This window comes from Bradyrhizobium sp. B120 (genome assembly GCF_049075665.1).
Taxonomy (GTDB): Bacteria; Pseudomonadota; Alphaproteobacteria; order Rhizobiales; family Xanthobacteraceae; genus Bradyrhizobium.
On the sequence record NZ_CP185242.1, the window covers coordinates 6,164,337 to 6,222,007 of the forward strand.

Genomic DNA, 57,671 nt, shown 5'->3' on the forward strand with positions numbered 1-57,671 from the left:
CGCCTCGAGGAAGCGGAGGCACTACTGGACGGGGTCGTCGCCACGGGCGATCCCGATACCCTCAATGCAAGGGCTGCTTTGGCGCTTGCGCGGCGACGGACCGAGTTCGCGTTCGAGATGCTAGCGGAAGCGGCGACCATCTACCCCGAACACGCGGGCCTCACCACCAATCTCGGCATCGCCCACGAATTGCTCGGACGCACTGAGGAGGCGATGGTCTGCCTCGAACGCGCAGCCGCTCTCGCCCCGCACAACGATGAGATCAAGCTCGCGCTTGCTCATGCCCTGCTCGGCTGTGGCAAGGTTAGGGAAGCCCGCGCGATGACGGAGATCGTTGTCCAACACGAGCCTGGGAATGCGCGGGCCCTCCTCCAGCTCGGCGCCATCGAGTTCGCCCTGGGCCACAGTTCGTCGGCTGAGGCCGTCCTGCTTCGTGCGCTTGAGATTGCTCCGGACGACCCCGATGCGCTCGGCAACTTGTCGGTACTCATGTTCGAACGCGGCCGCCTCGACGAGGCGCTCAGCCTAGCCGAACGCGCACATTTGCGTGCCCCTCTCGATACAGGCAGGCTCCTGCATCTGACTTATTGCCGCGCCGCAACTGGGCTATGGCCGCAAGCAGAGGCCACTTGCAAGAAGTTGCTCGCCTATGCGCCGGCTCATGTTGGCGCCCGCGAAATCTTGGCCCGCGTTACGATTGCCATGGGTGAGGTGGACCGAGGCATTGCGCAACTGACGCAATTCGTTCGCACTCGCAAATCGGATCCTTCCGCCGCGCTTGCCCTAGCACGTGTCCTGCAGTTCGTTGGCCGCTTCGATGAAGCTCTCAACCTTGTTAGCCACGTCGTGCACACACGCCCTGAGAATGAAGCAGCGACGGCTCTACTGACGACGCTTGAACTGACGATCGGTCGCTTCCCAACGCCCGAGCCGATCGCCTCGGCGCTTGTAACGCGGATAGCCGTACCGCCGACGACGAGCGCCCTCGAATTCGTGGCGCTCGTTCGTCTCTTGCGTCGGCTGGCGAGCCAGCAGGACGTGCATGTGGTCGCGGAGCCACGTTATCAAGCTCTTCTTACCAGTTTTGCTGAGCAGGTCATTTCCAACGAGCTGACGTCCGAGCCCTCAGCTATGCCGCTGCAATCATTGTTGCGCGTTCTGCCGGTCGATGCCAGCAACATTGCCGATGGGATTCCCTACCTGCGCCCTGAGGCCGAGCTATCCGCCAAATGGCGTGATGCCCTGGCTGTGTTCGCAAGGCCTTTGGTAGGCATCGTGTGGGAGAGTGGGGCTCTCGGCCTATCGATGGAACAGGTCGCCGCCGTGATCCCTCACGGCGTCACGCCGGTCAGTTTGGTGACCGAGGCGCAACGGCACGACATGAAGCGATGGAGTCTTCCGATCGATGCTGGGGTGCATATCGAGTGTCCAGCCGAATTGATCGCAGCGATCGTCAATCTCGACGCCGTGGTCGGGCCCGACAGCTTCGCCGTCCATATCGCCGGAGCGCTCGGCGTTCCCGGCGTGGTCTTCGTGCCGCGCGGCTATCCCTGGTATTGGGCTCAGGCAGATGGCAAACCACTGTGGTACCCATCGTTCGAAGTCGTCGTGCAGGAGCGACTAGGTGACTGGGCTGGGGCAATCAATGAAGGCCGGCGTCGGCTTGAGGCACGGCTGCGCGCGTCAACGAGTGATTGAGTAGCGTGCTCTCACGACCACATTTGGAAGGTTGCGGTATCTTCGAGGCTGAGGATCGTGAAGTCCGCTCGACCGGATTGACGATTGGACTTTCCGGTCGAGGTCGACAACACAGATCTGCCTGATGCGCGCCACCGGACCGATCACTTGACTCGCACATAACACGCGCGTCGCGGACGCATCCTTCCGTCAGGTTGCCGACGGCGACTACAAAAGACAGAATTTGCGAATGTAGCGTCGCCTGATCGCGCTCGACAGTATCAACTCAAACATGATCTGCCAGTCGACGCATTGCCATTGCGGAAGCGCGGATACGCGCGCTCTCACTGAACCTTCCGTCTCTGGCGCGGGCAGACTTACCGCCCATGAGAACGTCTCTATCTGGGAGTCACCGGTCCGGCTTGATCTCGCCAGACTCGGAGGAGAATTTGATGACCCCTTAGCAATATCAACCGGGTCGACGGGCCGCAGATGTCGCGCAGACGTTCCACATCTTACTGCAACTGCTCGGCCGCGGTTCTTGATCGCCATCGTCGGTGATCAACACACACGGTGACGGCTATCGGCTTGGAGAAGAGCCGCGCCCGCCCATTTGCTCGTCGGAGAAGAAGACGGTACTGATGAACCACAGAACAAGACCATCGAGGCTCGGGAATGACTTGTGAAACTCCCGAACGAGGCTACCGGCAGGGTTCAACCGCGCGGCCCAAAAGGGCAAAGCCTTGACACACAGCCGCAGACATCCGCCGCCGACGATCCGACGAATCTCGAGGCTGCTGACCAATCGTCGCAGACCAGATCCTTGAGGCCTGGGCGGCTGAAGAGGGGCAAGGCGAACATGAGAATCGGCAAGAGGCGGTAAGGCGAACGCGAGCTTGGGGAGAAACAGCGCCCCATGAGCCGCAGTGGCCGGATCTTTCATTGCTGTCCCTGACCACCTTGTCCGCCGCCTTCCCGGCCGGGCTCCGGCACCTGAATGTTGACGGCAATCAGCTGACGAGCGTGCCCGATATGCTTCCGAGCGGTCTCCAAAGCCTCCACGCCAGAAACAATTGGCTAGCCAACCTGCCGACCAGTCTCCCGGCCCGCCTCGAATGCCTCCGCGCCGGCGGCAACCGGCTGACGAGCCTGCCTGAAACCCTGCCGGTCGGGCTCCAGCGCCTGTACGTCCCAAACAATCAGCTGACCAGCCTGCCCGCAACGCTTCCAGCCGGGCTCACGCTGCTCAGCGCCAGCAGGAACCGGCTGGCCAGCCCGAGACCCTCCCGGCCGGGCTCCGTCAACTGCAGTCGACGACAATCGGTTGACGAGCTTGCCCGAGGCCCCTGCTAACGCAGCTCGGCCCTGGGTGCCTCGTTGATTTGGATGATAATCCGCTGCCTAAGCGGGTGAGGACCAACCTGACGGCGGTCGTGAAGGCCGAGGGATATGCTGGTATAGCGCGACAATCTGGGTGGGAAGCACTTCCATCCTGATTGCCGCGCGGCATGCTGGCCCGAACGTGTTCTTCTCGGATCCCGACAAAGCAGCACAAGATCAGGCGCGGCCTCTGGCCGACGCTGTTGCGGACTGGATCGGAGAGCTGGACGGGGCGGACATCTGGCAGGGCTTCGCTGGCGAGCCGGGAGCCGAGGAATATTCACGCTTCCTCGACAAGCTGCGGGGCACTGTGAACTACGGCAACGACGCATTCCGGCAAATGGTGGTCGAGGACCTGCGGCAGGCGGCGGTGAAGCCGACATTGCGCGAGCAGTACTTCCATGCAGCCGTCGCAGCGAACGAGAGCTGCGAGGATCGCATCAGGTTGAACTGGAATGGCATGCAAACCGCACGCGCGAACGCTGATGTTCTAGATGGAGCCTATGATGAGCATCTCGACAAACTCCTTCAGCTGGGCCGCATTATGTTCCGCTTGGCCGCGCTGGAGGGGATCGCACGCGAGAAGATCAGCTCGCTCCCTCTCGTCGACGAGATCGAGGTCTATCTCGCTTATCAGACTAAGCTGCACGAGCCGCTGGAGCTGGATCACATCGCGCCGGACAATAGGTTCGTCGGGGTCTCCTACGTCACCGACGACGACCTTGCCGCGGCTAAGACGTCCGTGCGCAATCACGAGGCAGCGGAGTTCGCCGACTATCTGGCGACCCGCTGGCAGCCCTGGGAGACGCTTGTGAGCCGCATCGCCCCCGAAGCCTATGCCGCGATGGAGGGCCGGACGGGCGAGGAGTTTGAGAGCCGACTGACGAAACGGCTCGCGGATCATCACCTGACCGGCGACGACGAGCAGGCCCTCCGAGCCCAGATCCGCAATGAAATTGCCCGCGAGATCAAGGGCGCGCTTATGCAGAGGGTGCTCACAGAGCACGGCCTCGAAGAGTTGCTCCCACCTAGCAGCTCCGCCACAACGTGAGTGGCGGTAGGTTTGACCCGCCATCCCGCGTAAAGTTCAATCAGGCGTCTCGCAAGACTCCATAATCGGGCCGTTGCTGAATGCGCGCAGCCTCTCTACTGCAGATCACCAACCCGTCGCGACGTTGGAGAACCGACGAACCCCGCCGTCGCTCAGACGTTTCATCTAGATGACCGAGAGCAGCGGACTGTGACACAGCCCTTAAAGCGGATGGCAGGACAGCCCGTGTACATGGAGGTCGAGCGACCACGTTCAGCGCAGTCGATCACTGCGCCCTTCTGGGTGACTACAACACCGTCATGGCCAACTGCTGGCTTTTAGAGCACGACCGACATCGTCTTTGAAATGGCGACATGCGGTCGCATCCCGGCCTACCTTATCATCCCCTCGAACCTAGCCGCCTTTCTTCATCCTATTGGATTCGACGTCCAGCCTCGGGAGACATGCGTGCAGTGAGATCGGACTCAATCCACAACTCTTGTTCCGGCTCAGACCGCCTCGAGAGCGTAGCTCGCCAATCCACGAGACCTCTTGCGGCGTCAGCTCTGGTTGGAGAGATACCTGCCGCCGTAGTACTCTTCTCGCGCGGCCTTCCGACACCCCCTCGTAGAACGCATCCGCGTCTTCGATGGTGTAACCAGCGCCGGCGAAGCAGCCTCGTGCCACCTCGTGGAGCGTATGCCGTATTGAACTCGTATCGTCGTTTACGGCGTTAAGACCCGCGACGATAACTATAACCATCTCCTTTGAGAGGCGTGGCTGGCCACTCATCAACGCCAGTTCAGTCCCGAACGCCGTCAAGGCTGGTTGTTTCCAACTCACATCTCTTAGCATCAATCATGCGCATGATGCTGGATCAACAGTATGATTCCGACGCCCTATTCCCGCGCGATATTTCGGTCCGAACACGACCGACTTGATGCACAGCGAGATCCTAAAGCCATTACATGAATCGGCGTATCTTTGCTGTGTGTCTACGTAGTGCATCGAACAATTTCGTCGGAACAGCACCGTGAGGCCGGCTTGCTCACACCACCTGGTCTCACCGCTCTCATCAGCAATGGCAGCCAATGCTCGAATCGATATAACATTCTGTCGAGTAAAGCCGGGCCGACCTACCTACTCTTCGCAGTGTCTACAAGTTGCCACAAAGCAGACCCGGCATCGCCACCTCCGAGTCCAGCGACCCTATCGGAGTACGCGCGATATATCCGCCATTGTCCGATCTGATACTGGGATCAAGTCGCTGTCTTTGGCTTGGCGGGGAGCATAGCGTTTCGTTGGTGCGGCAAAACGGCGACAGCGCGAACGTGTCGGCGTTGTCACCATTTATCCTCGCCGCTGGTGCTGCAGGGACCATGCTCCCATTTCACTTCTTTGTAGGTGAACGACCAGTCTTCCATGTTCTGAAAGAAGCTGTTCTGCGGATTGATCGTCAGCGGCACATGCGCCTTGCCTTCGACTAACGTCGCGTTCTTCCAGCTTATCTTGAAGAAGTTCTGCGGCTGCGGCATGCCCCCAGGGTCGGGGCGGTAGAACTCGCAAACCAGATCTTCGAGCACCTCGTTAGTAGCCAACGCCTGCCATAACAGCGGCGAGGCTCGATCGAAGTACTTCGTGAAGCTCACCGGCTTGTGGTTGCGAGGGCCCGTGGCGACACCGCTCGCGGGATCGCAAGGAACGCTGATGGCGCTGGTGAAGGCGACAACGGTGATCTTCCCTTGCTTATCCGAGTCACCTTTGGCGACCTGCCCGATGCTGTCCGGCGTGGATGCATCCTTGGAGATGTCGCCCTGCTTCTTTCCCTTGATTTTCAAGTAGATTTCAAGTGACACTTTCGGCTCCTATTTCCTGACATACGCCGGCACACACCGGCACGATGGATATCGCAACATCCATGCCAAGAGTCGTGGGCATCCGATACCCAATATTGCGAGCCTTCCCGATCTGACGGCACAGCACTACGCGGTTTTCCTGACACCGACACCATCAAGCGACGGCGTTGTCGCCATCGTGACAGTGATCTGTCACGGCGTAGCTGGGCCGACCCATTCCAATTGACACTTGATATCGAGAAATGCACGCGTGGCAAGGTCGAGGACAGCCTGCCCCGTCACACGGTAACCCATGCCGTTATCGACAACGGCGTTGCCCTGCAGCGCGTAAACGAGCACCGCGCAAGGACCGCGCTGTTCCTGCCCGAGACAGTGCGTCGACAATTTGAGGCACACTTCTCGTCCGTCGCGAAGCCGTTGCGACCAAATGCCATCCGCCGACGGCGGCGGTATGTTTATCGATGCGCTCGGCAAGATGGTCGCGCGTGCCGTACTGGCCACCGCTTCCAATAGCGGGTCGATCTCGTGTGCCGCTGGACACCAGAGGGTCATAATGCGCCACGAGGAGAAGAAATCACGAAGATCCGTCGAAAATCTCGATCGAGGCGCCGGATTGCGACTTGAGGCGATTGGACAAGTGCGTCTCCGATGTCACTCCTCCCTTCATATCAGGGTTGTGGACCCCCCCGACCACGACCGGTTGGTCAATGTCGGCGTTCATGTAACTAACTATGACTTCCGTGCCTGGCACCAACGGACAATGCAAGCCGGTTTGATTCGGACCTACATAAGGTTCGAGCTTGCGCACGTAGTCGCTACAACGGCCCTCGGCCGGTTCGTCGGCGAATGTCAACCGCAGCATGTAGCGGCCCTGGTCGTCAATCTCGGCCCGCCCGTTCCAGGCTTCTCCATCGACTGTGGCGGTGTGGAGGCCGACGCCCAGGGGCACAGGTGTCATCGCAACTGGTCGATAAGGCACGTCCGAGCGGATGCAATGGACCATGTTCTCGTAGGCTCGTCCATCCTGCCCGGATCCACCGAATGCGCGCGGCGCCGGGCGATAGGCCGAGTGATCCGCGGCGACGACGAGATATTCACCATCAAAACGCGGATGGCCCTCCAGTTTGAAAATGACGCCAGCGCGCAGTTCCGGTGCGTCGCTTTGGGCGATGTACATTGTCTGGCCGGCGCAGATCTGCTCGGCGCGGATCCGGGCCAGCGCGGTCGCTTCTGCTTCGTTCGCAAAATGCCCGCCGAAGCGCGAGGCTTTGCCCAAGAAACCGCTGCCTTGCCCGACCTGCTCATCGGCGGACACGACCCGAAGCACCGTTTCGTTATAATCGCGGAACGCGATCGTCTTTGTCGAGAGCACCTGGCGCTGCCGGAGCGACCGAACGGCGGCTTCGTCGACGCCTCGCGGTCGCTTGCGCTCGTGCTGGCGCGCATAAAGAAGCGTCGACTTGGCGCCGAACTTGACGTTGGGGAACGCCACATTTTTGTCGCCGAAGACGAGCGTTTCACCGTCGTCTTCTTGCTTGAAGAAATAGAAAATTCCATTCCGTTCGCAAAGGCGGGAAATGAAAGCCAAATCGCTTTCATTGTATTGCACAACATAATTTCGCTTGGGATAGCGATCAATATTGTATTCGCTGGGAATGCTGATGCTCACCTTGCTCAACTGCTGTTTGATGATGTCATCGACGCCCACAGGTTGGCCGGGACCATAAATGCGGCTCGCAACTGAGAGCTCGGCGACAGCAAAACGCGGTCGCAGGACAAACTGAAGCCGTCGCAGGCCAGTCCCCGTAGGGTCGAGTTCCTCGATTTGGGCGCAGAGGCCCGAGGCAAGCCATCGCCCGCTTGCCGTTTTGACAGACAGCTTGGCGCGCTCACCTAACAAAGAGCCTGTATCGACATCGCTCGGTGTCGTGGCGTAAATCGCGTAGCTGAACGGCAGAGAAATGCACTCTGTGCCCTCGAAGCTTTGGACGTCGAGCTCAATGCTGGGCTTGCTGCGAATCTCTAAGTCCATGCTGAGATTGGATTCGTTGGTCATCGGCGCACCAAATCAAATTGCGGCAGTGCTAACAACGCTTGTCACTGCGCCGGGGAGCGTGGGGACGCTTGGGAGCTGAAGCACTTCATGAAAACGATATCTCTCCTTCCCTACTCGTTTTACGACAGCGGCAGAGACAGACACGGTCGCGGCGGTTTAGGACCTGAAGCGAAACCGGCTATTCCGCTGGCGAGATGGTAGGCGGCCGGCCCGATGTCAGTTTTTCGCTACCGCGCATAAGGTATGGTGATCGGCTAGCGGTGGCGTGATGCACGTCCCAGCCGCGCATCTAGCGCCTTGATTTTGAAGAGTTCATCGCTCTCTGCTCTCCCAATGCTCCAAAGGCAAGATGCATCTCAGGCAAGCCTTGCCCATCAGCACGGGCCGACACTCGGTGTTGCATTCGAATTCCCTGCGGCGTTAGCATTGGCCGCCTCTTTCGCGCCATTGTTGTGAAGCCGGTCGACTGGCCCATGCGCCTGCTGTGTGTACTCTCAGGTACGGTGGACATACGTTGGATTTCCTTCTCAAAAACGATGCAGACGGCTTCAAGGGAAGAACGTCGTTCGTCTTGCGTTTCGTGTTACTCAGCCAATCAGTGTCGCATCTCATCAATAGCAACAGCTGTGCCAATCGCATCTGCTTATGGAGCTGCTGATTTTGTTCTGAGAAGCTGGGGTATGGCAAATATGAGTTGTCAACCTGACCGCAGCGGCTGCGACTGTCGGACACTGGACAAGAAAAGCTGGTCGGCGTCCGACACGAGACCTTTTCGCTGCATCCCCATCATTTGTCGCTCGAGAAGGTTAGCTATTTGCTCCAGATTCGCCTGTTTCACCCTCTGGCAATCTATCGATACAATTTGAATTGCGGCGCTTTGGGCGAATTCCGGCGGAGAGGAGAGATGTTTTTTGGGTTGCCGATGAGCGCTCAAAATGAAAGCCGGTCAATTTTGCGACAGAGGCATGCGTTGACCGCACCATCGGTAGAACCAGTGGGGGCGGGCAAGGCGCTGGACGAAGTCACCGATGGTTTCGATACGGTCGCGGCGGTTGAGGGCAAGGCCCGAAGCGAGCACGCGCCATTGCGCCGGCGAAATAGTCGGAGGCACCGCCGGTGTGAGATTTGCCTTGAGTGCCTCGTCGGCTGGCAGCCGCGCATACGGGTGCGTGCCGGTCAGGGCCAGGTAGGCGACCACCGCGAGAGAAAAGACATCATCGCTTTCCGCCCGTGGCTCACCTCTCAGCATCTGTGGCGACGCATAAGCCGGCGTCAACAATCCAATCTGATCGAGCAGAGCCGTAGCCCTGTCGTGTCGCGGCGAAGCGTTGGGCATGAGGGCTGTCCCAAAGTCCAATATTTTGACTTCGCCCGTCGAGGTCATGAAGATATTTTCCGGCTTGAGGTCACCATGGACGATACCTAGGCTGTGCATGTGGGCGAGGCCTTGCCCGACGGCGCGGACAATATGAAAAGACACGGAAGGGGACAGCGGCTGTCCCGGTCGATCGGCCAGGATGTGCGCTAGCGAGCGGCCGTTTAAGAGCTCCATGACCAGGTAATGATACTTGCCGTCATAGTCGGAATCGTAGATCCGCACCAAATTCTGGTGCACGAAATCACGCAGAAGACGCGCCTCGCGGTGCAGTAATTGCACTAATTTCTGGCGCATCTTCCCATTTGGTTGGACGACCTTTACTGCCACTTCGGGACTTTGTTCACGCGCCCACAGGCCGATTCGATCAATCGCACGATAGACGGTGCTGGTGCCGCCCTCGCTAATGACCTCCACCAGGTCGAAACGACCGCCGAGCACATATCTTACGGGCGCTGTGCTCACAATGCAGCCTCATCCATCGCCGTCACTACTCGCCCACCAACTATCCACTGAGCTCCTGATGCAGCATCACCGCTTCGACGCGGCTGCGCCGCACAAGGAATGTATCGCGCAACTCACTCGCGCCACCAAGCGACGGCGTACGGCGTTTCGACCACGCCGAGCGTTCGCGCCAAGGTACCACCAGCGGCATTGCATGCCTCTTCGCGAAAAGAAAAAAGAGAACTCTCACAGCGTTCCTGTCACAGGTGATCCGGACATCGGAACGAACGAAGGACACTCAAGTTGAATGGATTGCGTACACTTTCCGCCCGTAGTTCATAGGTCACGTCGGGCCGGTCTGGTCCACCGATCGTGATTGTGAAGCGGTCGGGAGCCCCACGCGAGGAGGCCCGCGACGCATCGACGAGACGGAACAGAGCCCAGGGGCCCGAGCGCTCAATCTTCGCCTCAGTTCCATCAACTGAGGCAAGCGTGACGGAGGCCGTGCTTGCATCGGTTCGGCTCGGCCATTCAAGGTCGTAGGCACGGGGCGCCTCGTGACGATAGACGATCTCCTTGCCATCCAAGACAAAAATCGCGCGCAACAGTTTGGAGGCGAGATAGACCGGCTTGATGCTGAACTTCACGGCCGGTGCAGAGCCCGAACCGCTAAAGAATGACTTTCGAATCTCTCGCGCGCGCTGAAATTGAGCCATGGCATCCGCATGGATCGGCGCCGCCACACCGTCGATGGTCGCCGGCCCAAGGCCGGTTCTGCTCTCGATGACGAATGGCGACAGGTACTTCTGAAAAAAATCATCGAGGATGCCGCCCGGGCGAAAGAGATCGCTGAAGTCCTTCAGTGTTACATCCTCGGTCGCGGCCGCAAACAATGGATAACGCTGATAGACGGCTGCCAGACAAACCGGCGCCACTTCCCGCGTCCACACAGCACTGACATGGCCGTGGGCCTGTTGAAGCAAGACGTTCCATGTCGAGAGCGCGATGTCGTTCATGATGGAACGGACCAACTCGGGTCGTAGCGCCGAGTCGGCGCGCAAGCTGCCGAAGGCATCGTTGCTCGGATCCTTGACGCGCCGCTGAAAGAGCTGAAATGCGGCCTGGCCAGGATCCGGTGCGGTCACGATATTGGCCGTCGTTGCGTACAGGCCGCCGAAAAGATCGCGGATACGATCCATGCTGGCCGCTTGTCCCGAGGCTCCGCCCGTGCCCAGTTGAACCAGAGGCCGGAAGGCGTCGGTGATCCGCGTTCCCGGCCAGGGAGCGTCGCCGAATACCGCCGAGAACACGGCGACCGTCGTCTCACCCGCCTTGGCCGCGGCCTGCTCTCCGGGCGGCGGCAGGTTCGTATTGTCTCGTACGAGGGAAATGAGCTGCTGCAGTGCGCTTTCTGGTCCGGCCAGCCCGCGCAGGATCGCCGAGGCGCGCTGCAGATCGTCGAACTTGACGACGCGGACGCGGCTCAGCGCGCTTGTCCAAATGCGAATATAATCGGCAACATAGCGATCGATGACCTTGCGCGCGACCTGTTGTGTATCCACCGTGTCGAATGAGCTGCGGGCGAGGATCCAGTCGCCGCTTTGCACGTCTTGGACGATGAGGGGAAGGTGTGGCAGCAGGAAATCGATCAAACCGTCCCGTGTGAAGATGCCCGGGATAATCGCCGTACCGCCGGAAGAAGGTGGCTCCTGATGGCCAATGGTGGGGAGAACAGCCTGAGGCTTTATCTCCAGCTGGCCGGCCCCCAGCAGACTAACCAGGTCGATTGGGCGGAGCCGCGTGCTTTGAGCGCCTTCGCGCAAAAGCCGGGCGTAGACCTGCTCGACGAGGGGACGTTCCATCAACCGCGAGCCCACCGCTATCACGAATTTCCGGTCGCTGGTGATGGGCTTCGGCAGCAGCTCGAGGAGGCGTGAAAAATGTTCCAGCAGTTCGCCCGCTGATGCCGTCTCGAGCGCAAGCGCAAGCGCCACTTCACTGCGCACAGCCTGTTCGACCTTGCCGCGATCGAAATGCGTCGGATCACTGAGCATCAAATACGTGCGGAACGCATCCTTGGCTAGGTCCAGCAGAGTATCATTGCCAGTACGCAAGAGCGCGTCGATGCGAGCGGCAAGCCTTCCAGCAAAAACCGGCAGCAGGCGGTCGACCAGAATTTGATCATAAGCTTGTTGCGCGGCTGGCGCGAGCACCGGGGTCGCCGAAATCCCGAGCCCACTGAGCCACGCGTGCCAAGTGTTTTCGCCGGCTGCCAGACGCAGCCGGCGCGCGGCATTGAGGGTCGGCAGGAGCTTTATCAGGTCGAGCGGCTCGCCTGCTTCTTTGATGCGAACTTGCATTGTCTGTAACGCCATTTTGGTCTCAGCGATACGGATTTCGCTGCGGGCAAAGGCGTCGTACCACAGAGTCAACGCGGCCACCGCCAACATAACGGCCGCGAGATAGCCCGCACAGTGCACCAGCGCAAGCTTACGTTCGAGTTTGAAATTGCGACCGACCAGTCCTTGCTCAGCGAAGATCACGTCGGTCAGCAACTGCCTGATGAAGAATGCCTTTCCCGGCCCGATGGACGGCGTGGGCGGGACCGGGTGCAGACCGAAATGGCTTCGGATCGCACCGCTAATCCGCTCAATCGGCATTCCTTCCTGGGCAGCGCTTGTAAAGTAGATCCCGCGCAGCATCGGTCGCACTTCGAAGCGGCTGGGCCGGAAGACTTCGCTAACGAAGCCAACGACTGCGGTCCGGATGGTCCGCAATTCCTTCGGGAATGCATACATCATTGCACGACGATTTGGATTACGTTCGTCATGCATGCGAGACGCCAAGTTGGTCTCGAGGCGCTCGGCAAGTTCCTGGATCTCAAGGGTTACGACGTCGTCGATGTGATCGCCTGGTCCCTCGAGAGGAAAGGTCTTGCCCCAAACCTGGGCGCGGCCCTCATGGTCGAGATCGTCAAAATATTCAGCGAAGCCGGTCACGAGATCACACTTGGTCACCAGAACATAGACCGGAATGCTCATGCCAAAGGTCTTCAGTAGCTCCTGTATCCGCGAACGAATCGACTGGGAGCGCCAGCGCCTGTTATCATCGCCCAGTAAGAGGTCGGACAAGCTGATCGCAAGCAGGATGCCGTTGATCGGCCGCCGGCGTCGATGCATCGTGAGAAGATTGAGAAAGCCGTGCCAGGCAACACGATCGACCTCGCTATCCGTATCCTGCGTTGTGTAACGGCTTGCCGTGTCGATAAGGACTGCTTTTTCGGTAAACCACCAGTCGCAGTTTCGTGTGCCGCCCACGCCCGCCACGGGGTCGACGCCGAGCCGCTCACTCAGCGGAAACTCGAGGCCAGAGTTGCGCAGGATCGTCGTCTTGCCGGCGTCCGGTGGGCCAATGATGATGTACCAGGGCAGCTCGAACAGAAAACTTGGTCCGCGCTTACCGGCGAACACCGTATCGCGCAGGACCTTCAGCGCGTCCTCGAAGCGTCTACGGATCAGTTCGACCTCCTCACGGCCGCGATCTTTCGAGGTCGTGATGAGGCCTTCGCTCTCCATCAGCGATTTGATGACACGCCGGTTCGCACGTCGTGCCAGCCAGTAACGGACAAGGATGACGACGACCAGCGCCGAGAAGAGGCAGACGATTGTGGCAACGCGAACAGCCGTCGAATCAAACGGACGCTGACCGAACAGGTCAAGGTAAGGCCCGCCGAACCAGATCAACGCGTCGACTGTCAACAAGGCGATCAGCGTGATGATGCCCCGAGCCGACAAGAGTGCCGCCAATTGAGCGCCAAACACTCGCACCTCCCTTCAGCCTGGCCCAGCGTGCCCGATCACGCCGAGCTGCTGCTCGACGGGCGCGAGTTCGCCCGATAGGCGCCAATGGAAGAAACTGTAGCCGATCAGCGCCATAACGGCGGTGGCGGCAAAGATGATCCACAACGGCACGTAGCGACGCACGCCCGTGCGTACCCTGATGCCGCGCCATTGGCCCGATAGCGCGGCGGGTGGCGCACTCGTATGTTCCCGCAAGAGGCGCTGAACGTCGGAGCGCAGGTCTTCAAGCTGCTCCCGCCCCCCGTCTACCACGCGATATTTACCCTCGAACCCCAGCAACAGGCAGATGTTGATGAGCTTAAGCAACGCGAGGTATTTGGCCGGCTTTGCCTGGACGCGCTCGAGTATCTGAAAGACTTTCTCGCCTCCCCAGGTCTCATTATGGAACTGGTTGAGCAAGCTGTTGTCACTCCAGGCGCTTTCACTGCCCCAGCGCGTGGTCATCACCGCCTCGTCGAGCAGCGCGCACATCACGTAACGGCCGGCCGTTACATCGCTGCGGTTCGCTTGATCTTTGGCGGCACGCTCCTCAAAGCGACGGACTTGCTCGACAATTCCGCGACGCAGCGCACCAATATCGGCATTGTTGACGACGCGAAGCTGCGCGACGACCAAAAGGAGCGGTGTCGCGGCCGCAGCCAAGACGTCCTCCACTGCCTTTGGCTCGAAGAGACTTTGCGCAATGATCTCGGTATGGTTGGCTGCGCCTACTTCGTGGGATTCAGATACAGGCGACGGCGTGTAAGTGCCGGTCGGGGCGGCGAGGTTCGGAGGAACACAAGCGGACGATTGCCCCCGCTGCGGGTTACGGGTCGGACCGACCGGCCTGCGTCCAATAACTGTTGGTTCATTCATGTTTTTTGCGCCCGTCACGCACGTTTTCCACGGATGGCCCAGAATTCGAGATGGAGATCCGAGTAGTCACCGCTGACGTGGAAAGCGAAGGCCGCCGAGCGCGGCAGGGTGCGCCATAGCTCCGCCGCCTGATCCAGCTCGAAATAGACGGCATTCTGGATGTAGGGCAACTCGCGCGGCGCCACCGCCAGCGCGCGAATCGGAACACCCGGCAGCTGAAGATTGACGAGGTCGCGAATCTGTTCGACCGAGCCTACTTTCATCTGCGCCGGAAGCTGGTTGCGCAGCATCTCGGTGGGTACGGTTCCGACAGCGACGAGAACAAACTGGGAGTCCTGGAACAAGGTGCGATCGGTGATCAGGCCGATCAGGATGCCGTAGCCTCGATCCTGCAACGGGAGCGATATTGCGGCGCTCTGCATCACGACAGACAGCAGCTTGCGCAGGATATCAGCCAACGGCGTGAAGCAGCTCTCAAGATCCTCATGCCGATAGGGAGGCATCTCTTGCGGTCTACGGCGGTCGCCAACGAAACTCGACAGCCGCCCCGCAAGGCCGAGCAGTGCGCGGAAGAAGGTTTCAGGATGATGTCCACATGTTGCTGCGAAGTGGTCGAACACGACTTCTGCGCCGTTGACGATCGACAAAGTGACAAGATCAATCAGTCCCGCTCCATCTGCCGTTGCGCGCGAGGGATCCGCGCGGTCAGCGAGCGCCTCTGCGCGTGTCCGCAGCAGCGATCTGACCTCGTTCAACAGCGCGATTAGCGGCTGGACTGCGTGAATATCGATCGCCGGCGGAACGTAGGTGTTGGATAAAGTGATCGCGCCGGTCGGATCGATATCACGGATGCGGCCGATAGGCAGCGTGATCAGATCACCCTGGTCCTCGCCGTCGAACATGAGACGTGTTGTTAGCGACGCAACCCTTATATCGACCGGAGCTTTTTCCGGTGCGCTTGGATTCCGGACCTGCAAGACCTCATGATCGTGGCGGTGCGCAAGTGCATCCCCGGAACAGACGTCGCTGCCGGCCTGCCGGCGCGTGCCCACTGCGATCTTAACCAGCAAGTTTTTCGCTGCCGGCGGAGGAACTCGTCCGATCGGAGGGCGGACATGCTCCGGCATACGAAGGGCCGTGCCGTCGGGCATAATGGCGTCAAGTTCGGTAGGCGCGAGTTGGCCAAGCGCCAGAAGATCACGATCAAAGGCAATTTTTCGGATGCCCCAGCCGTAGCCGACCAGACCAGCAACGCGGTTCTCGACCAGTTGCTCGATCCAGCGGTCGTATTGCTGAAAGTGCTGTGGCCGCACCAACATACCTTCAGACCAGATCGGTTTGCTTGTCGCAGACACTATTTCAGGCGCCTCTTCGCTGAGTTTCCAAAAGGTGCATCTGCCCGGCGACCGTTGCGATCACGACGGACTGGTCAGAAGATTTTCCACCAATTTCGACTGGCCTCCTGCTCAATGCTGACGGCCTGCGCCGTCAGTTTGACCGAGATCCTGTTGTCACGATCGGGCTTGATTTCGGCAGTTGAGCGCCATTGCGCATCGTTGCCCGAGCGGAAGCCGGCGATCACGCCGACATTCTGCGTTTCGATCGGCGTGTTGCGCTCGAAATCGATCTTGTCGCCTGGCGTCAACTCGACCTCACGCTTAGCCACCAGATCCGGCCCGAGGCGTTTGGCGTCATCGTCGAACAGCTCGAAAAACTGCGCTTGCGTGAAGGTGGCTGTCGACTTCAGCTCGTAGATACGGACTACTACGGGCGACGGCTTGCCGCGCGCGTTTGGATTGATGAGCTCATCGGCCTCGATCACGAATTTGATTGGCGTCGTCTTCGAGCTCTTGTCGGTCGAACAATTGCTGACTGCGGCGGTCACCAGCAATGCGCCGCCAACGACGGCCAACCGCTGGCGTTTGTTCGGCGGCACCATTACGCCATCTTCTCTGCATTCTGGCCCGGCGCGGAGAATTGCGACTCGTAGCTTCGGGTAAACTCTTCCGCGATATAGGAGCGAGCCGTTCGATCAATGTCACCGACCATCGATGCGTGCAGTTCTACAAATCGGTCCCACAATTTGGCCTTGTTGATGCGGGCGCCGAAACGCCCGCTATTTGCACCGTCGCTCTCGATACGCTGGGGACTCATATGCGTCAGCACATTGCTGACCGCCCCCTTCATCGCCGCTATGGCCGCGACCTCATGCGCCTTGATGTCGTCGAAGCCTGCGCGCACCGACCGGGAGAGCAGCTGGAAACCGTGATCCTTTGCGAGCGCATCGCGCAGGGCATGACTGCTCTTCGTGAACCGTAACTCATTGTCGTTCCCAGCGCGTACCCGCGTCGGCTCGATCTGGCACTCATGTTTGACCATGGCCCACGCTGCCAGTATCGAATGCAGGCCGTTTGCCATCTCGGTGATCGCGCGGCCGAGTTCTGCAAAGAACTCTCGACGCTGCGCAGGCGGCACCAGGTCCGGATTGAACCCGAGCGCGGTCCAGAACGCCTGCAGTTCGTCTGCGTCGGATGGAGAGGCTGCAGGCGACGGCGGAGGCCTGCTGGCTGTCGCCGTGCTCATTTCGGGGCTGCCGTCCGTTCGTTGCACAACAGCCTCCTTCTGGCCCGCCAACTGATCAGGTTCGCGCTCATCGGGCCGGGGCGACAAAGTGCCAGGATCAGGTAGTTTCCCGAGATCAGTCGTCGCAGGAGGAGCGAGCGGCTTGCCCACGATCTGGAGCACTTCGTTGGGTCCGTCGAAGCGCGCATTTGTTCGCTGCGATGGCTTCGATGGCATGCCGCGCGAGGCTACTCCCGGCAACAAATCGCTCAGATCGAGGTCCTCGGGAATGATTGGCACAGGATGGCCATTCGACGGTGCACCACCGCCGTTCGAGAAAGCTGTGGGCGGCGGCTGCGTTGGCTCGGCAGATGGCGCATCGACCGACGGCTGCGGAATTGATCGGATGTTTTCCGATTGGGCGTGCGAGGACGGCATCCGCGTCATCGCAGTGCTCGACAGTCGCCTCAGAAGGTCCTCTAATGTCGGATCGACAGCGCTGATGTCGTCGCTGAGCGGCTCGGAGGAATGGCGCGGGCAAATCCCGATTAGCGGATCGAGAGGAAGATTCGCATCGCCGTCCAACGGCCCGGAAGTCGGAGAAGCTGCAGTTGCTGACTCTTCGGCGAATGAAGGCGACAGCAACATTGTACGGTCGAGGCGCACCGCCTTCGAGCCTGTCAGGCCGAGCCGTTGACGTTCCTCGGCAGGATCGTTCTCGATCATCACGGAGATGATGTAATTTGCCATGTATAGTGTGTCGCCATCAGCTAACGGCGCGGTATTGCCGCGTCCCAGCGGTGCGTCCACGGTGTTGATGTAGACGCCGTTGGTGCTTGTATCGGTTATCGTGAAACCGATGCCATTGAATACGATCAGTGCGTGGTGTCCTGACAGCGTTTTGGTTGGATCTGGAAGCCGCCAGTTACACCCGCGCCCACGTCCAACGGAGCCGCCATCCGGTCCGAATGCCTGTCTTGCGTTGTGGCCCAAGAGCTCGGCGTTCTCTCCGAGGACTCCGAGTATGAGATGCATCCCACACCTTCAGGTTTGCTGGTCCTCACAGGTGAGGCAGCCGGGCGTCCCAAAGGAATCGCCGGTGGCGGCAGCATCGTTGCCCGCTCCGCGGCCTTGTTCTGAGGACGTTCGACTGGCTCACGCGCCGATTGCGTGCGAAGAAAAGGAAGGTCGCTTCGTGCGCCCGGTTACATCGGAAGACGCGCGGTCTCTCTCTTTCTCTCTCTCTTTCTCTCTCTCTTTCTCTCTCTTTCTCTCTCTCTCTGGAGTAAAGCATTCGGGCTCAAGCAAAGGAGCGCAACGGTCGTCTTTCGCATCTACGTGCACTCAGCCAATCAATGTTGCTAAATCTCAATAGCAACGGTCGTGCCAATGACCGGCACCACCTTAAGCCATTGATTACGCATCAAAGGTGCGGTTCGGCAAACGACGGCAAGCGTTCTCGAACTGACAGAGGCTCGTGCAGCTGTCAGACACCGGACAAAGGTCGACCTGCTCGAGCCCTGAGATGGCGCTTTTTGGCTTCAACCCGGCCAGTGTCGTCTGGCCCATGCTTGAAAAAACCAGCGAACGCCACTTCCACCGCACCGAAACTGTTGCTGGTTGACCGGTCCGAGACTAAAGGCCGAATTTACCCACGAACGTTCGGCATGATTTCAACGCCTGGCTGAAGACCAGGCTAGCCTAGGCGCCGCCACGTCTGCGGTGAAACGTCGATCTCGCCCCTGATGAATTTCGTCGACCTAGCTCCTGCGCAAAGTCCAGAGCCTCGAAACTGCCCGTCTTCAGATTGGGGGCCGTACCGCAGATGTCGGTCTTGGCCAGATTCGTCACGAGGCAAGAGAAACACCCCATCGAGCTGCTTTTGATTCAGGCTCAAATTGTCGCGTTGTCGGGAACGATCCGCCCAGCGAGAGCAAGCTGGTTTCGTCGCGACCGAAGCGTGAGCGCTCACTGCAGACGTCGCAACGTGCTGAAAGGTATGTCGCGCCGGTAGGCCGGACGGTTTGGATCGCCCACGATCCCTCTAAAGCCCATCATTCTGCTTGACCGCGGACGTCCCACTCCAACGAGTGCCACTTGCCTCAACATCGGAGCATGCGCGAGTAACGCGAAGACATCACAATAGAACAGAGCTTTCAGTTCGTTTGGGCGGATCGATCCATGTAGTCCAGCCCAATTCTCCTTCACCCAGCGTCCATTCCGGCGTCTGCCCAGGCGCTAATTCTAGTAGCAGATCCCATGCCAAAGGCTCGCGCAGAATGACGCTAATCAGACGGTAAAGGATGGCGTGGGTCGCGCAGCTGGGCAGCAGCGACCGAAACTGCTGCTGGTTGACCGGACCGAGGCAAAGCCGGAATTTACCCACGACGTCCGGCATGGTTTCGCCAGCAAGGGTGTCAACGCCAAGTTGAAGACCAGACTGGCCAAGGTTCCACCGCGCCTCCACTGGAATGTCGATCTCGCGCCAAATGAATTCCTCGACCCGAGCCGGAATATTCAGATGGCTGGAAATCACGCCAGCCAACAGCCGCGCCGACCGGCTGTACAAAGCAAGGACGCCGGCATGAGGCAGCAGCCGCGCCCGCCATTCACGTTCCTTGGCTGTGTTTTCCCCGGGCATGAGCCCAAAGAGCGCACCAACCAGCACCGAGATCGCGTCGGTTGCGCCCTCCTCGAACCGCAAATGGTGACGGTAGTACCGCCAGATCAGCAGCAGTAGGCTAATCAGACGGTGATTGAAAAAATCAAAGAAATCGTCGAGCGCCCCCATGCCGTTCGCGTGCATGACCCGTTCAGTGTAGAAGGGCGGCAGCGGCGAGGAGGGGCCGTGCAGCCCGAGGAAATTGACGTCTACCTCGACGCGCTCGCCGGCGGACTTGACCCGCCTGACTTCCGCGATCTCTTCGGCAGGAAAGCCAAGCGTCGGTGATGCGCGAAAGCGCACCGCGTCTCGCGCGGGATCGTCGGTGGATCCAATCGGGGGACCGTCACTGAAGCGCCGCTCGAGAAACGCAGCGAGCGAGAAGAACCCGCTAACCGAAAGCTCATCGCCTTGATCGGGAGTGGTCAGAGCGGGCTGATCGATCCAATTCTCGCTGGCCATATGTAGCGTGCGTTGCTTTCCGTGCCGCGGACCGAAAACCGGTGCAGCATATTGATGCCGGCGAAGGTCGCGAAGAAGGCATCGAGCACTGAACCCAACAGGAACAATTCGCCCTCACCGCCGATCTTACTGTCGATCACGGCCAATTCGATGTTTCGCATTCGGATCGGGGCGCCGCGCATCACGTGATCGGTGTCCGTGGTCACGAACTGGTCGAGGCCTTCGAGCAACAACTCCAGGCGGCGCCGCGCCTGAATGTCGTAGACCGCGCGGAACTCGTAGCTGGCAAGGACCGTCCGCAGCGTATCGATATTGACCATCGCACCATAATTGCGCGCCAGATTGGCTGTTAGCCGCCGCAATAAACCATCATTGACCGGCGGCGGCACTTCTGCCGCGACCGCCGTGATATTGGAGAAGGTTACCGAGCGAGGCGTATCAGAGGTCGGCAGATCCACGCTACCAACTGCCAACCGGTCGGCAATGGGTCCGTTGGAGCAGGTCAATTGCAGGGACGCGACGTCGATCGGCGGATGCTGACCGATGTCAAGCCGGTCGACGAAACTCACATAGTGATCGACGCCACGGCCAACCACCGCCGGCCGGATACGCTCGCGGAAGTAGGCTCGGTTGCGCTCGGCGCCGGGCAGATCGTGGCCCAACAGGTCGAATGGCTCGAACTCGATGCGTTCCGGGCGGCCTTGCACGTAACCGGTCACGCGATCAACGGAACGGATAGAGAAGTTAGGCCCTCCAGAGGCACGCACGCGGTATTCGGTTGCGGTCCGCTTCAGGCGGATCGGCGAGGCCTCATGGCTGAAGACATTGATTGCCGGTGTGCAGTTCAAGCAAATCTGGCCCTTGCCCACGCGCAACTGCGCGGGGAACGGACGTCGAAACTCGAAAGTGAGCCTACACTCGGCCTCCGTGTGGGCCGCGAGCGGCTCGAGACCAGACAGTTCGACATAGAGAAATTTCGACGGATAGCTCAGATACTCCTGAATGATCCGAAATCCCGAGAAAGCGTTGCGTGGCCAGGGCAAAACCGCCTCGTCATCGCTGAAGCCGACTCGCGCGATCTGTGCTGGGTCGATTGCGGCGACCTCTCGGTCCGCCACGGTGACAGTTCCCTGCGAGACGTGACGACACAGCCACGCCAACAGGCAGCGCCCCACTTCCGGCTCTCGCTCGGTCGAGAAGAAGAGGCGGAGCCGACCATTCCTGAGACATGACAGGTTTTGCTGACCGGTTGCTTTGATACCCAAGGTTAGCCGGGCCGAACTCGACCAGTTCTCAAGCTGGACATCAATGATCTCCAGCGGCAGCACGTCAATGGAGTAGCAGGTGACGAACGTGCAGTTCGTTGCTTCAATCGGCCGCGAGCGGACGCTCGTGCCAGCCGGCACGTTCAAGCTCGCGGCGCTCGCCGATGATCTCAAGGCAAAGGCCAGAGTTGTAATGGGCGGCAGAGCTTGAAGATATTGCGGCCATACCATCCGCAACAGGCCGTGGACAAATTCGGGAAATTCGTCATCGAGCTTTTGACGCAGCCGCGCGACAAGGAAGGCGAAGCCTTCGAGCAACCGTTCGACATCGGGATCGGTGGCATCGCGCCCAAGAAAGGGCGCAAGCTTCGGATTTGCTAAAGCGAAATCATTGCCGAGCTCGCGCAAATAGGACAGCTCGTCCTCGTAATAGGGATTGAGGGCCACCGCCGCTTCAGCCCCTGACCCGAACGTGCTTGTCGAAGATCGCTTCGAAGGAGATCGGCTCCATTTGGTCGTTATGATCGTGCGTCGCGTTGACGTGGAAGCTCAGCTGCAGCGGATTGTCGGGATCGGCATGAAAGCGGATCGAAACATTGTTCAAGCGCGGCTCAAACGTCTCGATCTGGTGCTTGAGCGAATGCGCGAGCGCGCGCACCGCGTCGGCTCCCTGCCCGACTGCCTCGTTGAGGTCGGGCATGCCAAAGTCCGGCCGCGTTTCGCAACAGCCCTGACGCGAGTTCAGAACCCGATGTAGGTTTGCCAGGACACTCGCACGGAAACGACCGAACGACCCCTGATTGGTCTCCGTTCCATCCTCCAAGCGCTCCATAAGGCTGCGGTCGAACATCGCCTATCATCTCTATTGCTTGTCGAGCTTACCCTTGAGCGTCAAAGCAAAATCCGCGCCCATGTACTTCAAGTGTGGAACGACGGCGATGCCGACGCGATACCAGCCCGGTTCACCGTCGACGTCCTCGACGATGATCTCCGCCTTTCGCAAAGGTCGCCGCGAACGCACCTCTGCCGGCGGATTCTCCTGATCGGCGACATACTGTCGGATCCAGTTGTTCAGCTCGTCTTGCAACTCTTCCTTGCTCTTCCACGAGCCGATGTTCTCGCGCTGCAGCACTTTGATGTAGTGTGCGAAACGATTGATGATGAACATATAGGGCAGCTGGCTGCCAAGCTTGTAGTTGAGCTCGGCCGCCTTGCCTTCTTGTGTGTTACCGAAATATTTCGGCTTCTGCACAGAATTTGCCGAGAAGAAAGCGGCATTGTCGGAGCCCTTGCGCATGGTCAGCGCGATGAAGCCCTGCTCGGCAAGTTCGAACTCGCGCCGATCCGAGATGAGAACCTCCGTCGGTACCTTGGTCTGCAATTGCCCCATCGCCTCATAGGTATGCAGATTGAGGTCCTCAACTGCGCCGCCCGATCGGGGGCCGATGATGTTCGGGCACCAGCGATATTTGGCGAAGCTTTCGGTTAAGCGCGTCGCGAAGGCAAAAGCAGCGTTCCCCCAGAGGTAGTTGCCAGTTTCGCCGCCGGTGCCCTCTTGGTAATTGAACGCCTTCACAGGGACCGTCTCGGGGCCATAGGGCAAGCGCAGCAGGAAGCGCGGCAGCGTCAGGCCGAAATAGCGAGCGTCCTCGCTTTCGCGGAACGATGTCCACTTGGCGTATTTTGGTCCCTCGAAGACCGATTGCAGGTCCTTAAGGCCCGCGATCTCCTCATGACGTTCGACGCCGAACATATCCGGCGCAGCGGCAGCAATGACAGGCGCATGCGACATGGCGGCCACCGCGCTCATGTACCGCATCAGCTTAGCGTCCTGACTGCCACTGCTAAACTCGTATGCTGATATCATGGCTGCGACAGGCTCGCCGCCGAACTGACCGTACTCTGCGGTGTAGACGTGCTTGTACAGGCCGGACTTGACGATCTCCGGGCTATCCTCGAAGTCGGTGAGCAGTTCATCCTTACTGACGCTGAGGATTTCTATCTTGATGTTCTGACGGAAATCGGTGCGGTCGACCAAGAACTTAAGACCGCGCCAAGCCGACTCGAGCCCTTGGAACTCATCCGCGTGCAGCACGTGGTCGAGCTGAGCCGAGATCTTGCGGTCGATCTCGGCGATCATCCGATCGACGAGCGCGTTGTTGACCTGCTCGTCGGCCCGGCTCGATTTAAGGAGCTCGGCGAGGAAAGCTGCGACGCCCCGGCGGGCGAGATCGTACCCCTCGTCGCGCGGGGTGATGTTGGTTTCGACGAGGACCTGATCCAGCAGCGAAAGGTCTGTAGCCGTGGTGGCGACTTCGGCCGGCTGCTCCGCGCTTGCATCGGTCATAGCGCCCTCGCTCTTAAAAAAGCTCGTCGATCCGCTCACTCGCCCTTGCTGGTGAGCTCGCTCAAGAGCCGCGGCCGCGCGCCGTGGTCTTCGAGCAGTTTCTGGATGGCTTTGCGGAAACTCGGCACGTTGCCAAGCGGACTCTTCAGCGCGATCAGGGCCGCGCGCAATTCGGTCAATGCACGCAATTCGGGGATTTGCCGTGCGACACGCTCGGGTTCGAAGTCGTTCAGACTCTCAAACTGCAGCGAGACTGACAGCTTGCCGGCCTCGGGCTGGTCGTCGAGCCTATTCTCAGGAGAAATATGGAGAGTCAGTTCCTGGCTTCTGACAACCTCGTTGAAATTGTCTTTGTCGATGTTGACCATCTCCCGCTCCTCAATCGGGCGGTCATCGGTCCGTCCGGTGAAGTCGCCCAAAACCAACAATTTGAGCGGCAGTTCTACTTCCTCCTTCAGGTTGCCGGTTGCAGGCTTGAAGCGGATATTGATGCGCTCCTTTGGAGCGACCGAGCTTTCCTGTGCCATATGAGTTCCTGTTAAGACTTTGTCCGGATTAGATCAGCTGGCGACCAAGTTGGCTCGCGCGTGCAATGTCGATGCCTGCGACCCGCATTCGGATTTGCTTAAGCGCCACACGACGGCTGGGCTCGTCGATCATCTGCTGCGAGTCGGAATGGGTCATCGCGCGGAAGCGCAGTTCGGCGGCGTCGAGTGCAAGCGTGGGCTCCCAGCTTTCGAGCTTGCGCTCGGCGATCATCTCTTCCATGTGCTCGAGCAGCGGGATAGCTGTCGTCACGAAGCCGGTTTCGATGCAGAAACGTGCTTGCGCAAGCTGGCCTACGAACCGCGCTCGTTCCCCAGCCGCGCCATTCAGCGCACGCGACAGCTTCTCGAGTGCGGCCAGCGGCTGCCCGCCGCCAACGAGCCTGTGTGCCTCGGCAACAGCTTCGTCGACAGGATCACGGCCCCTCGACACGTCCGCACCACCCACGGCGGCCCAGGCTCGCGTTTCGTCGTCCGCGAATGGCCGGCCGTCGTTGAACTGAAACTCAAAGATCCGCGGATAGCGTGTGACCAGCAGAGCTACGCTTGCGCGCACCGCCGCGGCCGCCGGCTCAAAGAGCGGCCCAATTTGTTCCAGCGCTTTGGCGGCATGCCGGTGAACGTCGAGCCAGAACGGTGCCGTCCAGACGATCTCTTCAGCTAAATTCATGACATCGGCGTGCTGACCGGCCGCTATCTTGGCTTCCAACGCTGCGATATTGTCCGCAGGCGCAAATATCGTTGTGCGGCCACCGGTATCCGGCGGCAGGGCGTCAAAGCGCATCCAGGAGCCGACACGATTGAGCAGATACACCTTCGGGTCTGTGGGGGATGTGATGCGCCGAGCGGCCGCAGCTAGCCGCAGCATATCAGGCAAGTGGTCGATCAAGCGGGCCCAGTCGCCATCGGCGCCAGCCGGTCGTGCTGCCTCCGGTGCTGCCGGTTGAGCAACCTCAACCGGCGAAGTGGATTCCACCGGGGCGACGCCGGCCTGCTCGACAGTTCGCGCCGCCTCCGTCGCACGTTCCGTCGGCACGGCGATTGCACGCAGGCCTTCTTCGTAGTGCGGTCGCAGCGCCCTCAACAACTCGCCCAAAGAGGCTTGCTCATTGACCAGCTTGTCGCGCAGCTGGCGATCGAGATCATCAAGCGCCTCATAGGCGGCGAGCACTGCCGGATATTCAGTTTCGATCGGCACATTCTCGGCCACCTCCGGCCCAACGCGACCAACGAGCCAATCGATCGCTCCGACCCGCGCCCGTTCCCGCTTGACCGGCGGAAAGAGCCCCTCCCAATGCGCGTCCACCATGCCGCGCAAAACGCCTAAGCCGACGGCAAGGCCCTGGTATCTTCCGGTCCGAAACAAACCATAGGTCGCCCAACAGGCGACCAAAATGTCCTTTGACTGGTTGGCCAGAATATGGAGCGACAATGTATTGACCTTGCTCCAATCAACCGCCGCTGGTCCGTCGGCATCCATGCGCCGCACCTCGGCTTCGAGCCGTTCGAACTCGACCGCATCACGGACATTCATGCCGGCGGGCGCGGAGCCTGGCACAGGCGCAGCACCGTGGCGCGCACGCGAATTGATGTCGTCTCGAACCATCAGCCAAGAGTCAATCACTATGACACAACGATGCGCGACCGCCGATCGCGACGGATCGTGACATTTGGACTGCCACCGTCGTACCCGCCGTGTACGACAAGCCGAGGGGAACACTCTTGTAAGCCACTACTGCTCCTCCTTGCACACTGGATGACGCTCGTGTTTCGCCTCTCACCTCCTTCAAGCCTTATGCCAATTGCAATGACTTGATTTGCAAAAGCGATTTTCTCAATCGGAGGCGTCACGGCCCCGACAGCATGTTGCAAACCCGACATCAGAGGCGGTGGCTGTTGGGTCGGCTCAGTCATTGGCTCATTGGACTCAAGGAGCCTTGGGCTCAGGCAACCGCGCCGCGCGCGCTCGCCTCGCGAAGCTTCGAAAGAAGATGAGGCGAGGGATTTTCAACTCGGTACGTCGATCGATGGATCGTTGTTGGAACATCTCGTGTCGGACGCGACCTAAAGCGCACTTCCGATTTGAGATGCAGCCGGTATTGGTAATGGCTCAAGTGTCTTCTCGCGCAAATCGGAGCAAATGATAAGCGATGGTGAGTCCTGGACAATCAAAAACCTCCCAATGCAGAGTTGATGGGACTGAGCGCGAGGACGAGCCCCTTGTTGAAGCGGGTTCTTCGGCTGTTGAGGCTCATCGAGGCATCAGGCCCGCCCGGGAGCGGATGCGCTCTGAACCGCAGGATTTGGGGGCGTCTTCAGTTGGCGTGGATCGTGGTGCGCCAAGCCGCGAAGGACATGAGGCGCGTTCCGGTAATGAGCCCTGGTCGGATCATCGATCACCGCTTGGGCCGACCGTGCCCGTCCATGTCAGACCTGCCGCTGATAGCGGTTACGACGTCTACGAACCTTCAACTGAAGTGGTGAGAACAACGGCGACTCGCCGGAGACCCCGATGTAGCACCCATCCCGACGATAAGGAACGCCTCAATGAGGTCCTCAATAACTTCAAGAGGGCTGCGACTGCGGGTGGGTCCGCCGCAGGTCGACTCAAGCCGCGAGCCGCCATGACCATTGCGAGCTCTATTCGCCGCTTCTCTTGCTGGCTCTACGATGAAAACAAGCCGGGCATTATTGTTCGGCCTCACGACCCCTCGCTGGACAAAGATGCCGAGCTTTGCAGTTTGAGCCGTGGCAGAAAAATCATCAATGCGCTGGCTCATCTCCGGAGCTTCCTGTTGAGCGCCAGAGCGCCGGAAATCCTGGCTTCACGGCTGGCTGCCTATCCCGAAGATGCGGCTCTCATCCAAAGGGCAGCCGAGGCGGCCAGAGCGGACATTGCGAGAGGAACTCCATGGCAGGGCTTCGAAACGCCGCGCGGTGTCAGCAGATCCGGTAGCATTCTTCGCGCGTTCAGTGTGTGGCTCCAGACGCATGGCAAAAGCGCGATAGCAGGCCGCCTCGACGACCAGTCGCTGCGGGACGATGTCCAGAGGTACAAGCGCGCCACAAATATCCACTCGGTGGGCGCCAAGTTGAAGCTACTTTGGAAGTACAACTCGCTACGGGGGTCTCCAGCCATCAGCGATGACTTAGATCTGTTGGAACTGCTGGAGCGGGAGATGGAAGTCGACGAGCCACCGTCGGCGGCGGGGGACGTCGCCTCGCAGCAGTCCCTGCTGCAGGCATCTCCCGCGGCAACCATCAGCGACAATAGTTTAAATCTGCTGGAGCTACTGGAGCGCGAGATAGAGGTCGAATGGCCACCGTCAGCCGCTGGCGAAGGCACCTCGCGGGACACGTCGCTGCAGGTCTCTACCGTGTCGGCAGCGACCAGCGACAGGGATTTAGAGCTACTGGCGCTGCTGGAGCGCGGGAAAGAGATAGGCGGGCCTCGGTCGGCCGCGGGGGAAGCAGCCCCGCGGCCGAGCTCGCTGCAGGCGCCTCCCGCGGCGGCAGGCATCGGCGATGATGGCTTAGAGCTGTGGAAGCAACTGGCGCAGCTGGAGCGGGAGCTGGAGGCCGATGGGCCATCGTCGGTCTCCTGGGAAAATGATCCGCGGCTCACCTCATTCGAGGAATTGCTCGACGGAGTGCTCGCGGCGCCGGGAACGCCATTGGAATCGCCGCGGTCGCCTCTCCGGTACCCCGATGGCAGTTTGAATTTTGATACGGCCTTACGCGACGAAGTGCGTAACGATGCTCACAACAGCCGGGCTTGGTGCGAGTTGGGCCAGCCGCAACAATCATCTTATCCGGCAGCCGCAATGCCGGCCCAGGCGCCGGCGTATGATTTCGGACATGTCGTCGGCTTGGGTTTCAATCACGGCCCGCAAGCCGCCCCCGACGTCCTGATCGGTTCACTGAACAGGAGAGGCATGCTGCCGCAGTCATTCCAGGAGCCGACAAGTCTGATTATTCATGGTCAGCCCTATATGGCGGTGTTGGGGCCAGGGATGAGGGAAGTGACCCCCAACAATCCGTTCTGCGCGAACATTATTCTGAAGCCCCGACTTAAAGGAGGCTAAGTCCGCGGCCAGAGGCTGGGCGCGATTCTTCCACCCACCACCTGCGGTACATGCTTGGCCTACATCCCGCACGGTGTCGTCCTGGGCCAGGGGCGGGCACCTTGTCGAACCACCGTTCAGGCAGATCGGCAGCGCGGACAGGTTCGCTTTTTAAGCCCGTCGCTCGGTGTCGAAGCGTCCGATTTGGCTGGTCGATCACAACCCGGCTACCCACGATCTGGCGCAGGGCGGGGTCGTGAGCGAGCCGACCCACGTCATTCACATGTCCTGGTACCCTGCCAAGGTTCTGTTGCTGGCAAGCGACGCGCCAGCAGTTCTACCAGCCCAAGCGCATCACCGAGTTCGGCGTCGCGAATGCGCACGACCGCCCAGTCGATCCTGGAGTGCCTGCCGATCGGCGACGAGGTTGTCGAGGTGAAGCGGCTCGTCGTCAGGCCGCTGCCCTTCCGCCAATCGTCTCGCCAGCGTTCGAGTACCGTCCACCACAAAGACGCCGCAATCATGACCGTTTCGCTGCCAGGTCATGCGCGCGGTCTCGAAGCGAGCGCCCAGCCTCTTTGCGAGCTCCTTTGCCAGGGGGGTGTGAAAACGTTTCCGCGAGGAGTCGTAGTGATAGGCAACGACCGCTTCCGGATCGCGGCGATCAACGAGCAGCAGCGACCAATGCATGCCGTCGTCGGGTCTGACCCCGCCATCGTTCACTGGAATGAACAGGAAGTTGGCAGTATCGTTATTATGCTCGTCATTAACGATCCCCTGCAAGGTTTCTAGCAGGACATTCTCGTCCTGGGTCAACTGCAGCAGATTGGCTTGTGCGGGCCGCAGAAACCGCGTGCGGGCGGCCAGATCCGGATTGTCCCTCTGCAAGTCCCGCTCCAGCAATGTGTAATCCGCCATGATATGCTCGTCAGTCAGCCACAGCGTGCGGCCGAGCACCGGCGGACGCTGCACGGGGATGCCCGATCCGGAGGCCTGTTCATCCGGCTGATCCAGACGGCCGGACGAGCTTTCGCGACGACTTCCTCGGAGGGCTTTGCTAATCCCTGACTTGAAACATGACCACAGTCCACAGCCTTTGGCCTCCCTCGTCGGCATCGCAGACGCCGCAGTCCTGATCGATGGCGATGTTTTTCGCATATCACCCGCGAAGTCTTCGATGCCCGCTGCTGCGGGCTCGTGGGATTCGAAGCCAGATCCAGGGATGAGCGTAATATCAAGTCCTGCCGGATTATTTGGGGTCGGCTGCCTTGTTCCTTGCCCCAGCTTCGTCGTGTAAGGCCGACCATGGATGTAAAAATGTGTTCGCGACTGGAGCGGTGACGTCGGCAGGAGGCCTTTTCTGTTCAGTGAACCGATCAGGACGTCGGAGGCCGATTGGCAACCATGGTCCCATGCCAAGCCGACGATATGCGTGAAGTCTTGCGCACGCGGGAAGTCCTCCGTTGGCACGCTGGCCTGTATCTCAACCGCGGGGCATGACAACTGGGCGGGCAGATCCAGGTGGCTCGAAGCTGTGCTGAACCCAGGAGATGCCGGTCGCTCAAGATGGCCGCAGGTCGGGGATGGTTCGGCGCTTGCAGGCTGCGATGGCGACATCGGCTGTGTCCTCCCAAAAGGTCCCATCCCGCGCTTGGTTGAATCGAAGGCGCCCGGCAATAAACTCGAACGTCAGGCGCTGGAGCCCCGGATCAGAGACCACGCTGTGCCGAGCACTATCAGCCTCACCCCACCTCGATCAAGGGACGGGCACCGGGGCCCAGAAGGACCCTCGAATTCGTTTCAACAAGAGAGACAAGGACTTCGGATCCGTCTCGCACGGCCTCCTCACGCTCATGATCCGCGAGCCGAGCTTCAACGATCGGACATCCTGTGATTGCTTGGCTTACCTACGAATCCTGCTCGTCCGGTGCGAGACGCAACAATTTTGCGGCACAGTCAACTACCAACCCGCGTAATTGATCTTGATGACAGAAACATGTCACCTCCCACCGCTGAATATCGGCCGACCAAACGCACCAGCAAGGAATCGGCATGCTAGACCAATCACAACAATTTGTTCCCACGAGTGACTCGGTCCACGCGCTGGTTCCGCACTCACTGAAATGCTGCGTGCTCAGGTCTGCTCCAGCAGCGAAGTCTCGTTCCTCATGGAAGCGCATGACGGCCTCTCCGCCGCAATCGCCAAGCGCGCTGGGTTCAAGGGTCTCTGGGCGTCGGGCCTGTCAATTGCCTGCTCATTGGGCTACCGCGACGCCAATGAAGCGTCCTGGAGCCAACTCGCCGACGTAGTCGAGCGGATCAAGGACTCGAGCGAGCTTCCTGTGCTTGTTGACGGGGATGGCGGCTTCGGGAACTTCAACAATGCTCGTCTATTGGCACGCACACTCCGTCAGCGTGGCGCTGCCGGGATTGCGCTGGAAGACAGCTGTTTTCCGAAGACGAACTCGCTTATTGGCGAGCGGCACCCCCCTCGCCGATATCGACGAATTCTCCGGCCGCTTGCGTGCCGTGAAGGATACGGTCGCGGACGACTTGGTGCTTGTTGCCCGCATCGAAGCGTTGATTGCCGGGCATGAAATGGAGGAAGCTGTTTTGCGCGCTCACGCTTACGCCGATGCGGGAGCGGATGCGATCCTCATTCACTCGCGAAAGAGCGCCGCGGACGAGATCCTTGCGTTCACGCGCACCTGGCAGAACAGGTTGCCGGTCGTGATCGTTCCAACGAAATACTATCGAACACCGGTCTCTGCTTATCGTAAATCCCGCATCGCGACGGTGATCTGGGCCAACCACTCCATGCGAGCGGCAATGGCGGCAATGCGGCAGGTCTGCGGCCGCCTCGTCGCTGAGGAGAACACTCTTAGCATTGAGCCCAATATCGCGACACTCGACGAGGTCTTCGAGCTCTTGAGGTACGACGAACTCGCAAGTGCAGAAGCGCGCTATCTTCACCCTGCTGACTTAAGGCAATAACTTCACTCTCACGCTGCAACATACTCATTCTCGAAGGACCACCGCCATGCAACTGGCTGCCTTGCCATCACGCTCAGGCTCGCTTATCAGCGAGGCGCAGGTTTTCACTCCTGAAATTGGGCATACCATCGACTGCCGCGACAGCTCTTACGCAGCCGATCCGCCCATTGCCGCAATATCTCGGCCCGATCTCCCCACCTCAACGACCATCCAATCACCGACGAAGGGTCACGAGCGCATTTCTCTCTCGGAGAAACCCCAACGCGGACGATGATCCGCCTTTCCGAAGATGTAGATCCGCTTTTCAAGAAGCCCGTAGACCCACACAGCAGCAGAACAACCGAAATTGTGGGACCTTAGGAGAGCGCTTGGGCTGGCTCAGCGGATAGTCCTGTTTACATCGTCGGGCGCCGCTGCGGCCAAGATCGCCGCTAAAGCAGTTGCCGCGAGTGGCAAAGAAGTCATCGGTCTAACCGCCGAAGAGATCTGGAGCGAGCTTGTACCATCAGCGCGGGGAAAGATCGCCGAGTGAATCAAGACGTCAGCCGCTGCACTGACACACTCGGTCTGATGGAGCCGCGCCATCCCCTTGCTCACAGGAGTTCTGCCGGGACTAGATTAACTACCGAAATCGCGGTGACGATCTGAGTCGTTTGCGCTTGGGAGTGAGGACGCGATATCAAACAACGACGAAGGGCAATGAAATGACCACCGATGCTCCGAAGAAAACCATCATTCTGGCCGCGGGCTTCGGCTCCCGTTTGCAGCCGCCTGACCGATCTGCGGCCCAAGCCGCTTGTCGAGGTCAATGGAACGCCGATACTCCATAACGCACTGCGAAACTTGGAAGCGGTCGGCGTGGAAGAAGTCACAATTGTTGTGGGCTACCGCAAGGACGCTATTCAATATGCCTGCGGCAGCCGCTTTGGCGAGCTCGAAATCAACTATGTCGAATCGTCCGTGTTCGACCGCACCGGCAGCGCCTATTCTCTTTGGCTGGCGCGCGATGCGCTTCTTTCCGGAGACTGCTTCCTTCTCGAAGGTGACGTCTTCTTCGAAGAGGATGCGTTGCGCTACCTAATGATGAGCCAAGCAACCGACGTAGCTGCAGTTGCTCCCTTCAATGAATCGATGGAAGGTTCGGCGGTCTTGTTGTCGGATAGCGGCGTCATCACGAGTTTCCGCATGAAACAGACCGCAGCTAACCTTGTCGCGGATGGCCCAAGACTTTTCAAGACGATGAACCTGCTACGATTGTCAGCGACGACGCTGAGAGCAACGATCGTCCCAGCGCTAGATGATCTCATCGGATCTGGAGCTACGCAGGCCTACACAGAGGCGCTTCTTGCCAGCCTGGTGGAAAGAAGAGGCTTACGGATTGCAGCGGCGCGCTGCGACGGTCTCAGGAGGTACGAAATCGACAGCACCGAAGATCTGCTTATCGCGGAGCGCATCTTCACAAGAGCGCCCGCCTTCGACCGCGCCGGGATACAGAATAAGCGGAAGGTCCGACACCGCGATACCTTCGGTATCCAGAAAACGCCATAACAAGGGAAGGCTTTCGTTTTTCCTCCGCCAACCCATTTCTTGGTCTCCCTGCGCACCTTGGCAAATGTCAGTTTCTGCTGGGTGCCTGCCCCCAGAAAGTGTGATGAAACGAGTCGACCCTGCGGGCCTGCAGGGGCCTCAGGGGAAGGACCTCTTCTCATGTGGACTGGCTCACCAAAGGGCATTACCTGCCCCGCGCCCCGTCGATCTGCTGTTGCATCCAGCATCAAATTCAAGAGCGCGATCGATGACCGCGGCGATCTAAATCTTCCAGTGGAGATCATCGATACGGTCGCGCGCAGCCGATCCACCTTCTGCCGCTACCTAACAATCGGCACGTCGACCGCCTTCGTTTCCACGTCGTCATGAGACGCGTTCTGTGGATGCAGACCCGCTTCCCAAACCGAGCCCGCTAAGGGGACGATTGGGATTGGCGGCCAGCCCCCTGCGACGCGCCGTCCTGCCGACGCCTCCCTCGACGTGGGAGCCTGCGTGACTGTATGCGGAGGACGACTCACCAATGCCCCCCCGCCCGCCCGCGGGGGTCCAGCCCGACTCCCGGAGCAATTACAATGTTGGCGTCGAGCGGATTGCCTATAGTCGACACCCCACTCCCCGGCTCCAGGTAGGCTGTGTAGATCTGGCCGTGGATCCTCAACTTTATGCTCAGATGTGGCGACCTAGGCAGGTCGCCCCTTCTGTTCAGTGCGCCGATCAGGAAAGGCGGAGCCCGGTCGCGGCGGTGCTCCCAGCCCAAGCCGACGAGATGTCCGAACTCCTCCAAGGATCGATCCATGAAGCTCGAGGTAGCCTCTTCGGAAGACGACGATGACTCAGAGACGTCTGGCTGTGTGTTCAGATCCCCTCGCGACGGGAGCTCTGTCGCTTCACGACCTTCTTGCCGCAGCGTGGGCGGAACTCCACTGGCGCCTGCATTTGGCGACATCTCAATGGTCGGGGGCGCCTCGGGATCACTGGGGACCCTACCGGCGCGACTGCCACGACTGGCGTTTTCGGCTTGCCAGGTCAGTTCGCGTAAATGCGTTCCCGCAGCCAGCGCTCTAATCCATGGCAAACCCAGTTCATGTGGCACGACATTCGAGATTTCGCCAACAAGTTGCCGACCAACGGCACGTTGTGTCACCCGATCGATTGCATCAATAGCAGTGAGCGTTGACGGCTGATCTGCCTCGGCAGAGGTTCCCTCAGCCGCACGACCACGCCAGATCTCCACGGGCCTATCGGGGTCGGCAAAACGGGCAGCTGCGGACGTAAAGGCAGCGTCGACGGCCTCGGCCGCAGCGGAGATTGCTGGCCAGCGCAGATCGAAGCCCCTAGCCCGTTCGATGTCACTCGATAAGCTCCCTTGTGCTGCCACGTTAAAGCTGTACTCCAAGGAACTGGCCGCCCCTCCTAGCGGGGTCAACAGGGCATCATGCGAGACAAGCTGGAAGACATGAGCCACGAAGTTTGCGACTTCACGGGTGTAGCAGTAAGCTATGTTGGCGTTGGACCAAACCACGGCTTCGTAGGCATTGACCTTGTCGTTCGATGAGCTTCCAAGGTGTGAAAGAGCACGTATGCCGGTGTGCGCGGCGCCGCCGAAGGTTACAACGGCCGCCGCTAGGCTGGGCAAGAGACGCGTCAGCTGGCTTGCGGGCACGTCAGGAGTTCCCGCCATCGCGAGGGTCGCAGATTGCGCCGCCCGCTCACCGCGAAATCCTCTGCGATAGGCCTCTGGATTGCTTCTCGCCCGCCAGGTGTGCACGCCCGCTCTTCCGCCCGCGATCAGTCCCATCACCACGTTGACTGCGGCATGTGCCGCCATCGATCTATCGTTGACCTCCTGTGGACTTCGCGGATGACCGGAAAATGCGCGCACCGCCGCCTCCCCCACGCGACCAACAAAGGTCTCGAACGCACCCTGTGCTCCGGTCGCGCCGAACAGCGCGACCGTGAACTTCCACCACCGTGTACGGCCAGCAGGGCGGGCGTCTTGATGCTCCATCCCTGCGTCCGCATCTGGTGGCGGCGATACGCAGTCTCGAAGCGGCGGCTCTGGGGGGGGCCCAGCAAGCTCCTCTTCGGCGATTGTGTCTCCAGAGTGCAATGTCCCGGCATGCACAATTTCAAGGGCCATCGACAGTTGTTCAGAGGCGTTTTCGTGGGTTCGCCGCTGGTCATCGGTCAGCGTAGGCGGTCCGCTGGCGTTGTCTCGATCCCACACTCGCATGGGGGTTGGATCGCTTTTGTCCATCGTCCTCCGCCTGTCCCGCCAGGCCTTGGCCTGCAGCGTCGTTGTCTCGATCCCGAATTCGGATATTATGCGGAGCCTACGATTATGCGGAGTGCGCGGCGAGAAGTTGCTGCCCGCCGCGGTTTTCTCGTATGTCTCACTCCGCATAATTCGGCTTGCGTCCGGCCGTGCTCAGCATGGCCAGAAGCTTGTCGGGCGCCCGGAAGCGACCGGGCGTCAGCATCGGCGGCGTCATGGCGGCAAGCGCTTCGAGCTTCTCTGTCGGATCGGCGCGAAGGTAGACCTCGGTGCTTTGCAGGCTGGCGTGTCCGAGCCACAGCGAGACTTTCCGGACGTCCCGGGTCGCCTGAAGCGTATGCATGGCGCAGGTATGGCGCAGTACGTGCGGACTGACGCCTTTGCCAACGATCGAAGGCGCTTTGCGAGCGGCGGTGGCGACATGTTTGCTCAGGATGTATTCAAAGCCTGAGCGGGTCATCGCCTGGGCACGGGCGTTGCAGAACAACTCAGGAACGCTGCTGACTGGACGCACTTTGAGCCAAGCCTTTACAGTTGCGGCCGTCTGCTTCCAGAGCGGCAAGACACGTTCACGTCGGCCCTTGCCCATGATGTGCACGCTGGACATGGTCTGGCGGTCGATCTGATCGAGCCGGAGACCCACCAGTTCCGACACGCGCATGCCTGCGGCGAAGGCCAGATGCAGCATCGCTCGATCACGGATGCCGGACACGGTGCTCGCGTCTGGCGCATCTAACAGAGCCTGCAGCTCGTCACGGGTGAGATAGCCGACGAGCGCCTGATCGGTCTTCTTCATCGGGATCGCATGGATCCGACATGATTGGTCGAGGCAGGATGGTACCCTGTATTCCAGGTAACGGAAGAACGAGTTGATCGCAGCGAGCCGGGCATTGCGGGTTCGCGCCGAGTTGCCGCGCTGCTTCTCTAGATGCTCCAGGAATGCCAAGATCAGCGGCGCGTCGAGCCGTTCGATCTCGATCTTCGATGGCTTGAGCTTGAGCCGACCGGCGGCAAAGAGGAGCAGCAGCTGGAAGCTCTGGGCATACGCTTCGCTGGTATGCTGGCTCGCCCTGCGTTCTTTGGGCAGGTGCTCCCGCAGGAAGCTGCTCAGATAGGGGGCGAGCGCGGTCATGCGGCACCTCCAATGAGCAATGCCTCGCCGGCCTCGGCGATCTGGCCCATCAGGGCCGGCGTCGCCTGCAAGTACCAATAGGTGTCGGTCACGTGGGCATGGCCGAGGTAAGTGCTGAGCGCCACGATATGGCGGGCGACCGCAGCACGATCGTGGCGGCACTGCTCCAGCGAGCGGACCGCGAAGGTGTGGCGCAGATCGTGGATGCGCGGATCTCGCCCCGAGTACGCGCCCCTGAGATTGGTACCATCGAGGAGCTGCAGGAAGATGCGTCGCACAGTGTTGTAGGGTAGCGACTGCCCGGCAACCGATACGAAGAGGGCACGATCTGTGGTGGTCAGCAGCCGCCGGGCGACCAGATATCTGTCGAGCGCCAGCCGAGCTGTTGCGTGAAGCGGCAACAGCCGGCTCTTCTGGAACTTCGTTTGCCGGACGACGAGTCCATCGGCAGTCACATCGTCGATCTGCAGCGCCAATGCTTCTGCGATCCGCATTCCGGTAGCGGTGAGCAGGCCGAAGAGCGTTGCATACATGGTCGGTCTGATCGAGCCCGCCGGCCGGAGTTCCGCCGCAGCGCGAAGCAATCGTGCGATCTCGTCTGCACTATAGATATACGGCGATCGCCGCTTGACGACGGCGTGGCCGAGTGCATCCGCCGCCGGAACCTGATGGCGCGGATTCTCGGCGTGCATCGCCAGCGCGAACCGCCGCACGGTAAGCAACCGGTTACGGCGCTGCTCCGGTGACGGCGCACGTGCGGCCCATGCCAGGACGCGGGCGCTTCTGATGTGCCGGTCGCCGCGCTCCTCGGCGAAGCCGACGTAGCCCCTCAGCAGGATTTGCTGGACGCGGAACTTGAACCCCAGCGACTGCTGCTGGTCCACATATTTGGCAAGATATTTGCTCAGCATCACACATCTCCCGGCCAGGGTTGCGCGATCTGCAGCAGCATCGTCACGTCGACTTTGGCATAGTGCGCGGTCATGTCCGGTGAGCGGTGGCGCAGCACGGCGCCAACTGTGTCGAGCGTCGCGCCGCCCCGCAGCATGGCGGTCGCGGCCGAATGCCGAAGCAGGTTGGCCCCATTCGACGGAGCGGGGATGCCCGCCTTCCGTATTCCACCACGCACAATGTCAGAGACTGCGCTCGAACCTGTCAGTGGCCGGATTGGTGCATTCGACATGAAGAAGATTCGACCATCGGCGACGTGCGGCCGGGCCTGATCCAGATAAGCGAGCACGGCATCGCCGGCGTCTTGCGGCAATGGTAATCTCGTCTCCCGCCGCCCCTTGCCACGAACCGACAGCGTCGCCTGTTGCCAATCAATATCGGTGAGACGAAGAGAGAGAATGTCGCCGGCCCGCAAGCCCAGTCGTGCCAACAGCAGCAGGATCGCCCGATCACGAACGCCAGTCGCCGTGGTCTGGTCGCACGTTGCAATCAACGTCTCGACATCTGACGAGCTGATGTATCGCGGCAGCGACGACAGTCGCCACTGCGGAATGATTGGCACAGCATGATCGAGTCCCGCCCGGCACAACCCCCGCGCGGTGAGGAACCGCAAATATCCTCTCAGCGCCATCGTCATAGTCTTCACAGAGGCGAGCGAGACCCGTTTCGTCTCTGCAATGATCACCTCGCGAATGAGTTGGGCATTCCAGCTTCGCGGCTTGCTGCCAAGCGCCGGGAGCAGCCGCATGACCATGCGACCATGTCGATCTATTGTCAGCTCTGTGACGCCGCGATGCTGCCGCAGCCAGTCCTGGAACTCGACTACCCACCGGTCGAGCGTCGGTAATGCGAGCTTCGGCTTGCGCTGGACGATCCCGCGCTCGCCGAGAAACTTGACGAACCGGCACACCCGCCTCACGTACTTCTTGGACACGCCCTTCACGCGACGTATGCCGGGGCATCGACAGCGATGCCGAGCGAACCGATCGGTGACGCCATCATCGATGTCGGTGACTGCGACCTTGGACAGCGTCAGCCATTGCGCGAGGTGACGGGCTGCGGCGTCATAGCCGCTCACCGTCAAGCTCGAATGCCCCAACACCGTCAGGTGTCGTGCGAACTCCGTCACCAGCGGGGCAAGATCGCCTGCGTCCATGCAGCGCTGCCCGTGGCAGTGGTTCTCACTCAACTTGACCATTCCTTGTCTCCCTTTCGTTGCCATCAAGACAGGAAGGGAGGCCTCAGATTATGCGCAGCGGGGAAGAGGGCACTGGGAACTAAACTGTTGATAACGGAGCGGATCTCGGATCGAACGGCCGCGCACTCCACATAATCGTAGGCTCCGCATAATTGCGGTTATGTGGTTCACCACATAACCGCAAGGGATTGGATGGCCTGGGCGCCGACGCCGAGCCTCAGCCGCCGCCGCGCAATCCGCCACATTTGAAATGCCCGTCACCGCGCAGCGCTCTGCCCGTCCCGCCAAGCTTTCGCCTGGAGTGCCAACGCATCAAGCAACGGTGCGAACGTTGGGGGATCGATCTGCGCAAACTCGAACTTCTGACCCAAAATAAGGTGTTGACTCGATGGATTGACGAAGAACAGCGGCGCACCCAGCAGGAAGTTCTCGAGATTTCGGGATAATGCAAGTCCAACCAGGTCATGCTCGGCGACCGTCGAAACTTTGCCGGCGTCGAGCAGCACGGCGGCCATGTCGTACCGATCTCCGCATGGATGAACAAATGTGCAGATGATGTCGTGCACAATCAGCGTTCGATCCCGGGCGAAGTCACCAACATCGTCCAGACTCATTGCAGTGGAGTAGTGGCTGAGCCACTGAGAGAACGTGCGCGTCATAACGATGATCCACGGCAGTCATTTTCACTCTACCCATTGCATGTCTCAGGCCTGTGACGCTCCGATGGCATCGCCATTCATCGCTCCGTCGATAATCAGTTGAGCAGCGAGGCCAACGGCGAAGGCCCGTGATGAAGGCCGATGATCTTAATGCCAGCCGTTGGCCGCATGGCGCGCGTCCGCTGCGACGGGGCATCTCGGTCGTTCTCGCGCGGATGAAACTCTCTCAACTTGACGCAATCGAAACCTCTTCGGCTTGTGGTGCTCATATCAAATCTGGCTATCTTGAAGGTACTGAAACAGCAAAATCGAGGTCACGAGGCGCTGAAAGCTCGCTCATTCCAAGCTGATACAATAATTCGCGCCCCTATCAACGTTAGCAGTTGATCTGGATCAAAGACGCAGGTCTGGTCTCCGCCTGTCGCCCCGATCGAGGCGCTGACTTGTCGCTTGTAGACGTGCTGGGCGGTCAGATTTTCTCCAACGAGAACCCCTCCCTCCTATGTAAACGACGGGCGGCGCGATCGCTAATCACGCAGGTTTCGAATGCCTGTGCGTCGGCCGGTCACTTGCTTTCTCTCTCGGCTACCGAGCTCCTAACGAGGCTTCATGGAGCCAATTCGTTGACGTGGTCGAGCGCATCGTGGGTTCGACCGAACTGGCTGTGATCATTCACGGTGATAGCGGCTTCGAGGACTTCAACGACGTGTCCACCTGGCACGCAAGCTCCGTCAGCCTGGCGCTGCCGGCGTCGCGCTCGGTGATAGCCGTTTTCCGAAGATGAGCGCGCTTCTTGGTATAGAGCATCCCCTCGCCGGCATAGATGAATGGTCGACCGGGCCGAGGGCAGTGAAGAATAACGGTTATCGCGTAACGTTTGATCAACGATGGCACATTGAACAGATTTGTGGAGTCAATCGCGAAAGACCACCGTCGCCAGAAGATGGTCCCACGGACCTTGAAGGGGCGCGGGGGCGAATCCCAACCGCGAGCAACACCCTCGGCGCGCCCTTGCTTTCCAAGAACCGCTGGCGCGGCGAGCGCGACCGTACCGCTCACCAGGCAACTTGGATGTAGCGATGTGCTGGCGATAACCGCCGGCCACGATCCGCAACTCGATCCAATCCAGACCGGCCGACGCGTGGGTGTTCGATCCGCTCAGACACATCTGGGGCCTCATCGAGCGCCAACCGCCGCCAAGGTTGCGACGTAAGAGCCGCTAGGTTGTTGATTTATCTTGCTTCGTAAGATGTTTGCGGTACGTTTTCGGTGATTTCACCCAGTTCGTTGCGTTTTCGCTGCGGCTTTCCCTAAATGATGTAAGCTTGCGGGCCGCTCGCCGGTATTTCGGTTTACGTTTTGACCAAATTGTCAGGAGACGAGTATGCCCGCCCTCAGTCAAAGCGCCAGTACCTCGCACGCTGATTTCATGCGAGCCGCGAATGACGAGCTAACCAAATTTGAGCGCCGCGAGCGTGAATTTCGAAGGAACGACCGCGACGAACGGGCCAAAGGATTGCAGTTGCCGGTGGAAAAGTACGATGCCGAAGATTGGCGCGCAAGGAAACCATTAAGCCCAATTCATCGAACGTGAGACCACCGCGGCTCGATATGAGTTTCGCTTATGACGGACGTATCCTTTGGCACTAAGACGCAACCAGTCGTATCCGTGGCACCACCGGCAACCACGTCATCCGGTAGGTAAATCGGCGCTGGTGAGTCCGCGTCCGCGGAAGCGGTTGCGGCGCTGGCGGCAGTTAGCGACAGGAATCGACCGGAAGCGACGCCCATCAACGACTTGCGGAGGCTGGCCGAGCCAACCCCTTGAGCCTCCACTGCTATGCGACCTTTTCGTGCGGTTGCTTGGAGCACCAGCCTGAGCTCGTTGGTCTCGGGGTGCATACGCACGGGCATGCTCTGTCTCAGAGATTGTTCTGATGTGGACTCCTCAAAATGCTTCAGGCCGGCCGCGCTAACGTCGAGTTTGGACGAAAGTCACATCGGAGTGCTGCGCGTCGGACCGGTACCGGCGCGGGCGGAATCAAGGTCGACAATCGACGCCGTTCCCCTTGCTGACATCGATCGTCGGTTGCGGGACAAGCCTTCCCATGAGAAGCAAAGCGCTCCTGCTCGCTGCCGTCGAGAAGCCCCGTGGTCACGGAAGACGAAGACCTTGTGCTCAAGCAGAACGCTGTTGATCACAGCGATCATCTGGTCCGACAAATACCTCGATGGCTTGATACTCCTGATTTCGGCGCCGATACGCGTGCGCGTTTGACAACATCAGAGAGCGAAATGACTTATCGATCAAAGCCGTTTCACTCATAGTTCCACGGTTGCGGTTTCTTTCGCCGGGTAGCACTGTTGAGTTTTGACACGAATGGTGAAACGTCTGATGGCAGACGCATTACGCCGTGGTCAACTACCAACGGTAGTAGTTGATCTGGATCAAACACGCGTGTCACTGGCTGGTTGATGAACGACGGTCCAATCAAATATCACCTGCAGGTGTTCGACATGGAACATCAACCGCATCTTGCTCTCGCCAGCGGCCTTAATCGATGCGCTGACTTGTTGCTTACAGAGATGCTGCGCGCTCGCGTCTGCTTCAGCCGTCACTCTCCGCGCTCATGGAAGCGCAGGAAGTCCACTCCGGTGCGACCGCCAAGCGCAGCAAGATTCACAGGCCTTTGCGCGTCGGGCCGATCACTTGCCTACCCTCTTGGCTATCGCAACACTAACGAAGCTTCACGGAGCGAACTCGTGACGTGATCGAGCGCATCGTCGATTCGACCGAACGGCCTGTGCTGGTTGACGGCGATAGCAGCTTCGGGAATTTCAATTATGCGCGCATCTTGGTACGCAAGCTCCGTCAGCGTGGCGCTCGGTGATAGCCGCTTTCTGAAGATGAGCTCGCTTCTTGGCGAGCAACATCCCGTCGCCGATCGCTGAATTCTCTGGTCGGCCCCGGGCAGTGAAGAATAGCGGTTATCAGGAGGATCAATGATGATTAACTATTCACGGGGGACGGGCGAGAATGGTGACACAGACCCTTGAGAGGACAAGTGCACTCCAAAGCCATCCACATCTGGCCGCGCCCAACCATCATGCTGGACCAAAAGCGCTCACGTGGTTGCCGCCGCCTCGGAAGAGGTCATAATTTGCCAGAGGGACAATTTCTCTGTATCGACCGGAATGCTCCGGAAGTGGTCGGATCGCGCATTGGTCGTCCAATGCCTCGAGACACAATAGAACGAGTGGTCACGACTCTGGCGGAGCCCCTCTTTGCCAATAGCTTCTCCTCCAACAAGCGCCCTAGCTAGCTGAGGGAGGACTCGATGTTGGTCGCAGTCGTCGGAGCTGGGATTATGGGCGCGTCGCTCGCGCTTCATTTCGCTGCGAACGAAATGACGGTACTGTTGATTGATAGCGCCGTCCCCGGCTCGGGAGCGACCGGATCAAGTTTCGCGTGCCTAAACTTCTTTGCTGGGGCGACGTCGGACCATATGGAGTTCAGGTCCGAAGCCCTTTGCTCGACGGACTGCCTCCGTCCTGGTGGCGCAGCCATGTAAAACTTGTCCCATAGCGCATCCTTCGAATCGTGCGAAGAATGCACCATCAAAGCTTGGGACTGAACACCTAGGGCCGATCGACATCAGGATTCCCAAGTGGTTTGATCACTGATTCATAGAGCTCCGTGATTCGAGACACGGAGCAGATGATGGCGGCGAAGCGATATGAGCTGACCGAGGCGCAATGGGCGAGGATCGCGCCACTGCTGCCGGGGAAAATTGGCGACCCGGGACGTACGGCTGCGGATAATCGTCTGTTCGTCAACGGATGCCTGTGGGTTTTGCGGTCGGGCGCACTGGAGCTTCATCACCGCCTACAACTACGCTCGGCGCTTGAAGACCCTGAACGGCCTCACGCCTTACGAACACATCTGCAAATGCTGGACTTCCCAGCCAGAACGATTCAGACTCAACTTGCTCCAGAAAATGCCGGGACTAAACACCTAACGCCAGCCTGGGCCGGCTACGCCCGGATTCCTCCGCCACATAATATTTTCGTGCCTCTTGCGCGGACGCGGAATCCCCCTACGCCGCAATGCCGGAGGGGTACAATGCTCGAGTTCTATTTTTCGTATCGCGGCGTGCTCAAGCGCCTTTGTAACGGGGCGCTCGGCGCCGAGATGGATCGCATCGCGGAACGCTTTTTCTCGCTCGGTTACAAGCAAACATCCGCTAAACTTTATCTGAGCCGGATTGCGCGGTTCAGTCATTTTGCTGCAGCACATTGCGGTTCGGGGGCCGATCGGCGAAGCTATCGTCGATAGCAATCTACGCTCGTTCGCCACGGACTCTCCGCGGATTGCGGCAGTGTCCGCGCTTCAGCACGCGCGGCGGGTGGGCGCCCAAACGATTATTGTTTCGGCGCCCATGGTAGTCGATGATCCAAATGCTCCGCTTCTGAGCTCCTTATTCTGACTATCTAAGCAGGGTACGAGGCCTTGAGCCCAAGTCCCACGATGGCGTTCTCTTGGGAGCGCGGCGCGTTCTGGATTGGCTGCGCCATCGCCACTACGGCCAAGGCCTCGAGGGTTGACGGCGGAGCGTGTCCTTGCCGCCGTCGAGTATCGGCTGTCGCTCTCGGCGACCTCCGGCACTCGCACGGCGGCGACCTCTCACATCCGAACGTTTCTTCGCTTTCTGCATTGGGGTGGCCACCACGAGTAGGATCTGGCTCCCGTCGTTTCAAGAACGCCGCATTGGCGACTGGCGCATTTGCCGCCCCGGCTTTCGTGGGATGATGTTCGCCGCGCCATCGATGCGATCGGCACGGCGACGCCGATCGACCTTCGCGATCGAGCTGTCCTGCTGCTGCTCGCCACTACAGGCATTCGCAACGGCGAGCTGCGCGCTCTTCAGCTCCGGGATATCGACTGGCGAGCTGGCGATGTTTTTTTCCGGCGCCTAAGGGCAAGCGTGACCGAGTGGCCCCGCTCCTCGAGGAGACCGGTGACTTTGCGCGTGTCCGACCCGATAGGCCGGAGCCTTTTTCCGTCCTGGCCAAAAGCCAAGATACGTTCGGGGTTGACAGACAAATGCAGTGTTTGGCCGAGCGCCACCTGCGGTGCCCGCTCAGCGGCGAGCCGGGCGACGAGTGGATGATCGAGGCCGACAAGATCAAGATGGACGAAAAGGTCGGAGCCCATGTGCTCAACAAGCCGGACCGTCCCAGTCAGCGTGTTGACGCCGCTGAAATCGGACAGGTGAAAAGCTTCCGGGCGGATGCCGAGCGTGAGCGCCATGCCAGGCTGCGCATCGGAGAAAAACTGAAAACTGGTACCGACAGAGTCGACCGATCCTCGCTGGCGCACCACGGCATCGAGAAGGTTGATTTTGGGACTTCCAACGAATTTCGCTACGCGGCGGTCGTCGGGGTCGGCATAGATCGCTTGGGGTGGGGCAACCTGCATCAATTCGCCCTCGAGCAGCACCGCGACTCTATCCGAGAGGGTCATCGCCTCGGCTTGGTCATGGGTGACATAGACGAACGTGACGCCTAGTCGGCGGTGGAGATCCTTGATTTCGGCGCGCATCTGGACGCGGAGCTTGGCATCGAGATTACTCAGCGGCTCGTCCATTAGGAAGACGGCCGGATGGCGAACCATGGCGCGGCCGACGGCGACCCGCTGGCGCTGGCCGCCGGAGAGCTGGCCGGGCTTTCGAAAAAGTAGATGGCCAATACCGAGCGCCTTGGCGGTGCGGGTGACTTCTGCATCGATCTCTGTCGAGATTCGTTTTGTGCCCGGCGTGATCCGACCTAGGATCGGCAGCCTTTGCCATGCATTCAATTGTCGCATGCGGAGCGGCAGGGCCATATTGGCCGCGACTGTCATGTGTGGATATAGCGCGTAGGACTAAAATACCATGGCGACGTCGCGGAGCTTTGGTCGCACGCCATCGACTACGCGCTTGCCAATTGTCACCGATCCGCTGTCCTGCACTTCTAAGCCCGCCAAGATCCTGAGAAGCGTCGATTTACCGCATCCCGACGGCCCCAGGAGCGTCACGAACTCTCCAGCCTCGATCGCAGCGAAACACCCCGAAGCACGGGTGTTGAGCCAAAAGACTTGGTGATGTGATGGAGATGGATATCGCTCATGTGCCAACGTCTTTCCGAGGCCAGCTCACCGTCGTGGTGGGCGTTTTGCTGAGCACCTTAGGCAATCTCTAACGGGTCTCGATAAAGTGGCGCTGACAGAATAGGCATGACCGCGCCAGTCATACCCACTGGAAGGGTCGTTCGGCAAGGAGAGTGCGTTCGAGGCGATCCATACCGGTCAACATGAGCGCCGTAGCTCCTTCGAGGACAAAGGTACAAGTCGGTCAAAGTCACACGATTTTTCATCGCTCTGTCTCTCAAGGCTCGTTGAGCGCTGCTAGAACCCACAAGGGTTTAAGGGTAAGAATAAGAAAGAGGCGCCTTCCTATGGGTCAATCGGCGAATTCTGCAAGTCAAACAGCTCAATTAGGACACAACCTCTTTCAACGGCGCGAAGTTCTTTTGACCAACGCGAAGATCGTGACCCGGTCGGCGTGTTTCAACGGAACGGTTCAGATCGTCGACGGGCTGATCGCCGACATCGCGACAAGTAGTACGAGCGCACGAGGCGCGCTCGACTTCGAAGGCGACCATCTGCTGCCTGGTTTGATCGATGTCCATACCGACCATCTCGAAAAGCAGATCTTGCCGCGCGCCGGCATGAGCTGGGATCCCTTGGGAGCTGCCATTGCCCACGACATTCAGATTTGCGCGGCGGGCGCCACGACGGTGTTCGATTCCCTGATCGTTGGGGCGGTGGGCAATCCGGAGCGACGGCGCCTGCTACCTCTAATGCTGCAGGGGCTTGGCGAAGCGCGCCGGCACGGCCTGCTTAGGGCCGACCATCTGCTTCACTTGCGCTGCGACGCCCGCGAAACCGACCTAATTGATCTTTTCCTTGCTTATGCCGATCGGCCCGAACTTCGATTCGTGACGATCATGGATGACGGGCCGCGGCGGGACCCGAAGCGGTTCCGGCATCTCGAGCGGCGCAAGAATACGCCTGAGGCGGAAATCGAGGCGGAAATCTCCGCCGCGGCAACCACAGAGGACTGCACAGAGGACAATCGGCGACGCCTCGTCGCACACTGTCGCGAGCGCGGCGTTCCCTTCGCTAGCCACGACGACACCACCGTTGCTCATATCGCGGAGGCCGTCGGACACGGACTCTCCATCTCCGAATTTCCAATCACCTTGGAGGCAGCGAAAGCCGCGCGCGCCGCCGGCATGACCATCATCGTTGGGGGACCCAACCTCGTCGCAGGGCGCTCACATACTGGCAACGTCTCGGTGCGGGAGCTCGCGCAGGAGGGCCTCATTGACATCATCTGTTCAGACTACATTCCTGCGAGCATTCTGCGTGGCATTTGGCACTTGGCGAGCCAATCCGACCTAAGTCTCCCAGAGGCCGTCGCACTCAGCAGCGGGCGGCCGGCGGAAACCTTTGGGCTCTTCGACCGCGGCGAGATTGCGGTGGGCAAGCGCGCCGATCTCGTCCGCGTGGCTGACCGGGCCGGTCCGATTGTTCGCGCGGTTTGGACGGCCGGCAGGCAGGTGCTCTGACGCTGGGAGAGAGAGACGTGAATATGTCCCCGACGCACATCGCTCCAGGCGATCAATGCAACCGTCAAGATTGGATGACGGTGCTCGCGAAGGTGCCGCTCTCCGAACTGGAGCGACACTGGGCGGCGATCGTTCGTCCTAAGTTTCAATGGATCCGCCGGCCGGAATATGGCGCCGTCATGCTTCAGGGAGCGGTTGGGCGCACTGGCGCGGTCTTCAATGTTGGAGAGGCAACGGTCACGCGTTGCACGGTTCAGATCGAGACGGGCGAGATCGGCATCGCCTACGTGCTCGGTCGCAACAAGCGCCACGCCGCACTTGCTGCGCTATTCGACGGGCTGATTCAACGCGACCAAGTCAAAGGGACTGGCACGATCACCGCGATCATCGCCGCGCTCAGGCGTTGCGTGCGCGTAGAGGAGGAAGCGGTCCGGCGCGAGGCTCAACAGAGCAAGGTCGATTTCTTCATGCTGGGGCGGGAGGCTAACTGCGAATGACGGCTGATCTGATACCGCCCGCCTTCCGCGATCCCATTCACGACTCGCAGTCGGCCTTCCGCCGACTTCTGAAGGCACTTTCGCGACCCGGCACCCCCGTTTCGCTTCCCGGCCCTGCGCAGCCGCCGACACCGATGGCGGGGCCGCTCGCCGCGATCGCTCTGACGCTCGCCGACGCCGACTGCCCGATCTGGCTTGACCCGGCACTGTCGACTGAGCCGGTCCGGCGCTACCTTCATTTTCATACAAACGCGCCGCAGATTGCCGATCCGAGGGCCGCAGCCATCGCCCTGATCGGTGATGCCGGCCGGCTGCCGGGGCTCAATGAATTCCATCCGGGCGAGGCCGCCTACCCCGACCGGTCCACAACGCTGATCCTCCAGTTGCCCGCACTCACTGGCGGGCCCTCCGTCCGCCTCTCTGGGCCTGGGATCGAGACCACCGCAAGCCTCGCACCCCGCGGCCTGCCGGGCTGGTTCTGGCAGGCTTGGCATGAGAACGCTGCGCGCTATCCGCTCGGCGTCGACGTCTTCCTCACCGACGAACGCATCGTCGTCGGCCTCCCGCGTTCCACAAAGGTTGAGGCGCCATGATCACCTCGATCAAGGGCGGTGAAGCCGCCATTGCCGCGTCGCACCGTCTCCTTGCCAAGCGCCGGCGCGGCAACCCGGCGATTGCCGATCTAAGCGTCGACCAGATCCGCGAGCAATTGTCGCTTGCTGTTGACCGCGTGATGAGCGAGGGCTCGCTCTACGATCCGGGGTTGGCGGCGCTGGCGATCAAGCAGTCCGAGGGCGATCTCGCTGAGGCGATCTACCTCTTGCGCGCCTTCCGGACAACGCTCACCCGTTTTGGGCATGCCAAACCGGTTGACACGTCGGCAATGGTGGTGCGTCGGCGGATCGCGACGACCCACAAGGACGTGCCGGGCGGCCAGCTCCTCGGGCCGACCTACGACTATACACACCGTATCCTCGATGTCGCCCTGATGGGAGAAGCGGGAAGTGACGATCTGTCCGATCTCGACGGCGAGAGAGCGGAGAAAGCGGGCAGCACCCAAGCTTCCGTGCCCGATGCAGCGGCCTTAACGAGAGAATGTGGCGTGCTTGCGCGGGCCGAGATCGTCGAAGACGCCCGGCCGGATGAAGGAAAGGTCGCTGACATTACCCGCGCCCCCGTGGTGTTTCCGTCTAGACGGGATGAGCGCCTGCAAGCTCTCGCACGCGGGGACGAGGGCTTCCTGATGGGGCTCTGCTACTCGACCATGCGCGGCTATGGGCGCAGCCATCCCTTCATCGCCGAACTGCGCTACGGTGACGTGACGGTTGTCCTACCCATCCCCGAACTCAACATATCGGTTGGCATCGGGGCCATCCGTCTGACCGAATGCCAGACAGTACATCTCACCACCTGCGACGGCACGCTGCCCCCCCGTTATACGCGAGGCTATGGCCTCGTGTTCGGCCATGGCGAACGCAAGGCGATCTCGATGGCGATGCTCGACCGAGCGCTGCGATCAGCAGAACTGGGCGAGCCGGTCGCTTACCCGGCACAGGATGACGAATTCGTCCTCTCCCATTCCGACAGCGTTGCGGCCTCTGGCCTGGTGCAGCACCTGAAGCTGCCCCACTACGTCGATTTTCAGGCTGAGTTGCAGTTGCTCGGCCAGATGCGGGCGGACTACGCGGAACGGCATGCAGACCCCGGCCTCAAACCCGTCGCCGGATTGGCCCCGATCACGGAGGCGCAGGGTGGAGACTGACCTCGCATTTAACGACGACGACGTCTACAGCTTCGCCTATCTCGATGAGATGACGAAACGGATGATCCGGCGGGCAATCCTTAAGGCGGTGGCCGTGCCCGGCTACCAAGTGCCGTTCGGCAGCCGCGAGATGCCGCTTCCCCCTGGCTGGGGCACCGGCGGCCTCCAGGTGACGGCGAGCCTTCTCGGCCGAGACGACAGGCTGAAGGTGATTGACCAGGGCGCCGATGACACTACTAATGCCGTCTCCATACGGCGGTTCTTCGCCGAGGTCTCCGGTGTCGCCACGACTGAGCGCACCGGCGAGGCGACGATCATCCAGACCCGCCACCGGATTCCCGAGCGGGCACTTTCCGAAGATCAGATCATCGTCTTCCAGCAACCGCAGCCAGAGCCTTTGCGCCGCTTTATTACGGAGGAAGCGGTTGCGCGGAAGATCCATGCCTTTGCGCGCTACGGTGTAATGTACGTGCGTCTCTACGAGGATATTTCTCGGCTTGGCCACATCGCCATGTCGAGCGATTATCCGGTCGTGGTCAACGGGCGTTATCTTGCTTCGCCATCGCCGATCCCAAAATTTGATAATCCAAAGCTTCACCGCAGCCGGGCGCTCGCCCTCTTCGGCGCGGGCCGGGAGCGGCGTATCCATGCCATCCCGCCTTTCACCGAGGTCAAAAGCCTCGATTTCGCCGACTATCCCTTCACGGTGCAGCGCTTCGAGGCGTGTTGTTCGGTTTGCGGCGCGCAGGACAGCTATCTCGACGAAATCCTCCTCGACGATGGCGGTAGGCGGGCCTTTGTCTGCTCGGATACCGCTTATTGCGCCGAACGGCTCGGCGAAAGGACTAACACATGAGACCGAGAGCGAGGGAAATCCTACGGGTGGAGCGTCTCTCCAAGAGCTTCGGACGCGTTCCAGCTTGCAGCGCGGTATCGTTCTCGCTGCGTCAGGGCGAGGTTCTCGGTATCGTCGGAGAGAGCGGCTCGGGCAAATCAACACTACTCCGCTGCCTTGCGGGCCGCATCTGGCCGGATGAGGGCAACGTGCTAATCGCCTCCGATGATCATATCGTCGATCTCTGGACGATGGACGAAGCCTCGCGTGAGCAATTCTTGCCGACGACGGTCTCACTCATTCATCAGAACCCGCGGGACGGATTGCGCCTCGATATCAGCGCCGGCGGCAATATCGCCGAACCGCTGATGGCCGCCGGCGGCCGTCACTACGGCTCCTTACGTGCGACGGCGCTGGAATGGCTTGAGAAAGTCGATATCGAGGGGCGGCGCATCGACGACCTGCCCGAGATATTCTCCGGCGGCATGCAACAGCGGCTTCAGATCGCCCGGGGCCTCGCTACCCACCCACGGCTCGTGCTGATGGACGAACCGACCGGCGGCCTCGATGTCTCCGTCCAGGCGAAGCTCCTTGATCTGCTGCGCGGCCTCGTCCGCGAACTTGGCATTGCCGTTGTTGTCGTCACCCACGATATCGGCGTGGCGCGTCTGCTCGCCGACCGGTTGATGGTGATGCAGCGCGGCCGCGTAATCGAGGAGGGACTCACCGACCAAGTGCTCGATGATCCTCACCACCCCTATACGCAACTGCTCGTCTCCTCCGTGCTGCAGGTCTAAGGAAGGGAACCGGTCATGACCATCCTCGTCAGCGTTGGCGGCCTTTCCAAGACCTTCGCACTTCATACCCAGGGCGGCGCAGAAATCGCCGTCTTCGACGACATCTCACTCGAGGTCCGCGCGGGAGAGTGCGTCTGCCTGCACGGCCCCTCCGGGGCCGGCAAGTCGACGTTGCTACGCTCGCTGTATGCTAACTACAAGCCCGACGCCGGCCACATCGTCGTGCAACACGGCGAAGAATCGATCGACCTCGTCAGCGCCGAGCCCTGGGAAGTGGTGGAGGTGCGGCGCCGCACGGTCGGCTATGTCAGCCAATTCCTCCGCGTCATCCCTCGCGTCGCCACCATCGACATCGTCACCGAACCCGCAATCACCGTTGGCATTCCGGCAGATGAAGCACATGCGAAGGCGAAGACGCTGCTCGCCCGCCTCAACATTCCCAAGCGGCTCTGGTCGCTGGCGCCCGCTACCTTCTCGGGGGGCGAGCAGCAGCGCGTCAACATCGCGCGCGGCTTCATGGTCGACTACCCAGTCCTACTTCTCGATGAACCGACAGCGTCGCTCGACGCTGCCAACCGCCGGAGCGTGGTCGAGTTGATCAACGAGGCTAAGGCGAGGGAGGCTGCCATCGTCGGCATCTTCCATGATGAGGAGGTGCGCGAGGCTGTGGCCGACCGTCTGTTCGAGGTGGGCCAGTCGTCTGTTCGCAAGTCTCGGCGCAATATTACAGCGGTGGAACCTGTCGCCTAATGCTCGAACCGTCCTCGCCCCGCTACGCGATCTACTACACGCCGGCGCCGGAACACCCGCTTACGGTGACAGCGAGAGCTTGGCTCGGACGCGACGCGTTCACTGGAGGCTCGCCCACTGCCTCCGCTGGACTCGCTGACACTGGTACGAACTCGGCTCGCCGCGCACTGACCACCGCGGCGAGCTGCTATGGCTTCCACGCGACCCTCAAGGCGCCCTTCCGGCTGAAAGAGGGGTGTTCGGTCGAGAAACTGGAGCGGGCGCTCCGCGCGTTCGTGACAGATTGGCCTTCATGCCCGATCGGTTCTCTGAAAGTCGATATGCTGGGTGGCTTCTTTGCGCTGGCTCCTGTGAGTCCGATTCCCACTTTGCACGGGTTTGCCTCGTGCATCGTAGAAGAGTTCGACCGTTTTCGAGCACCGCTGAGTCCGGGCGAGTTTCAACGACGTTTGTGCGGTCCGCTCGACGACATCGAGACCACGCATCTTGTGCGATGGGGCTACCCGTACGTCTTCGATCGTTTCCGCTTCCACATGCCCCTAACCGATCGCGTTCCCGTTGAAAGTCAGGCCGACGTAAAGAAAGAGCTGAATGCGGTCTTCGGACAGCTACTCTCCGAAGACTACAGCGTCGATACTCTTTCTCTCTTTGTTCAGGAACATCCCCGCGCGAATTTTGTCGTGCGGTCGCAGTTTGCCTTGAGGACCCGCACCCTCCTCAAGGAGGCGGTGTGAGCTGATGACCTTTGCGCGCGGCCACCTGGTTCTCGTTGTTGGCCCCAGCGGTGCGGGCAAGGACACGCTGATCGATTTTGCTCGCGCACAGTTGCAGCCCGATCCCTGTTTTCATTTCGTCCGCCGGATCATCACCAGGCCTCCTTCCGTCGGCGAGGATCACGAATCTGTCGATATCGAAGAATTCCAACGCCGAGCTAGCGCCGGCGCGTTCGCTCTGCATTGGCAGGCGCATGGGCTTTTCTACGGGATTCCTGCGACAGTCGAAGACCTGCTTGATCGCGGCATAGCCGTGGTGGCTAATGGCTCCCGGGCGATCGTGCCCTTGGCCCGTCAGCGCTACCCGCAACTACGTATCGTCAATGTCACCGCACCTGTTGCGGTCTTGTCCAAGCGCTTGGCGGGACGCGGACGGGAAAGCGATTCATCATTGAAGCAGCGGCTTGCGCGAATCAACCTGAATCCGATCGAGGTAAGGAATGTGCTGCACATAGACAATGCCGGCTCCCTGAACCTCGCCGGTGAACAGTTCATCGACGCGCTGCGGACCTGGCGTCAAACAAGTACCATCACGAACAGCCCTCACTGACGGAAAGCGGGCCAGCCAGATCGATGTAGTGAGGGATGGAAGAAAACAGAGCTTGGGGAGCGACCGCCATCGGGAGGCTTACTCGCCACGAGGGAGGAGCTATCTATCGTGAAGCTGAGTCGGCGCGGTGCGCAGTGGCCACAGTGGCAGATCAGATGCATCGAATCGGTTGTTTCCGCCAACGGCGCCATGAGGCAGTGCTCGGCGGATGTGGAGCTACGAGACCTGGGATGGGCGGTCATCGCATACAGCTTCCGGCGGGCGGCGCCGGTCCTCAACATTGCCCAATCCAATCTCAGCCCGCGTCTCCGGTTCATCGAACAGCAACTCGGCGCGGAGCTGTTCTTACGCACTAATGGGGATCGCATCCGCGACAACACCTTCATCGAGGCATTCAATGGCCGCTTCAGGGCTGAATTGGTGGGTGCTGAAGCAGCGCAATCAAATGGAGTGACCCATTCAAGACAATCTTTGGTCACCGCCAACTCGCCATAACGCATCGACCGTGCCTGTGGAATTTCGAGATCTACGCTGGGCGATCGCCGCTTCCCAGCACCGAAGCCTACGCCAAACGGCAGAGACACTCAAAATCAAGCAGTCGACTCTCAGCCGTTGCCTGCGAGATCTCGAATACAAGTTGGGCGGCACTCTGTTTGAGCGCACCAATGGCGGCACGCGACCGACCATTGAAGGTCAGGAATTCCTCGATGCAGCCCGCCGCATCGTGGATGAAACGGAAGCAATCGCCGCTCGCCTCAAAACCCGCTCGCGAGGCGAGAGCGGCCGATTGACGATCGGCGTCCACGCCTCACTCTCAGCCGGCAATCTCCGGGCCACCCTCCTCGACCACCGGCACCGCTTCCCCGATGTCGAAACGCATCTGGTCGACGGATCGAGCGACCATCTAATCTCCGACCTCGCCAGTTCCACCATTGACGTCGCCGTCGTGGCCGAGCCCAATCAAAGGTGGAGCGACAGGTCATTATTGGTCTGGAGCGAACGTGTCGTCGTCGCTCTCCCCGAGAACCATCCGCTGACAGGTCGTGATGTGGTTCACTGGGGCGAACTGAGGCTCGAACCGCTTTTGTCGTCACAGCGCGGTCCGGGACCGGAACTCCTCAAGCTCCTTATCAGCAAATTGGGATGTTTCGATCCGTGTCGGCTACTTCGCCACGATGTGGGGCTCGACCGGCTTCTCACCTTAGTGGGTGCGGGCTGGGGTATCCTGCTGGTATTGGAGAGTGCGACTGGAGCTGCCTATCCGGGTGTCACCTTCCGGGAGCTGCATGATGCCGAGGGGCCAACACGGCTGAGCTTCGGCGCTTATTGGCGGCAGGCCAACTGCAATCCATCGCTGCGCCCGTTCCTCGATCTGCTTCGCGAGCGCTATCCGGATCTCTCGACCGCTCCAGGAACGGGCTGAGCGGCATTTCGCCGGGCCTTGGCGAAGGCGCGGTCGGTCGCCATGAAACGCTCGATCATCGGTGCAATCAATTTGGCAGGTTCGGCCGGCGTCGCCGCGCCTCCACTACGCGTCAGAATCTCGGCGTAGGTTTTGAGATCCCTGAAGACCACTGCCGGCAGCTCGATCGTGAGCTTGACTGGCTTGTCGTCTTCAAGCGGCCCAAGCTTGAGCTTCGTCATGGTGTTCCTCCCTTGCCATAGGGCGCCAGCACCAGATCGCGCATGACGATGACGCGGACCGGGAAACCTGGCCGGATGGTCAGGGTCGGCTGGATGTTGAGCTGCCGCTGCACGATCTGTTGGCCGGTCTGACTGATGCTGTTGGACGCGCCGCTGCGGATCGCTTGAACGAGGTTGTTTTCGTTCTGGCTCGTGCCCGCCTCGGCGCCGACACTCAGCAGGGTCGAGAGGACGGCAGCCTTGAACAGCATGCCCCAATGGTTGTCGACCTCGTCCTCGAGCCCAGCATAACCACCGGTGTCGGCGCCGGGCTGGCGCTCCAGCACGATCGAGTTGCCGTCCGGCATGATAATGCGAGTCCAGACCAGGAGGATGCGGGACTGGCCGAACGCGACGGAGCTATCGTATTGGCCGATCAGTTTCGCGCCCTGGGGGATGAGAAGATATTTGCCGGACGGGCTATCCCAGACCGCCTCCGTGATCTGAGCAGTGACTTGGCCAGGCAGATCGGAACGAATGCCCGTGATGAGCGCAGCCGGGATCACGGTGCCGGCCTGCACGATGTAAGGTGAGGCTTTGGCTTCGAGCCGGTCCGGACTGACCGTGCGTTTGTCCGTTGAAGCATTGAGGAAAGCCGTCTTGCGGTCCTGCATGTTCTGTGCGGATCCGGCGTCGACCGATGACGTCGCAGCCGGCGTGGTCGCGGTGCCAGTGGAGGCATTCGGGATTGGTTGGCCGACGCTTTGCGGTTGCTGGGCAGTCTGGGCGAAGAGGCGGCTGACCCGCGCCGCCTCGATTTCCTGGGACTTGCGCTGCGTCTCCGAATCCGGCGTCGTTCCGGGGATCACCGTGTTCGTTGCGGCGCCTGCGTTGAGGATCGGCTTGCCGAGATCGCCGGGCAGCGGTGGCCCGAGCGGCGGCGCCTGGCGCGGCAGACCGGTATAGTCTTTCGGCAACCCGGCGATGCCCTCGGCAGAAGGCCGGTTCTGGGTGCTGAGCAACTCCTGGCCGGTCTGCGGCCTGTTGCCGGTCTGCAGCGCATAGCCGAGCGCGCCCGCCACTGCGAGGGCAGACACCGCGCCGAGTCCGATAAGGGCCTTGCGCGAGAGCCGTGTGACACGCGGCCGCTCGCCTCGGAGCCGAAGGTCTGGCGGCGCGACGGGCGGGATGTCGCGCTGATGTTCGTCTTCGCTGTCTATCGCCATGAGCGCGGCCTTCCGTCGGTGCGGACGATGCGCACGCGCCGCTCGCTATCCTTGTCGCCAAGACGCAATTCGGCGGCGGCGAACAGGCGATCGACAATGTAGTAGTTGCGGTTGACACGGTAGTTCACCAGTTCGGACCCGCCGGCCGGACCAATGACGAACAGCGGCGGCATTTCGCCTTGCGCGATACCGCTGGGGAATTCGATGTAGACCTTATTCCCGTCGTCAAAGGCGCGCAGCGGACGCCACGCCGGATCATCGCCCTCGATCGCGTAGCGGAAGTTGATCGAGGCGAGATCGACGCCGGCCGCGATGGGGGCTGCGGTTTCAGCCATCGCATTCTGCCGCCGAAGTGCAATGAGTTGGTCCTCGGGATACTGCCAAGAGACCGAGGCCATGTACGTCTTCTCCGTCGAGCGCAGCTCGAGGAGGTAGGTCCGCCGGTCGGTGTTGATCACGAGATTGGTGACCAATTCCGGCCGCGTCGGCTTGACCAGGATGTGGATCTTCCTGGTCGCGCCCGCCCCGCTCTCGGTATCGCCGATGATCCAGCGCACGGTGTCGCCGGCAGCGACCGGTCCGGAGCCGACGAGTTGCTCACCCTCCTGAAGAGCCACGTCGGTGATCTGACCGGGCGCCGTATAGACCTGATAGAGAGCTCCGCCGGAGAACGGATAGACCTGTACCGCGTTGATGAATCCGTTACGGACCGGCTGGACCCGTGCCGCAGCGTTGGCCTGTTTGACGCGAACCTTCGGATCAGGGGCTTCCGGGACGCGTTTGCCGGCGGCGAGCGGTTTCAACTGCCCGGGCAGCGGCAGGGGTTTTGGCAATTCCACGATTTTGACGGGCGGCGGCGGATCAGTGGTGAGCGTCGCCGGCTCTGCAGTATCGTAGTTGATGTCGGGCGGGATGAAATTGTGGGCACAGCCGCCGAGTGTCGAGGCGGATATCAGCAAAGCCGCAAAGGCGGATTTACGGAAGCACGTATCACAATCTTTCCGGTTCCGGTGAACGATGGAAAAGCGCGAAGCCGGACCGCCGGCTTTCGAGAAAATCGGCGGGGTCATTGTCCCAGCTCCTTCGACCAGTTGATGGCATTGACGTAGATGCCGAGTGGATTCTTGCGCAGCCGATCGGCATCGGTTGACGGCTGAATTGCGATGGTGAGGATTGCGGTCCAACGTGTGGTGCCGGCGAGCGCCCCGTCTTGATAGCGGTGCTCGACCCAGGCAACGCGAAAACTGTCGGGCGAGGCACGGATGACGCTGGAGACGTCGATCGCGACCTGCTGCTTGCCGAGATTGGCGAAGGGGTCATTGGCGCGCGCGTAGTCGTTGAGCGCTGCCGCGCCCGCCGTCGTCGTGAAATCATAAGCTTGCAGCCAGTTGTGCCGCACGATGATCGGGTCGGCCGGAAGCGAGCGAACGATCTGGATGAAGTGGGCGAGATACCAGGCAATCTGCGGGTCGTTCGGCCTGTAGTCGGCGGTCGCGGGGGCGACGGCTTGGGCTTCGCCGAGCTTATCGACCTGCACCACCCAGGGAACGACGGTGCCGTGCGTGGATTGCCAGACGAGCCCGCCGGCGAGGCCGCAAGAAAGGATCAGCGAACCGAAGGCCATCAGCCGCCAGTTCCTGGCCTGCACGCGGGCGGAGCCAATGCGTTCGTCCCAAACTTGCGCGGCGCGCTGGTAAGGGGTTTCGGGTTCGGGCGTACGGCCGTAGCGGACCGACGATCGGCGGAAGATCGACATTTCCTATTCTCCTCCCGAGAGGTCGACGGAGTGGCCTCCGCCATGGCTGTCGCCGGATTTGAGGGCTTGCGCGGCCGTCTGAGCGCCGTGAACAATCGCCTGATTGCGCTTGACGCGCTGGGCCCAGGCAGGCGGACCGCTCTCGCTCGCTGCTTGAGATGCGGCTTCATCGTTTGCGGCCGCGCCGCTCCCGATGGTCCCCATCGTCGAGGAGCCACCCGTGTTGGCGACGCC

44 protein-coding genes and 6 pseudogenes (2 of these 50 cut by a window edge) are annotated in these 57,671 nt (G+C 60.5%); 24 read left to right on the forward strand and 26 right to left on the reverse strand.

The features are described 5' to 3' along the window. Nucleotides 1-1,698: the 3' portion of a tetratricopeptide repeat protein gene (locus ACOIX3_RS28655; protein WP_420965338.1), read on the forward strand. It extends 78 nt beyond the left edge of the window; the window shows 1,698 of its 1,776 coding nt (coding positions 79-1,776); its start codon lies off the left edge, out of view; its stop codon occupies nt 1,696-1,698. 1,453 nt (nt 1,699-3,151) lie between these two features. Then, nucleotides 3,152-4,108: an NEL-type E3 ubiquitin ligase domain-containing protein gene (locus tag ACOIX3_RS28660; protein WP_420965339.1), complete on the forward strand. Its 957-nt coding sequence runs from the start codon at nt 3,152-3,154 to the stop codon at nt 4,106-4,108. A gap of 1,322 nt (nt 4,109-5,430) precedes the next feature. Here ACOIX3_RS28660 and ACOIX3_RS28665 read toward each other — a convergent pair. From ACOIX3_RS28665 to tssA, 14 genes are all read right to left on the reverse strand, one after another. Continuing rightward, nucleotides 5,431-5,943, reverse strand: a complete 513-nt coding sequence (locus ACOIX3_RS28665) for an Hcp family type VI secretion system effector (protein WP_420965340.1) — start codon at nt 5,941-5,943, stop codon at nt 5,431-5,433. A gap of 574 nt (nt 5,944-6,517) precedes the next feature. Next, nucleotides 6,518-7,999 carry a type VI secretion system Vgr family protein gene (locus tag ACOIX3_RS28670; RefSeq protein ID WP_420965341.1) on the reverse strand — a complete coding sequence of 494 codons (1,482 nt, stop codon included), beginning with the start codon at nt 7,997-7,999 and terminating at the stop codon, nt 6,518-6,520. A gap of 946 nt (nt 8,000-8,945) precedes the next feature. Continuing rightward, a complete protein-coding gene (locus ACOIX3_RS28675; protein ID WP_420965342.1) occupies nt 8,946-9,839 on the reverse strand; it encodes a serine/threonine-protein kinase in 894 nt (297 codons plus the stop codon). 239 nt (nt 9,840-10,078) lie between these two features. Next, on the reverse strand, nt 10,079-13,639 hold the full coding sequence (tssM, locus tag ACOIX3_RS28680) for a type VI secretion system membrane subunit TssM (RefSeq protein ID WP_420965343.1): 3,561 nt from the start codon (nt 13,637-13,639) through the stop codon (nt 10,079-10,081). A 12-nt stretch (nt 13,640-13,651) separates the two neighbouring features. Next, nucleotides 13,652-14,551, reverse strand: a complete 900-nt coding sequence (gene icmH, locus ACOIX3_RS28685) for a type IVB secretion system protein IcmH/DotU (protein ID WP_420965344.1) — start codon at nt 14,549-14,551, stop codon at nt 13,652-13,654. Further along, on the reverse strand, nt 14,548-15,888 hold the full coding sequence (gene tssK, locus ACOIX3_RS28690) for a type VI secretion system baseplate subunit TssK (protein WP_420965345.1): 1,341 nt from the start codon (nt 15,886-15,888) through the stop codon (nt 14,548-14,550). The genes icmH and tssK overlap by 4 nt, the downstream gene beginning before the upstream one ends. 74 nt (nt 15,889-15,962) lie before the next feature. Continuing rightward, nucleotides 15,963-16,472, reverse strand: coding sequence for a type VI secretion system lipoprotein TssJ (tssJ, locus tag ACOIX3_RS28695; RefSeq protein ID WP_420965346.1), 510 nt, complete (start codon nt 16,470-16,472; stop codon nt 15,963-15,965). Next, nucleotides 16,472-18,130, reverse strand: a complete 1,659-nt coding sequence (tagH, locus tag ACOIX3_RS28700; RefSeq protein ID WP_420965347.1) for a type VI secretion system-associated FHA domain protein TagH — start codon at nt 18,128-18,130, stop codon at nt 16,472-16,474. Before tagH ends, tssJ begins: the two co-directional genes overlap by 1 nt. A gap of 1,102 nt (nt 18,131-19,232) precedes the next feature. Beyond that, nucleotides 19,233-20,219 carry a type VI secretion system baseplate subunit TssG gene (gene tssG, locus ACOIX3_RS28705; protein ID WP_420965348.1) on the reverse strand — a complete coding sequence of 329 codons (987 nt, stop codon included), beginning with the start codon at nt 20,217-20,219 and terminating at the stop codon, nt 19,233-19,235. After that, the gene (gene tssF, locus ACOIX3_RS28710; RefSeq protein WP_420965349.1) at nt 20,183-21,931 is read right to left on the reverse strand and encodes a type VI secretion system baseplate subunit TssF; all 1,749 of its coding nucleotides are present in this window, start codon (nt 21,929-21,931) and stop codon (nt 20,183-20,185) included. Before tssF ends, tssG begins: the two co-directional genes overlap by 37 nt. 7 nt (nt 21,932-21,938) lie before the next feature. Then, a complete protein-coding gene (gene tssE / locus ACOIX3_RS28715; RefSeq protein WP_420965350.1) occupies nt 21,939-22,334 on the reverse strand; it encodes a type VI secretion system baseplate subunit TssE in 396 nt (131 codons plus the stop codon). Between the two features lie 12 nt (nt 22,335-22,346). Next, a complete protein-coding gene (gene tssC / locus ACOIX3_RS28720; RefSeq protein ID WP_420965352.1) occupies nt 22,347-23,831 on the reverse strand; it encodes a type VI secretion system contractile sheath large subunit in 1,485 nt (494 codons plus the stop codon). A 35-nt stretch (nt 23,832-23,866) separates the two neighbouring features. After that, nucleotides 23,867-24,358, reverse strand: a complete 492-nt coding sequence (gene tssB / locus ACOIX3_RS28725; RefSeq protein ID WP_420965353.1) for a type VI secretion system contractile sheath small subunit — start codon at nt 24,356-24,358, stop codon at nt 23,867-23,869. 28 nt (nt 24,359-24,386) lie between these two features. Next, the gene (gene tssA / locus ACOIX3_RS28730) at nt 24,387-25,910 is read right to left on the reverse strand and encodes a type VI secretion system protein TssA (RefSeq protein ID WP_420965354.1); all 1,524 of its coding nucleotides are present in this window, start codon (nt 25,908-25,910) and stop codon (nt 24,387-24,389) included. Nucleotides 25,911-27,000: 1,090 nt separating this feature from the next. Between tssA and ACOIX3_RS28735 the strand changes: the two genes are divergently transcribed. Continuing rightward, nucleotides 27,001-28,461 (forward strand): hypothetical protein, encoded by a 1,461-nt coding sequence (locus ACOIX3_RS28735; RefSeq protein WP_420965355.1) that lies wholly within the window; start codon nt 27,001-27,003, stop codon nt 28,459-28,461. A gap of 333 nt (nt 28,462-28,794) precedes the next feature. Here ACOIX3_RS28735 and ACOIX3_RS28740 read toward each other — a convergent pair whose 3' ends face one another. Continuing rightward, nucleotides 28,795-30,057, reverse strand: a complete 1,263-nt coding sequence (locus ACOIX3_RS28740) for a Ulp1 family isopeptidase (protein ID WP_420965356.1) — start codon at nt 30,055-30,057, stop codon at nt 28,795-28,797. Nucleotides 30,058-30,563: 506 nt separating this feature from the next. Between ACOIX3_RS28740 and aepX the strand changes: the two are divergent. Next, nucleotides 30,564-31,434, forward strand: a pseudogene (gene aepX / locus ACOIX3_RS28745) (phosphoenolpyruvate mutase). Nucleotides 31,435-32,138: 704 nt separating this feature from the next. Continuing rightward, a pseudogene (locus tag ACOIX3_RS28750) lies at nt 32,139-32,982 on the forward strand (phosphocholine cytidylyltransferase family protein). 514 nt (nt 32,983-33,496) lie between these two features. Here ACOIX3_RS28750 and ACOIX3_RS28755 read toward each other — a convergent pair. The 5 genes from ACOIX3_RS28755 to ACOIX3_RS28775 all read right to left on the reverse strand — a co-directional run bounded on the left by ACOIX3_RS28755 (nt 33,497) and on the right by ACOIX3_RS28775 (nt 39,197). Beyond that, nucleotides 33,497-35,239 (reverse strand): hypothetical protein, encoded by a 1,743-nt coding sequence (locus ACOIX3_RS28755; RefSeq protein ID WP_420965357.1) that lies wholly within the window; start codon nt 35,237-35,239, stop codon nt 33,497-33,499. 136 nt (nt 35,240-35,375) lie between these two features. Next, nucleotides 35,376-36,389, reverse strand: a complete 1,014-nt coding sequence (locus ACOIX3_RS28760; protein WP_420965358.1) for a tyrosine-type recombinase/integrase — start codon at nt 36,387-36,389, stop codon at nt 35,376-35,378. Next, nucleotides 36,386-37,300 (reverse strand): tyrosine-type recombinase/integrase, encoded by a 915-nt coding sequence (locus tag ACOIX3_RS28765; RefSeq protein WP_420965359.1) that lies wholly within the window; start codon nt 37,298-37,300, stop codon nt 36,386-36,388. The genes ACOIX3_RS28760 and ACOIX3_RS28765 overlap by 4 nt, the downstream gene beginning before the upstream one ends. Then, complete coding sequence (locus tag ACOIX3_RS28770; RefSeq protein WP_420965360.1) at nt 37,300-38,538, reverse strand: tyrosine-type recombinase/integrase; 1,239 nt, start codon at nt 38,536-38,538, stop codon at nt 37,300-37,302. Before ACOIX3_RS28770 ends, ACOIX3_RS28765 begins: the two co-directional genes overlap by 1 nt. 257 nt (nt 38,539-38,795) lie before the next feature. After that, nucleotides 38,796-39,197 (reverse strand): hypothetical protein, encoded by a 402-nt coding sequence (locus ACOIX3_RS28775; protein ID WP_420965361.1) that lies wholly within the window; start codon nt 39,195-39,197, stop codon nt 38,796-38,798. Nucleotides 39,198-39,328: 131 nt separating this feature from the next. Here ACOIX3_RS28775 and ACOIX3_RS28780 point away from each other — a divergent pair, with 131 nt between their 5' ends. The 8 genes and pseudogenes from ACOIX3_RS28780 to ACOIX3_RS28815 form a co-directional block, all read left to right on the forward strand. Then, the gene (locus ACOIX3_RS28780; RefSeq protein WP_420965362.1) at nt 39,329-39,547 is read left to right on the forward strand and encodes a hypothetical protein; all 219 of its coding nucleotides are present in this window, start codon (nt 39,329-39,331) and stop codon (nt 39,545-39,547) included. A gap of 278 nt (nt 39,548-39,825) precedes the next feature. Continuing rightward, nucleotides 39,826-39,981 (forward strand): hypothetical protein, encoded by a 156-nt coding sequence (locus ACOIX3_RS28785; RefSeq protein ID WP_420965363.1) that lies wholly within the window; start codon nt 39,826-39,828, stop codon nt 39,979-39,981. A gap of 600 nt (nt 39,982-40,581) precedes the next feature. Beyond that, nucleotides 40,582-40,791 (forward strand): hypothetical protein, encoded by a 210-nt coding sequence (locus ACOIX3_RS28790; protein WP_420965364.1) that lies wholly within the window; start codon nt 40,582-40,584, stop codon nt 40,789-40,791. Between the two features lie 1,774 nt (nt 40,792-42,565). Next, entirely contained in the window at nt 42,566-42,769 is a 204-nt protein-coding gene (locus ACOIX3_RS28795; RefSeq protein ID WP_420971814.1) for a hypothetical protein, read from the forward strand. A 149-nt stretch (nt 42,770-42,918) separates the two neighbouring features. Beyond that, nucleotides 42,919-43,065, forward strand: a pseudogene (locus ACOIX3_RS28800) (transposase); the annotation flags it as partial. A gap of 1 nt (nt 43,066) precedes the next feature. Beyond that, nucleotides 43,067-43,216, forward strand: a pseudogene (locus ACOIX3_RS28805) (IS481 family transposase); the annotation flags it as partial. 104 nt (nt 43,217-43,320) lie between these two features. Further along, nucleotides 43,321-43,533, forward strand: coding sequence for a hypothetical protein (locus ACOIX3_RS28810; RefSeq protein ID WP_420971977.1), 213 nt, complete (start codon nt 43,321-43,323; stop codon nt 43,531-43,533). A gap of 448 nt (nt 43,534-43,981) precedes the next feature. After that, a pseudogene (locus ACOIX3_RS28815) lies at nt 43,982-44,113 on the forward strand (integrase); the annotation flags it as partial. An 8-nt stretch (nt 44,114-44,121) separates the two neighbouring features. Here ACOIX3_RS28815 and ACOIX3_RS28820 read toward each other — a convergent pair. Beyond that, nucleotides 44,122-45,365, reverse strand: a pseudogene (locus ACOIX3_RS28820) (ABC transporter ATP-binding protein). Nucleotides 45,366-45,767: 402 nt separating this feature from the next. Between ACOIX3_RS28820 and ACOIX3_RS28825 the strand changes: the two are divergent. The 11 genes from ACOIX3_RS28825 to ACOIX3_RS28875 all read left to right on the forward strand — a co-directional run bounded on the left by ACOIX3_RS28825 (nt 45,768) and on the right by ACOIX3_RS28875 (nt 54,255). Next, nucleotides 45,768-46,868, forward strand: a complete 1,101-nt coding sequence (locus ACOIX3_RS28825; protein WP_420965365.1) for an alpha-D-ribose 1-methylphosphonate 5-triphosphate diphosphatase — start codon at nt 45,768-45,770, stop codon at nt 46,866-46,868. A 23-nt stretch (nt 46,869-46,891) separates the two neighbouring features. After that, nucleotides 46,892-47,365 carry a phosphonate C-P lyase system protein PhnG gene (gene phnG, locus ACOIX3_RS28830; protein WP_420971815.1) on the forward strand — a complete coding sequence of 158 codons (474 nt, stop codon included), beginning with the start codon at nt 46,892-46,894 and terminating at the stop codon, nt 47,363-47,365. Beyond that, on the forward strand, nt 47,362-47,958 hold the full coding sequence (phnH, locus tag ACOIX3_RS28835; RefSeq protein WP_420965366.1) for a phosphonate C-P lyase system protein PhnH: 597 nt from the start codon (nt 47,362-47,364) through the stop codon (nt 47,956-47,958). Before phnG ends, phnH begins: the two co-directional genes overlap by 4 nt. Beyond that, nucleotides 47,955-49,127: a carbon-phosphorus lyase complex subunit PhnI gene (locus ACOIX3_RS28840; RefSeq protein WP_420965367.1), complete on the forward strand. Its 1,173-nt coding sequence runs from the start codon at nt 47,955-47,957 to the stop codon at nt 49,125-49,127. Before phnH ends, ACOIX3_RS28840 begins: the two co-directional genes overlap by 4 nt. A 49-nt stretch (nt 49,128-49,176) precedes the next feature. Next, nucleotides 49,177-49,983 (forward strand): alpha-D-ribose 1-methylphosphonate 5-phosphate C-P-lyase PhnJ, encoded by an 807-nt coding sequence (locus ACOIX3_RS28845; protein ID WP_420971816.1) that lies wholly within the window; start codon nt 49,177-49,179, stop codon nt 49,981-49,983. Next, entirely contained in the window at nt 49,980-50,759 is a 780-nt protein-coding gene (phnK, locus tag ACOIX3_RS28850) for a phosphonate C-P lyase system protein PhnK (RefSeq protein WP_420965368.1), read from the forward strand. Before ACOIX3_RS28845 ends, phnK begins: the two co-directional genes overlap by 4 nt. Nucleotides 50,760-50,774: 15 nt before the next feature. Further along, the gene (phnL, locus tag ACOIX3_RS28855; protein ID WP_420965369.1) at nt 50,775-51,509 is read left to right on the forward strand and encodes a phosphonate C-P lyase system protein PhnL; all 735 of its coding nucleotides are present in this window, start codon (nt 50,775-50,777) and stop codon (nt 51,507-51,509) included. Then, entirely contained in the window at nt 51,509-52,243 is a 735-nt protein-coding gene (locus tag ACOIX3_RS28860; RefSeq protein ID WP_420965370.1) for a DUF1045 domain-containing protein, read from the forward strand. The genes phnL and ACOIX3_RS28860 overlap by 1 nt, the downstream gene beginning before the upstream one ends. Nucleotides 52,244-52,247: 4 nt before the next feature. Continuing rightward, nucleotides 52,248-52,832, forward strand: coding sequence for a phosphonate metabolism protein/1,5-bisphosphokinase (PRPP-forming) PhnN (gene phnN / locus ACOIX3_RS28865; RefSeq protein ID WP_420965371.1), 585 nt, complete (start codon nt 52,248-52,250; stop codon nt 52,830-52,832). Between the two features lie 108 nt (nt 52,833-52,940). Beyond that, complete coding sequence (locus ACOIX3_RS28870) at nt 52,941-53,327, forward strand: helix-turn-helix domain-containing protein (RefSeq protein ID WP_420965372.1); 387 nt, start codon at nt 52,941-52,943, stop codon at nt 53,325-53,327. Between the two features lie 16 nt (nt 53,328-53,343). After that, nucleotides 53,344-54,255 carry a LysR family transcriptional regulator gene (locus ACOIX3_RS28875; protein WP_420965373.1) on the forward strand — a complete coding sequence of 304 codons (912 nt, stop codon included), beginning with the start codon at nt 53,344-53,346 and terminating at the stop codon, nt 54,253-54,255. Here the strand turns inward: ACOIX3_RS28875 and ACOIX3_RS28880 are convergent. The 5 genes in view from ACOIX3_RS28880 to trbL are tightly spaced (at most 3 nt apart) and all read right to left on the reverse strand, a layout consistent with a single transcriptional unit that may run on beyond the window. Continuing rightward, nucleotides 54,219-54,476 (reverse strand): DUF2274 domain-containing protein, encoded by a 258-nt coding sequence (locus tag ACOIX3_RS28880; protein ID WP_420965374.1) that lies wholly within the window; start codon nt 54,474-54,476, stop codon nt 54,219-54,221. The two genes, ACOIX3_RS28875 and ACOIX3_RS28880, sit on opposite strands and share 37 nt — an antisense overlap. Further along, nucleotides 54,473-55,681: a TrbI/VirB10 family protein gene (locus ACOIX3_RS28885; protein ID WP_420965375.1), complete on the reverse strand. Its 1,209-nt coding sequence runs from the start codon at nt 55,679-55,681 to the stop codon at nt 54,473-54,475. Before ACOIX3_RS28885 ends, ACOIX3_RS28880 begins: the two co-directional genes overlap by 4 nt. After that, on the reverse strand, nt 55,672-56,751 hold the full coding sequence (gene trbG, locus ACOIX3_RS28890) for a P-type conjugative transfer protein TrbG (protein WP_420965376.1): 1,080 nt from the start codon (nt 56,749-56,751) through the stop codon (nt 55,672-55,674). Before trbG ends, ACOIX3_RS28885 begins: the two co-directional genes overlap by 10 nt. Then, nucleotides 56,748-57,437, reverse strand: a complete 690-nt coding sequence (gene trbF, locus ACOIX3_RS28895) for a conjugal transfer protein TrbF (RefSeq protein ID WP_420965377.1) — start codon at nt 57,435-57,437, stop codon at nt 56,748-56,750. The genes trbG and trbF overlap by 4 nt, the downstream gene beginning before the upstream one ends. Nucleotides 57,438-57,440: 3 nt before the next feature. Continuing rightward, a protein-coding gene (trbL, locus tag ACOIX3_RS28900) for a P-type conjugative transfer protein TrbL (RefSeq protein WP_420965378.1) crosses the window boundary here: on the reverse strand, nt 57,441-57,671 show its 3' portion. 1,122 nt of this gene lie beyond the right edge of the window; 231 of the gene's 1,353 nt are visible here — the last part of the coding sequence; its start codon lies off the right edge, out of view — the gene reads right to left on this strand; the stop codon is at nt 57,441-57,443.

Coding starts and splice junctions, on each gene's coding strand:
- ACOIX3_RS28670 (WP_420965341.1), bottom strand. CDS start 7,999: ATGACCAACGAATCCAATCTCAGCATGGACTTAGAGATTCGCAGCAAG.
- tssJ (WP_420965346.1), bottom strand. CDS start 16,472: ATGGTGCCGCCGAACAAACGCCAGCGGTTGGCCGTCGTTGGCGGCGCA.
- tagH (WP_420965347.1), bottom strand. CDS start 18,130: ATGCATCTCATACTCGGAGTCCTCGGAGAGAACGCCGAGCTCTTGGGC.
- tssG (WP_420965348.1), bottom strand. CDS start 20,219: ATGGCCAGCGAGAATTGGATCGATCAGCCCGCTCTGACCACTCCCGAT.
- tssE (WP_420965350.1), bottom strand. CDS start 22,334: ATGTTCGACCGCAGCCTTATGGAGCGCTTGGAGGATGGAACGGAGACC.
- tssC (WP_420965352.1), bottom strand. CDS start 23,831: ATGACCGATGCAAGCGCGGAGCAGCCGGCCGAAGTCGCCACCACGGCT.
- tssB (WP_420965353.1), bottom strand. CDS start 24,358: ATGGCACAGGAAAGCTCGGTCGCTCCAAAGGAGCGCATCAATATCCGC.
- tssA (WP_420965354.1), bottom strand. CDS start 25,910: ATGAATGTCCGTGATGCGGTCGAGTTCGAACGGCTCGAAGCCGAGGTG.
- ACOIX3_RS28735 (WP_420965355.1), top strand. CDS start 27,001: ATGACCATTGCGAGCTCTATTCGCCGCTTCTCTTGCTGGCTCTACGAT.
- ACOIX3_RS28740 (WP_420965356.1), bottom strand. CDS start 30,057: ATGTCGCCATCGCAGCCTGCAAGCGCCGAACCATCCCCGACCTGCGGC.
- ACOIX3_RS28755 (WP_420965357.1), bottom strand. CDS start 35,239: ATGGACAAAAGCGATCCAACCCCCATGCGAGTGTGGGATCGAGACAAC.
- ACOIX3_RS28760 (WP_420965358.1), bottom strand. CDS start 36,389: ATGACCGCGCTCGCCCCCTATCTGAGCAGCTTCCTGCGGGAGCACCTG.
- ACOIX3_RS28765 (WP_420965359.1), bottom strand. CDS start 37,300: ATGCTGAGCAAATATCTTGCCAAATATGTGGACCAGCAGCAGTCGCTG.
- ACOIX3_RS28770 (WP_420965360.1), bottom strand. CDS start 38,538: ATGGTCAAGTTGAGTGAGAACCACTGCCACGGGCAGCGCTGCATGGAC.
- ACOIX3_RS28775 (WP_420965361.1), bottom strand. CDS start 39,197: ATGACGCGCACGTTCTCTCAGTGGCTCAGCCACTACTCCACTGCAATG.
- ACOIX3_RS28780 (WP_420965362.1), top strand. CDS start 39,329: ATGAAGGCCGATGATCTTAATGCCAGCCGTTGGCCGCATGGCGCGCGT.
- ACOIX3_RS28790 (WP_420965364.1), top strand. CDS start 40,582: ATGCCCGCCCTCAGTCAAAGCGCCAGTACCTCGCACGCTGATTTCATG.
- ACOIX3_RS28795 (WP_420971814.1), top strand. CDS start 42,566: ATGGGCGCGTCGCTCGCGCTTCATTTCGCTGCGAACGAAATGACGGTA.
- ACOIX3_RS28810 (WP_420971977.1), top strand. CDS start 43,321: ATGCTCGAGTTCTATTTTTCGTATCGCGGCGTGCTCAAGCGCCTTTGT.
- phnG (WP_420971815.1), top strand. CDS start 46,892: ATGTCCCCGACGCACATCGCTCCAGGCGATCAATGCAACCGTCAAGAT.
- phnH (WP_420965366.1), top strand. CDS start 47,362: ATGACGGCTGATCTGATACCGCCCGCCTTCCGCGATCCCATTCACGAC.
- ACOIX3_RS28840 (WP_420965367.1), top strand. CDS start 47,955: ATGATCACCTCGATCAAGGGCGGTGAAGCCGCCATTGCCGCGTCGCAC.
- ACOIX3_RS28845 (WP_420971816.1), top strand. CDS start 49,177: ATGACGAAACGGATGATCCGGCGGGCAATCCTTAAGGCGGTGGCCGTG.
- phnK (WP_420965368.1), top strand. CDS start 49,980: ATGAGACCGAGAGCGAGGGAAATCCTACGGGTGGAGCGTCTCTCCAAG.
- phnL (WP_420965369.1), top strand. CDS start 50,775: ATGACCATCCTCGTCAGCGTTGGCGGCCTTTCCAAGACCTTCGCACTT.
- ACOIX3_RS28860 (WP_420965370.1), top strand. CDS start 51,509: ATGCTCGAACCGTCCTCGCCCCGCTACGCGATCTACTACACGCCGGCG.
- phnN (WP_420965371.1), top strand. CDS start 52,248: ATGACCTTTGCGCGCGGCCACCTGGTTCTCGTTGTTGGCCCCAGCGGT.
- ACOIX3_RS28880 (WP_420965374.1), bottom strand. CDS start 54,476: ATGACGAAGCTCAAGCTTGGGCCGCTTGAAGACGACAAGCCAGTCAAG.
- ACOIX3_RS28885 (WP_420965375.1), bottom strand. CDS start 55,681: ATGGCGATAGACAGCGAAGACGAACATCAGCGCGACATCCCGCCCGTC.
- trbG (WP_420965376.1), bottom strand. CDS start 56,751: ATGACCCCGCCGATTTTCTCGAAAGCCGGCGGTCCGGCTTCGCGCTTT.
- trbF (WP_420965377.1), bottom strand. CDS start 57,437: ATGTCGATCTTCCGCCGATCGTCGGTCCGCTACGGCCGTACGCCCGAA.